Annotated in this window: 57 protein-coding genes and 2 pseudogenes (2 of these 59 only partly in view); 29 read left to right on the plus strand and 30 right to left on the minus strand. The window is 72.3% G+C overall.

Translation table 11 applies throughout. The features are described from left to right. Window positions 1-219 carry the 3' portion of a C40 family peptidase gene (locus HNR25_RS13885; RefSeq protein ID WP_312862538.1) on the plus strand. 207 nt of this gene lie to the left of the window's left edge, so the window shows 219 of its 426 coding nt (coding positions 208-426); its start codon lies beyond the left edge, outside the window; its stop codon occupies window positions 217-219. 309 nt (window positions 220-528) lie between these two features. Here HNR25_RS13885 and HNR25_RS13890 read toward each other — a convergent pair whose 3' ends face one another. After that, entirely contained in the window at window positions 529-849 is a 321-nt protein-coding gene (locus HNR25_RS13890; RefSeq protein WP_184635709.1) for a phosphatase, read from the minus strand. A 687-nt stretch (window positions 850-1,536) separates the two neighbouring features. After that, complete coding sequence (locus HNR25_RS13895; protein ID WP_184639301.1) at window positions 1,537-2,013, minus strand: ATP-binding protein; 477 nt, start codon at window positions 2,011-2,013, stop codon at window positions 1,537-1,539. Between HNR25_RS13895 and HNR25_RS13900 the strand changes: the two are divergent. The 3 genes and pseudogenes from HNR25_RS13900 to HNR25_RS27070 all read left to right on the plus strand — a co-directional run. Next, window positions 1,971-2,267, plus strand: a pseudogene (locus tag HNR25_RS13900) (Scr1 family TA system antitoxin-like transcriptional regulator); the annotation flags it as partial. The gene HNR25_RS13895 and the pseudogene HNR25_RS13900 overlap by 43 nt on opposite strands. Then, a pseudogene (locus tag HNR25_RS27065) lies at window positions 2,264-2,317 on the plus strand (hypothetical protein); the annotation flags it as partial. The pseudogenes HNR25_RS13900 and HNR25_RS27065, both read left to right, overlap by 4 nt. Before the next feature lie 26 nt (window positions 2,318-2,343). Then, window positions 2,344-2,454 (plus strand): DUF397 domain-containing protein, encoded by a 111-nt coding sequence (locus HNR25_RS27070; protein WP_376767500.1) that lies wholly within the window; start codon window positions 2,344-2,346, stop codon window positions 2,452-2,454. 389 nt (window positions 2,455-2,843) lie between these two features. On the opposite strand, the gene HNR25_RS13910 is transcribed toward HNR25_RS27070, so the two are convergent. From HNR25_RS13910 to HNR25_RS13920, 3 genes are all read right to left on the minus strand, one after another. Continuing rightward, the gene (locus tag HNR25_RS13910; RefSeq protein ID WP_184635713.1) at window positions 2,844-3,461 is read right to left on the minus strand and encodes a superoxide dismutase family protein; all 618 of its coding nucleotides are present in this window, start codon (window positions 3,459-3,461) and stop codon (window positions 2,844-2,846) included. A gap of 129 nt (window positions 3,462-3,590) precedes the next feature. Then, window positions 3,591-4,094 (minus strand): DUF3291 domain-containing protein, encoded by a 504-nt coding sequence (locus tag HNR25_RS13915; protein WP_184635715.1) that lies wholly within the window; start codon window positions 4,092-4,094, stop codon window positions 3,591-3,593. A gap of 32 nt (window positions 4,095-4,126) precedes the next feature. After that, on the minus strand, window positions 4,127-4,987 hold the full coding sequence (locus tag HNR25_RS13920; RefSeq protein WP_184635717.1) for a helix-turn-helix transcriptional regulator: 861 nt from the start codon (window positions 4,985-4,987) through the stop codon (window positions 4,127-4,129). A 140-nt stretch (window positions 4,988-5,127) separates the two neighbouring features. Between HNR25_RS13920 and HNR25_RS13925 the strand changes: the two genes are divergently transcribed. The 7 genes from HNR25_RS13925 to HNR25_RS13955 all read left to right on the plus strand — a co-directional run bounded on the left by HNR25_RS13925 (window position 5,128) and on the right by HNR25_RS13955 (window position 15,148). Continuing rightward, on the plus strand, window positions 5,128-6,690 hold the full coding sequence (locus tag HNR25_RS13925; RefSeq protein WP_184635719.1) for an SLC13 family permease: 1,563 nt from the start codon (window positions 5,128-5,130) through the stop codon (window positions 6,688-6,690). Window positions 6,691-6,799: 109 nt separating this feature from the next. Continuing rightward, window positions 6,800-7,429 carry a YigZ family protein gene (locus tag HNR25_RS13930; RefSeq protein WP_184635721.1) on the plus strand — a complete coding sequence of 210 codons (630 nt, stop codon included), beginning with the start codon at window positions 6,800-6,802 and terminating at the stop codon, window positions 7,427-7,429. Between the two features lie 137 nt (window positions 7,430-7,566). After that, window positions 7,567-9,096 (plus strand): hypothetical protein, encoded by a 1,530-nt coding sequence (locus tag HNR25_RS13935; protein ID WP_184635723.1) that lies wholly within the window; start codon window positions 7,567-7,569, stop codon window positions 9,094-9,096. Between the two features lie 132 nt (window positions 9,097-9,228). Further along, entirely contained in the window at window positions 9,229-11,145 is a 1,917-nt protein-coding gene (locus HNR25_RS13940; RefSeq protein ID WP_184635725.1) for a methylmalonyl-CoA mutase family protein, read from the plus strand. Continuing rightward, window positions 11,142-13,373, plus strand: a complete 2,232-nt coding sequence (gene scpA, locus HNR25_RS13945; RefSeq protein WP_184635727.1) for a methylmalonyl-CoA mutase — start codon at window positions 11,142-11,144, stop codon at window positions 13,371-13,373. Before HNR25_RS13940 ends, scpA begins: the two co-directional genes overlap by 4 nt. 31 nt (window positions 13,374-13,404) lie before the next feature. Next, entirely contained in the window at window positions 13,405-14,463 is a 1,059-nt protein-coding gene (gene meaB / locus HNR25_RS13950; RefSeq protein WP_184635729.1) for a methylmalonyl Co-A mutase-associated GTPase MeaB, read from the plus strand. Between the two features lie 313 nt (window positions 14,464-14,776). After that, window positions 14,777-15,148, plus strand: coding sequence for an STAS domain-containing protein (locus HNR25_RS13955; protein ID WP_040275996.1), 372 nt, complete (start codon window positions 14,777-14,779; stop codon window positions 15,146-15,148). Window positions 15,149-15,313: 165 nt separating this feature from the next. On the opposite strand, the gene HNR25_RS13960 is transcribed toward HNR25_RS13955, so the two are convergent. Continuing rightward, entirely contained in the window at window positions 15,314-15,784 is a 471-nt protein-coding gene (locus HNR25_RS13960; protein ID WP_184635731.1) for an NUDIX hydrolase, read from the minus strand. Window positions 15,785-15,896: 112 nt separating this feature from the next. Beyond that, window positions 15,897-16,172, minus strand: coding sequence for a DUF6504 family protein (locus tag HNR25_RS13965; protein ID WP_184635733.1), 276 nt, complete (start codon window positions 16,170-16,172; stop codon window positions 15,897-15,899). A 316-nt stretch (window positions 16,173-16,488) separates the two neighbouring features. Between HNR25_RS13965 and HNR25_RS13970 the strand changes: the two genes are divergently transcribed. Further along, a complete protein-coding gene (locus tag HNR25_RS13970) occupies window positions 16,489-17,148 on the plus strand; it encodes a TetR/AcrR family transcriptional regulator (RefSeq protein ID WP_184635735.1) in 660 nt (219 codons plus the stop codon). Window positions 17,149-17,169: 21 nt separating this feature from the next. Here HNR25_RS13970 and HNR25_RS13975 read toward each other — a convergent pair whose 3' ends face one another. The 5 genes from HNR25_RS13975 to HNR25_RS13995 all read right to left on the minus strand — a co-directional run bounded on the left by HNR25_RS13975 (window position 17,170) and on the right by HNR25_RS13995 (window position 21,850). Continuing rightward, window positions 17,170-17,877 (minus strand): M48 family metallopeptidase, encoded by a 708-nt coding sequence (locus HNR25_RS13975; protein ID WP_312862539.1) that lies wholly within the window; start codon window positions 17,875-17,877, stop codon window positions 17,170-17,172. Window positions 17,878-18,471: 594 nt separating this feature from the next. After that, the gene (locus tag HNR25_RS13980) at window positions 18,472-19,224 is read right to left on the minus strand and encodes a DivIVA domain-containing protein (protein ID WP_184635737.1); all 753 of its coding nucleotides are present in this window, start codon (window positions 19,222-19,224) and stop codon (window positions 18,472-18,474) included. Between the two features lie 270 nt (window positions 19,225-19,494). Further along, window positions 19,495-20,700: a helix-turn-helix domain-containing protein gene (locus HNR25_RS13985; RefSeq protein ID WP_184635740.1), complete on the minus strand. Its 1,206-nt coding sequence runs from the start codon at window positions 20,698-20,700 to the stop codon at window positions 19,495-19,497. Between the two features lie 519 nt (window positions 20,701-21,219). After that, complete coding sequence (locus HNR25_RS13990) at window positions 21,220-21,474, minus strand: GntR family transcriptional regulator (protein WP_184635742.1); 255 nt, start codon at window positions 21,472-21,474, stop codon at window positions 21,220-21,222. Window positions 21,475-21,640: 166 nt separating this feature from the next. Then, window positions 21,641-21,850 (minus strand): hypothetical protein, encoded by a 210-nt coding sequence (locus HNR25_RS13995; RefSeq protein WP_184635744.1) that lies wholly within the window; start codon window positions 21,848-21,850, stop codon window positions 21,641-21,643. A gap of 333 nt (window positions 21,851-22,183) precedes the next feature. On the opposite strand from HNR25_RS13995, the gene HNR25_RS14000 reads away from it, so the two are divergent. Further along, window positions 22,184-22,519: a hypothetical protein gene (locus HNR25_RS14000; RefSeq protein WP_184635747.1), complete on the plus strand. Its 336-nt coding sequence runs from the start codon at window positions 22,184-22,186 to the stop codon at window positions 22,517-22,519. Between the two features lie 209 nt (window positions 22,520-22,728). Here the strand turns inward: HNR25_RS14000 and HNR25_RS14005 are convergent, their stop codons facing one another. From HNR25_RS14005 to HNR25_RS14015, 3 genes are all read right to left on the minus strand, one after another. Then, window positions 22,729-23,316, minus strand: a complete 588-nt coding sequence (locus tag HNR25_RS14005; RefSeq protein ID WP_184635749.1) for a hypothetical protein — start codon at window positions 23,314-23,316, stop codon at window positions 22,729-22,731. 106 nt (window positions 23,317-23,422) lie between these two features. Next, entirely contained in the window at window positions 23,423-24,331 is a 909-nt protein-coding gene (locus tag HNR25_RS14010; RefSeq protein ID WP_184635751.1) for an IS5 family transposase, read from the minus strand. Between the two features lie 115 nt (window positions 24,332-24,446). Beyond that, window positions 24,447-25,328, minus strand: a complete 882-nt coding sequence (locus HNR25_RS14015) for an N-acetylmuramoyl-L-alanine amidase (protein ID WP_184635753.1) — start codon at window positions 25,326-25,328, stop codon at window positions 24,447-24,449. A gap of 169 nt (window positions 25,329-25,497) precedes the next feature. Between HNR25_RS14015 and HNR25_RS14020 the strand changes: the two genes are divergently transcribed. After that, window positions 25,498-25,857, plus strand: coding sequence for a YkvA family protein (locus HNR25_RS14020; protein ID WP_184635754.1), 360 nt, complete (start codon window positions 25,498-25,500; stop codon window positions 25,855-25,857). A gap of 84 nt (window positions 25,858-25,941) precedes the next feature. Here HNR25_RS14020 and HNR25_RS14025 read toward each other — a convergent pair whose 3' ends face one another. The 3 genes from HNR25_RS14025 to HNR25_RS14035 form a co-directional block, all read right to left on the minus strand. Continuing rightward, window positions 25,942-27,213, minus strand: a complete 1,272-nt coding sequence (locus HNR25_RS14025) for an ROK family protein (protein WP_312862540.1) — start codon at window positions 27,211-27,213, stop codon at window positions 25,942-25,944. Between the two features lie 336 nt (window positions 27,214-27,549). Continuing rightward, window positions 27,550-27,753 carry a developmental transcriptional regulator BldC gene (gene bldC, locus HNR25_RS14030; RefSeq protein ID WP_013155387.1) on the minus strand — a complete coding sequence of 68 codons (204 nt, stop codon included), beginning with the start codon at window positions 27,751-27,753 and terminating at the stop codon, window positions 27,550-27,552. Between the two features lie 684 nt (window positions 27,754-28,437). Then, window positions 28,438-29,367, minus strand: a complete 930-nt coding sequence (locus HNR25_RS14035) for a DUF8083 family protein (protein ID WP_184635756.1) — start codon at window positions 29,365-29,367, stop codon at window positions 28,438-28,440. A gap of 368 nt (window positions 29,368-29,735) precedes the next feature. Between HNR25_RS14035 and HNR25_RS14040 the strand changes: the two genes are divergently transcribed. Continuing rightward, on the plus strand, window positions 29,736-29,996 hold the full coding sequence (locus HNR25_RS14040) for a DUF3073 domain-containing protein (protein WP_184635758.1): 261 nt from the start codon (window positions 29,736-29,738) through the stop codon (window positions 29,994-29,996). A 160-nt stretch (window positions 29,997-30,156) separates the two neighbouring features. On the opposite strand, the gene purM is transcribed toward HNR25_RS14040, so the two are convergent. From purM to HNR25_RS14055, 3 genes are all read right to left on the minus strand, one after another. Then, window positions 30,157-31,215, minus strand: coding sequence for a phosphoribosylformylglycinamidine cyclo-ligase (gene purM, locus HNR25_RS14045; protein WP_184635760.1), 1,059 nt, complete (start codon window positions 31,213-31,215; stop codon window positions 30,157-30,159). An 87-nt stretch (window positions 31,216-31,302) separates the two neighbouring features. Further along, a complete protein-coding gene (gene purF / locus HNR25_RS14050; RefSeq protein ID WP_184635762.1) occupies window positions 31,303-32,778 on the minus strand; it encodes an amidophosphoribosyltransferase in 1,476 nt (491 codons plus the stop codon). A gap of 5 nt (window positions 32,779-32,783) precedes the next feature. Next, complete coding sequence (locus tag HNR25_RS14055) at window positions 32,784-33,290, minus strand: sterol carrier family protein (RefSeq protein ID WP_184635764.1); 507 nt, start codon at window positions 33,288-33,290, stop codon at window positions 32,784-32,786. Between the two features lie 511 nt (window positions 33,291-33,801). Between HNR25_RS14055 and HNR25_RS14060 the strand changes: the two genes are divergently transcribed. Together HNR25_RS14060 and HNR25_RS14065 are read left to right on the plus strand one after the other, a co-directional pair. Continuing rightward, window positions 33,802-34,419 (plus strand): DUF47 domain-containing protein, encoded by a 618-nt coding sequence (locus HNR25_RS14060; RefSeq protein WP_184635766.1) that lies wholly within the window; start codon window positions 33,802-33,804, stop codon window positions 34,417-34,419. A 33-nt stretch (window positions 34,420-34,452) separates the two neighbouring features. After that, on the plus strand, window positions 34,453-35,457 hold the full coding sequence (locus HNR25_RS14065; protein ID WP_376767502.1) for an inorganic phosphate transporter: 1,005 nt from the start codon (window positions 34,453-34,455) through the stop codon (window positions 35,455-35,457). A gap of 129 nt (window positions 35,458-35,586) precedes the next feature. Here HNR25_RS14065 and pstB read toward each other — a convergent pair whose 3' ends face one another. From pstB to HNR25_RS14100, 7 genes are all read right to left on the minus strand, one after another. After that, the gene (gene pstB / locus HNR25_RS14070; RefSeq protein ID WP_184635768.1) at window positions 35,587-36,366 is read right to left on the minus strand and encodes a phosphate ABC transporter ATP-binding protein PstB; all 780 of its coding nucleotides are present in this window, start codon (window positions 36,364-36,366) and stop codon (window positions 35,587-35,589) included. A gap of 56 nt (window positions 36,367-36,422) precedes the next feature. Then, a complete protein-coding gene (gene pstA, locus HNR25_RS14075; protein ID WP_184635770.1) occupies window positions 36,423-37,532 on the minus strand; it encodes a phosphate ABC transporter permease PstA in 1,110 nt (369 codons plus the stop codon). Then, entirely contained in the window at window positions 37,529-38,500 is a 972-nt protein-coding gene (gene pstC, locus HNR25_RS14080) for a phosphate ABC transporter permease subunit PstC (RefSeq protein WP_184635772.1), read from the minus strand. Before pstC ends, pstA begins: the two co-directional genes overlap by 4 nt. A 253-nt stretch (window positions 38,501-38,753) precedes the next feature. Next, a complete protein-coding gene (gene pstS, locus HNR25_RS14085) occupies window positions 38,754-39,866 on the minus strand; it encodes a phosphate ABC transporter substrate-binding protein PstS (protein WP_184635774.1) in 1,113 nt (370 codons plus the stop codon). A 308-nt stretch (window positions 39,867-40,174) separates the two neighbouring features. Then, a complete protein-coding gene (gene mshD, locus HNR25_RS14090; protein ID WP_184635776.1) occupies window positions 40,175-41,146 on the minus strand; it encodes a mycothiol synthase in 972 nt (323 codons plus the stop codon). 116 nt (window positions 41,147-41,262) lie between these two features. Further along, on the minus strand, window positions 41,263-42,513 hold the full coding sequence (locus HNR25_RS14095) for an MSCRAMM family adhesin (RefSeq protein WP_184635778.1): 1,251 nt from the start codon (window positions 42,511-42,513) through the stop codon (window positions 41,263-41,265). 281 nt (window positions 42,514-42,794) lie between these two features. Next, window positions 42,795-43,559, minus strand: coding sequence for a winged helix-turn-helix transcriptional regulator (locus HNR25_RS14100; protein ID WP_184635780.1), 765 nt, complete (start codon window positions 43,557-43,559; stop codon window positions 42,795-42,797). Window positions 43,560-43,666: 107 nt separating this feature from the next. Here HNR25_RS14100 and HNR25_RS14105 point away from each other — a divergent pair, with 107 nt between their 5' ends. The 8 genes from HNR25_RS14105 (at window position 43,667) to HNR25_RS14140 (ending at window position 51,340) form a co-directional block, all read left to right on the plus strand. After that, on the plus strand, window positions 43,667-43,927 hold the full coding sequence (locus tag HNR25_RS14105) for a MoaD/ThiS family protein (protein WP_184635782.1): 261 nt from the start codon (window positions 43,667-43,669) through the stop codon (window positions 43,925-43,927). 89 nt (window positions 43,928-44,016) lie between these two features. Beyond that, a complete protein-coding gene (locus HNR25_RS14110; protein ID WP_184635784.1) occupies window positions 44,017-44,289 on the plus strand; it encodes a glutaredoxin family protein in 273 nt (90 codons plus the stop codon). A gap of 233 nt (window positions 44,290-44,522) precedes the next feature. Further along, on the plus strand, window positions 44,523-45,215 hold the full coding sequence (locus HNR25_RS14115) for a redox-sensing transcriptional repressor Rex (RefSeq protein WP_184635786.1): 693 nt from the start codon (window positions 44,523-44,525) through the stop codon (window positions 45,213-45,215). A gap of 106 nt (window positions 45,216-45,321) precedes the next feature. Then, window positions 45,322-46,794, plus strand: a complete 1,473-nt coding sequence (locus tag HNR25_RS14120; RefSeq protein WP_184635788.1) for a glutamyl-tRNA reductase — start codon at window positions 45,322-45,324, stop codon at window positions 46,792-46,794. Continuing rightward, window positions 46,791-47,753 carry a hydroxymethylbilane synthase gene (gene hemC / locus HNR25_RS14125; protein WP_184635790.1) on the plus strand — a complete coding sequence of 321 codons (963 nt, stop codon included), beginning with the start codon at window positions 46,791-46,793 and terminating at the stop codon, window positions 47,751-47,753. Before HNR25_RS14120 ends, hemC begins: the two co-directional genes overlap by 4 nt. A gap of 149 nt (window positions 47,754-47,902) precedes the next feature. Further along, entirely contained in the window at window positions 47,903-49,588 is a 1,686-nt protein-coding gene (locus tag HNR25_RS14130; protein ID WP_184635792.1) for a bifunctional uroporphyrinogen-III C-methyltransferase/uroporphyrinogen-III synthase, read from the plus strand. 14 nt (window positions 49,589-49,602) lie between these two features. Further along, the gene (gene hemB, locus HNR25_RS14135) at window positions 49,603-50,586 is read left to right on the plus strand and encodes a porphobilinogen synthase (RefSeq protein ID WP_184635794.1); all 984 of its coding nucleotides are present in this window, start codon (window positions 49,603-49,605) and stop codon (window positions 50,584-50,586) included. A 100-nt stretch (window positions 50,587-50,686) separates the two neighbouring features. Further along, window positions 50,687-51,340 carry a bifunctional DNA primase/polymerase gene (locus HNR25_RS14140; RefSeq protein WP_184635796.1) on the plus strand — a complete coding sequence of 218 codons (654 nt, stop codon included), beginning with the start codon at window positions 50,687-50,689 and terminating at the stop codon, window positions 51,338-51,340. Window positions 51,341-51,363: 23 nt separating this feature from the next. Here HNR25_RS14140 and rraA read toward each other — a convergent pair whose 3' ends face one another. Then, on the minus strand, window positions 51,364-51,858 hold the full coding sequence (gene rraA / locus HNR25_RS14145; protein ID WP_184635798.1) for a ribonuclease E activity regulator RraA: 495 nt from the start codon (window positions 51,856-51,858) through the stop codon (window positions 51,364-51,366). A gap of 223 nt (window positions 51,859-52,081) precedes the next feature. On the opposite strand from rraA, the gene hemL reads away from it, so the two are divergent. The 4 genes from hemL (at window position 52,082) to HNR25_RS14165 (ending at window position 55,795) form a co-directional block, all read left to right on the plus strand. After that, window positions 52,082-53,371, plus strand: coding sequence for a glutamate-1-semialdehyde 2,1-aminomutase (hemL, locus tag HNR25_RS14150; RefSeq protein ID WP_184635800.1), 1,290 nt, complete (start codon window positions 52,082-52,084; stop codon window positions 53,369-53,371). Window positions 53,372-53,619: 248 nt separating this feature from the next. Continuing rightward, window positions 53,620-54,261 (plus strand): histidine phosphatase family protein, encoded by a 642-nt coding sequence (locus HNR25_RS14155; protein ID WP_184635802.1) that lies wholly within the window; start codon window positions 53,620-53,622, stop codon window positions 54,259-54,261. Between the two features lie 284 nt (window positions 54,262-54,545). Continuing rightward, window positions 54,546-54,644 carry a 30S ribosomal protein bS22 gene (locus HNR25_RS14160; RefSeq protein ID WP_013155353.1) on the plus strand — a complete coding sequence of 33 codons (99 nt, stop codon included), beginning with the start codon at window positions 54,546-54,548 and terminating at the stop codon, window positions 54,642-54,644. A 134-nt stretch (window positions 54,645-54,778) separates the two neighbouring features. Further along, the gene (locus HNR25_RS14165; protein ID WP_184635804.1) at window positions 54,779-55,795 is read left to right on the plus strand and encodes an NAD-dependent epimerase/dehydratase family protein; all 1,017 of its coding nucleotides are present in this window, start codon (window positions 54,779-54,781) and stop codon (window positions 55,793-55,795) included. 219 nt (window positions 55,796-56,014) lie between these two features. Here HNR25_RS14165 and HNR25_RS14170 read toward each other — a convergent pair whose 3' ends face one another. Further along, window positions 56,015-56,165: the 3' end of an HAD family hydrolase gene (locus HNR25_RS14170; RefSeq protein WP_246464337.1), read on the minus strand. 575 nt of this gene lie beyond the right edge of the window; only the last 151 of its 726 coding nucleotides appear in the window; its start codon lies beyond the right edge, outside the window; the stop codon is at window positions 56,015-56,017.

The raw sequence follows: 56,165 nt of genomic DNA on the forward strand, positions 1-56,165 counted from the left end.
CGTACCACCTACACCCAGTTCGACCAGGGCAGGTCGGTCTCCTGGTCCAATCTGGAGCCCGGAGACCTCGTCTTCTTCTATTCCGGTCCGAGCCACGTCGGAATGTACGTCGGAAAAGGCCGCATGGTCCACGCGCCGAGTTCCGGTAAGAAGATCCAGACCACCAGGATGGCCGGCTACTACGGCCGGCATTTCGCAGGGGCCCGCCGCGTCGCCTGAGGCTCCGCCCGGTGCAGTGAGTCCGGGCGTCGAGACCGGCTGACCGCGCCGCCCTGCGGCCGCCGTCCGGCCGGGCGCCGCCGCACCCGCGCTCAGCAGCGCGCTGCGGCCGACCGCGCCCGGACGGCGGCCGCAGCGCCTGCGGACGCGCGGCTGCGGTAGGGGCGGCGGCATCGACGCGGTTCCCCGTTCTGGTACCGGGTTCTGCGGGCGGTACGGCGGCGGCACGCACAGCGGTGGACGGCGGCACCGGATGCGCGGCGTGCGCAGGCGCGGAACGCGGAAACGGGGGAGTCGGGTAAGCCGGGTTCAGCCCAGCACGATCGCGCCGGCCAGGATCGGATCGCCGAAGGTGGCCGGACCGCGGCCCGAGGCGATCGCCCGGCCGCCCTGGCAGGAGGTGCCGGCGAAGAGCGCGTACTTGGCCGCGGCCTCGGCCTCGATGGCCACCACACCGCCCTGCGCGGACTCCAGCGACCTGCAGCCGCCGGTGTCCACCACCTGTCGGTGCCCCGACTCGAAGGTCACGGTGACAGGGCGGACGGTGTCGCCGCTGTCGGAGCGCGTCGGGGACAGGGCGCCGGCGATGGTGGCGGACATCGTGGCCAGGTTGGTCGGGCGGATCGGCACGGTGCGGCTCTCGTTCCTCGGGTCCTCAGGAGGGCTGAGCGGTCATCACTCACAGTAATTAAACTAAAACCGAACGTGTCTATTGCGGATTGCGTGCGGTGTGTCGCCGCATCCGGGCGAATCCGGACCGGACACGCCCGAGACGGACTGGAAGAGCCGCGAGGGGCCGCGCCCCGGACCGCCGGCCCCGGGGGAGCTTCAGGAACCCTCCGGGACAACCGGAGTTGGGCGGGGCGGTGGTCGACGTGGTCGGCTTCCGTCCCGCTGACGTGCGTATACCCGGCCTGGTCCGGGAGAACGCGGGCGGGTGCGGCCGGGTGTCATCGGCCCCGGGAGAGGACGGGCTTGTCGACCGTGTCGGCGTCGTTGCGGATCCGGGGCCGCCTGGGGGGCAATGGGCGGCCCCGGCGGTTGATCCGGTGCGGCGGGCGTTCTGCCAGTGCTGCCAGGCGGTTTCCTGCTCCTGCAACCACGTCCACAGTTCGGCGGGGCGCATCCCGCCCGCGTGCCGGTCGCACACGCCGTGAGCGGTGGCGTCGGCGGGGGCGGGCCGGCGTCGGGTGGCGGTCCAGTACCACCCGCCGGGGGTGGGTTCGCACGTGATGTGCCAGGTGGCGCCGAAGCGGTGGTTGAGGTATCCGTGCGGGTCGTGGCCGCCGGGGCCGAGTTGGGCGTCGGGGATAGCGGTCATCGCGCGTGCTCCCGTGCCGTGCGGGCGCTTGCGCTGTCGGGCGTGCCGGTCGGTGCTTGGGTGAGGCTGAGCGTGAAGGAGATTCCGTTGCCTCCCGGCAGTGGTTGCCAGGTGTCGGCGACGGCCTCGACCAGTGCCAGGCCGCGCCCGTGATCGTCGGTGATCGAGGTTCGTGCGCGCTCGGGCCGGGTGGTGGTGCTGCCCGCGTCCTGGACCGCCACGGCCAGGGTGTGTCGGTCGGCGTGGACGTGGACGGTGAAGGTGGAGCCGGGGGCGCCGGTGGGCGTGTGGCGCAGGGTGTTGGTGGCGGTTTCCGACAGCAGGAGCACGGCTGTGGCGGTGGTCGCGTCGGGGATGCGCCCGGGGGTGCGGGTGAGGGTGTCCTCCAGCCAGCGGCGGGCGGTGCCGACCTGGTCCGGGGTGCCGTGAAGTAATGCAAAAGCAATTGGAACACCTCTATAAGGCGTCGCAATGGGACAACGTCGAAATACTCGTGGTTCCGCACCCTACATGGAACCATCCTGGCTTAGACGGTGGGTTCCGACTTCTTAAGCTTCCCGACGCCGGTACCATCCTGTACCTGGAAACAAGGGCCACCGGCGGTATCTTCATCGACGCCGCTACCGTGGATGAACACGTCTCGCTCTTGAGTGACCTGCGCGGCGCAGCTCTGCCTTTCGAGCCGTCCCGTGCACTAATCGAACGAGCACGAGGAGAGTTTGCATGACACCGATAGACGAAACCTGGCACAAATCGTCGTACAGCAACGCGGAAAGTAACTGCGTTGAAACAGCCCTGACCACATGCGGGGGGGCGCGGTGCGCGATACCCAAAACCGGAGCCTTGGGCACCTCGGATTCTCCAAGGATGAATGGGTAAGATTTCTAAAGGAAGTTAAGACGGGAATCCTGTAACGGCAAGCATCCGTGCATGGATATCGTCTCCTCTCGATAAAAAAGAGGAGATTCGCGGCGGTGGCGTCGGCAGAGCTGTATCTCCTCCCTGCCTCGACCTGACCCCTTTGGCTTCGGCTGAGGGGGTTTCGTCATGTCCGCCGGAGATTGTGTTCAATTCGCGGAGCGCCGCGGCCTGCGCGATTTCGCGTTTCTGCTGTTCTTGGGGATGCAAATCCGCCGTTGACCATGAGTGCGGATGTTCGAAGGATGCCTGGTGCGGGCACCACAACAGGTTGCGGAATGCTGGCGTGGGCGCTGCGCGCGGTCGGCCCCGTCGCCGCAGCCTCCCGGGTGTTCCGGAGCCGACCGGCTCCGCCCTCGGCGGTGCGCTCGGCGTGCCGGGACTGTCAGAGCGGGACGTTCACGCAGGCGAGGCGATCGCCCGCTGAACCGGCCTCCCCTGCGGTCGTCGCGGTGTGGTCGGCATGGAGTACGACCGAGCCGGCTTCGCCCTCGCGCGGATGCCAGTCGACGTCGGCGTCGGACTCGGCGACTCCGTCGCCGTCGGTGGTGAAGTCCAGCCAGACCTCGTTGTCGCCGTTGGCGTACTCGGGGTCGTTCGTGCTCCCTTCCGGCCCTTGCTCGTTCCGGTAGTGCGGTCCGGAGGCGTCGGGATCCTCGCCGCAGGGCCGCGTATGCAGGTGGGCGCCGTAGGCTTCGTCGGGTTGCAGGCCGCTCACCGCGAGCGTGAAGTCGGTTTCGGCGCCGGCGCGGGTGGCCTGCACCGTGACGCCGGATCCGGCCGGGACGGCCTGCTCGTCGTAGGTGATGGCCTCGGCGTCGGGAGAGTAGGTCTGGAACCGGGCGACGACGTGGGCGAGACCGGGGGCGCCCGCGTCGGCGGTCCCGTTCCCGGAGGGGGAGGGGGCGGCCGCCCCCTCGTCGTCGCCTTGGCGGCCGTCGCCGCATCCCGCGAGCAGCAGCGATGCTGCGGCTGCGCTGACGATGGCGCGGGTCAGTGACACGGCGATCCCCCCGATACCGGTTCGGCGTCCGGAACAAAGGATACTCCGGGTATCTCTGTCGTCACGAACAGTGGTGTTCGTGTTCCGGGGTTCACCGCGGCCGGGACCGCGTTCCGCCCCGCGCCCGGCTCAGTCGCGTGCGTCGGCCCGGGGTGCGGCGGGTGCGGCGGGTGTGCCGCTTTCCTGCGGCTCCGGTGGGAAGAACTCGGTGAATGTGAAGGCCTCGGGCGACGGGCCGCGGGAGCGCAGCACCTCCAGGCGGTCGCCGGCTTCCCGGAGGGTGGGGAGGTGGCCGGCCGGGACCCACCACAGCGCCGCGTGCACGGTGCTCAGCCGGGTGAACCAGTCGCGCCGGCGGCGCAGTGCGTCGAGGTGGTCGCTGCGGTAGGTGAAGTTCCACAGCGACTCGCGGTCCTGCCACACCGAGAGGTTCACCAGGATGTCGTCGCCGAACGGGCGCGCGGCGGTGGCGTCGTCGCTGCCCTCGTCGGTGTATCGCCACACGAATCCGGGGCTGGAGTCGGCCAGGGCGTTGACGGGTTCCAGGCGGGCGACGAACTCGGCCATGGAGGGGTCGTCGAGCGGTGCCTTGAGGGTGCCGATGTTGATCTGGGCCAGGTGGTGGTCGCTCATGCGGATCAGCATGCTCCCGACCCACTTCTATGTCAACGTGAATTGGTTTTGGAATTCCCGGAGGATGAGATCATCACGCAGCAGCCCTCCGCTGCCGGGGCCATGTCCGCGCGGAAGGCGTCGGCGCCCGCGCCGCGCAGCAGACCGCGCAGCAGCTCCAGGTTCATCCCGCAGGCCACCGGCGGATGGCTGCGGGCCACCGCGTCGAAGGGGCAGTTGCGCAGCCGGAGCGCGGGGTCGGCCGCAGGCGCCGCGGCGTCCGCGGCACCGCCCTGCGGCGGGTCCGCCGTCGGGTGCGGGGGGCCGTCGGCGGGGCCGGCGCCGCCGTCCGCGACGACGGGGACGGGTTCGTAACCGTGGCCCTGCAGCCAGCCGGCGAGCCCTTCCGCCGACACGGGACCGGACGTCGGGGGCGGCGCGTCCCGGGGCGCCGGCGTGTCCTCCGAAGTGCGGGACTCCGCCGCGCCGTCCGGTTCCGGCCGGGTGCGCGCGGCGCAAGCGGCGCCGCGGCGCTCGCCCTCGGCACGCGCGGCGGCGTAGAGCGCTTCCTCGGCGCCGGCGCGCTCGACCGCCTCGGCGAGCAGCCCGGCGGCCGTGCCGTAGTCGCGCGGCGGCAACTGGACGGCGTGCTCACGCGAGGAGCGGCGGTAGAGCTTGGCCGGACGGCCGGACCCGGGCCCGTCGCGTCCGGAGACTTTGCGCCGCTCCACCTCCAGCAGTCCTGCCTCCACGAGTTTGTCCAGGTGGAAAGCGGCCAGGTTGCGCCGGGCGCCCACGGCCTCGGCGGCCTCGGCGCGGGTGACCTCGCCGCCGCGGCCTGCGACGTAGTCGTAGAGCCGGTGGCGCAGCGGCTCGGCGAGGACGCTGACGGCGTCGATACCGGATCCGGTCATGCCCCCATTGTGCGCCGGGGCCGGGCCGGCCGGCGCACACGTCGTTGCGGGTTCGATACCGCACGGAGGGTTCACCCGCCCGACGACAGGTAGGGAACGTGTGATGTATGGCACTTGTGTGACGGATCCGAGGAGATCCCATGACGCAACCGACTGACTCCGGCCCGCACCCCTCCCCCGCGACAGGACCGGTCGGCGGCGGCGCGTCCACCGGCCCCGGCGAAAGCGCCGAAGGCGGCGACGGTCTCGCGCGCAAACGGATCGGTCTGGGGGCGGGGGCCGTCCTCGCCCTGGCCCTCTACCTCCTCCTCCCCGACTCCCTGGAGCACGCGGGCAAGGTCACCGCCGCTGTCGCCGCTCTGATGGCCGTCTGGTGGATGACCGAGGCCATACCGCTGCCGGCGACCGCGCTGCTGCCCCTCGTCCTGTTCCCCGTGCTTGTCGGTACCGACATCGCCGATGTGGCGGCCCCGTACGCCGACGACGTCATCTTCCTGTTCATGGGCGGCTTCATGCTGGCCATGGCGATGCAGCGGTGGAACCTGCACCGCCGCATCGCGCTGGTGGTCGTCGCCGCGGTCGGTACCGGACCGGTGATGCTCATCGCCGGATTCATGCTGGCCACGGCCTTCCTCACGATGTGGGTGAGCAACACAGCGACCACCGTGATGATGCTGCCGATCGGCCTGTCGGTGCTGGGCCTGGTCAACCAGCTGGGCGACGGCAAGGGCGACGCGAACTTCGCCACCGCGCTCATGCTGGGGATCGCCTACTCCGCCTCGATCGGCTCGGTGTCGACACTCATCGGCACTCCGCCCAACGCCTTCATGGCGGGCTACCTCTCCCAGAACCACGGCATCGACATCGGATTCGGCCAGTGGATGCTCGTGGGGCTGCCGCTGGCGGCCGTCTTCCTCGTGGTTTCCTGGCTGCTGCTGACGCGCGTGATCTACCCGCCCGGGATCCGCGAACTCCCCGGCGGCCGGCAGCTCATCCGCGACCAGCTCCACGAGATGGGGCCGATGTCGCGCGGCGAGTGGACGGTGCTCGCCGTCTTCGCCTGCGCGGCCGCGTCCTGGGTCGGCGTCCCGCTCCTGACCGACACCCCCGCCGTTGCCGACGCGCTGCCGTGGCTGGCCCACATCTCCGACGCGGGCATCGCCATGGCCGTGGCCGTGGCCCTGTTCCTCATCCCCGTGAAGCCGCGCCGGGGCGTGGCAGCACTCGACTGGCAGACCGCACTGCAACTGCCGTGGGGCATCCTCCTGCTGTTCGGCGGCGGCATCTCGCTGTCGGTGCGGTTCGAGGAGTCCGGACTGAGCGGCTGGATCGGTGAGCGGGTGGGCCTGCTCAGCGCGGTACCGGCCTGGGCGGTGGTGCTGATCGTCGCGGCCCTGGTCCTGCTGCTGACCGAACTGACCAGCAACACCGCCACCGCCACCATCTTCCTTCCGGTATTGGCGGGCGTCGCCGCCGGTCTCGGCCTGGACATCATGCTCCTGGTCGTGCCCGCGGCCCTCGCCGCGTCCCTGGCCTTCATGCTCCCGGTGGCCACCCCGCCCAACGCGATCGCGTTCGGCTCCGGCTACATCCGCATCGGCCAAATGGTGCGGGCGGGCGCCTGGCTGAACGTCTGCTCGGTGGTCCTCATCATGGCCACGATGTACGGGATCGCCTACTGGGTCTTCTCGATGGGCGGGTGAACCCCGCCTGCACCGGGGCCCGCCCCGCGTGCGCCCGCCTGCGCCGCGGCCGCCGCAGCGCAGGCGGGCGGGGCCGCTCCCGCCGCGCCCCGTACGATCGGACCCGGACATGCGAACCATCTCAAGCGGCGGCGAACACGAGCTGCAGATCAAGAAGTCCCGGTTCATCTGCGCTCTGGCCCGGGTGGACGACGAGGACGCGGCGCGGGCGTTCATCGCCGAGCGCCGGCGGCTGCATTGGAGCGCCGCGCACAACTGCACCGCCTACGTCGTCGGGGCCGGCGGCGACGTGCAGCGCTCCAGCGACGACGGCGAACCCTCCGGCACGGCCGGGGTGCCGATGCTGGAGGTGCTGCGCCACCGCGGCATCACCGACACCGCAGCCGTGGTCACCCGCTACTTCGGCGGCGTGAAACTCGGCGCCGGCGGGCTCATCCGCGCCTACGGCAGCGCCGTCGCCGCCGCCCTCGACGAGGTCGGCGTCCTGGAGCGGCGCACCCTCGCCGTCGTGACGGTCAGCGCCGACTACCTGATCGCGGGCAGGCTCGAAAGCGGGCTGCGCGAATCCGCCTACCGGGTGCAGGATGTGCGCTACGGAGCGGGCGTGGACGTCGACGTCGCCGTGGCCGAACCCGACCTGCCGGGGTTCGGCGCGTGGCTGGCCGAGGCCACCGGTGGCACGGCCCACTACGAGATCAGCGGCACCACCACCGTCGAAGTCGAACCGGGCTCCGACTGAGCGCACCGGCGCCCGCCCCTCGGCCCGAGTCCCCGCGTCCCGCGGGAGCGGCGCTCGCCCCGGCGGGCATGTGTGTGGGGCCGCCCCGCGCGTTCTAGGATTCCGGTACCTGATGTCGTCGTAGGGAGTGACCGGTCATGCGCACCTGGCGACGGGCGCCGCTGGCAGCGGCCGCGGGCGTCGCGCTGCTTGTCGCGGGGAGCGCCTGCACGTCCGACGACGAGACCGACGAGGCACCGGAGTCGCCGCGCCCGCTGCCCACCGCCTTCCACGGCGAACTCCCGCCGGGGGTGGGCGGCGATCCGCTGCGGCACTTGCACGGGCCCGGCGGCGAAGGCCCCGACATCCTCGACGACGACATGGGCGTGCGGCTCTCCTCGGTCGGCGACGCCTTCCTCATCAGCTCCAACAGCCAGGAGCGCCACCTGCTGCTGGACGCCGAGGACGGGCGGACGCTCTGGCGCGGCGAACGGCACATCCGGCGGTTCGGCCTGGACGCCGACGGATCGCAGGTGCTGGTCGCCGACGGCAGCGACGGCGGAACCGAGGTGATCGGCGACGACGGCGAGACCGTGTGGTCCGGCACGGGGGACCGGGCGTCCTTCGTCGGCGGCGCGGTGGTGCGCCGCCCCGCCGACTGGACCGCCGCGGACCCCTACGGCGACTACACGGTCCGCGCCCCGGACGGCGCGAAGCTGTGGGAGTACACCTTCCAGGCCCCTCCCGCCGCCGGGGAGGAGACGGGCGACGGCGGCACCGGGGACGACGCCGCCGACCCCGACCCCGACCCCGACCGCAACGGCGTGCCCGTCGCGGCCCGCGACGGCGTCCTGCTGCTCGACGACGGCCGCGGACTGCTGCAGGCGCGCGCCATCGGCGAGGACGACGCCGGAGAACTGCTGTGGAGCGTCGCCGGCGACGCCCCGGAGCTGGCCGGCGGCACCGACGTCCGGCGGCCCCGGCCCCAGGTCGTCGGCGGCTACGAGATCCCGGCGGGGTCCGAGGACGGCGCGACGACGGACCCGGGCGAGGACGGCACCGGAACCCCGCAGGACGAGCAGAGCTCCTCGCCGGGCCCCGACGCCGGCTCGCCCTCCGCTGCGCCCCCCTCGCCCGAGGGCACCGGAACCGCTTCCGGCGGCGGCGCGACACGCACCGCCGCACTGGTGCGCTGGACCGTCCCCGAAGAGCCCTCGGTGCTGTCGCTGCACGACCTGCACAGCGGCGATCTGCTGTGGAGCCTCGCCGAGCCCGGCGCCAACCCCTCCGCCGACGAGTTCGCGCCGCCCCCGCTGCAGGGCGCCCTCTACGAGCCGGACACGGGCACGGTACTGCTGCCGCAGGCCACCGGCGAGACCCCGCTGATCGCCGTCGACCTGGCGGCCGGCGAGATCCGCTGGCAGTTCGAGGACGAATTCGAGCAGGCGATCTCGCCCGCGCTGGCCATGGGCGGCTACATCTACGGCGACGCCCGCGGCAGCGGCGACGCCTCCGGTGCGCAAGTGGTGCTGAACGCCGAAGACAAGGACGTCGCAGCCGAAGGGATCGGCGCCTACGTCGAAACGGCCACCGACGACGGCTACAGCATCGTCGTCAGCGGCCGCCAACGCTTCGTCTTCCCGCCCGCCGGGGGCTCCGGAGACGGCGACACGCCCCCGGCCGACTAGGGGCGCCGTCCCCGCGCGCCTGCGGACCCCCGGATCCTCCGGGCGGCGGCTGCGGCCCGGACACCTCGGAGCGCCCGGCGGCCCTGCCCCGCATTGGCCCGCCGCGAGCGCGGTTGCCTAACATCCGGAGGTATGGAGACGCCGGATAGCGGTCCGCAGACCGCGCAAGGGGACGGGGCCGCCGGGCTTACGCTCGCGGACTTTCCCGAGGCCACGTACGAACGGTGGCGCGAACTCGTCGCCGGGGTGCTGAAGAAGACCGGCGCGGAGGTCGATCCCGACGATCCCGCGCCCGAGGAGGCGCTGGCCACCGACACCTACGACGGCATCCGGCTGCGCCCGCTGTACACCGACGGAGACACCCCCGACCCCGGTTATCCCGGCCTGGCGCCGTTCACCCGCGGCGGCCGCCCGCACGGCGGCGTCACCGACGGATGGGAGGTGCGCCAACAGCACCGCGACCCGCGCCCCGACCGCACCCGGCAGGCGGTGCTCGCCGACGCGGAGAACGGCGTGGGCGCGCTGTGGCTGGTCTGCGGCGGGTCCGGCGTCCCCGTCGCCGCGATCGGCGAGGTCCTGGCCGACGTCCACCTCGACTTCTGCCCGGTGACCCTCGAACCCGGCACCGACTACGCGGCGGCCGCCCGCGAGCTGGTGCGCGCCTGGACCGACCGGGGACTTCCCGCGAGTTCGGTGAGCGGCGGCCTGGGCATCGACCCGCTCAGCACCGCGGCCCGCACCGGCGAACCCGCCGAGGTCGGGCAGGCGGCGCACACCGCCGCCGCTTTCGCCGAGCGCCACCCCCGCCTGCGGCTCGTCACCGCCGACGCCACGCCCTACCACGAGGCCGGCGGATCCGACGCCCAGGAGCTGGGGGCCGCCGTGGCCGCGGGTGTGGCCTACCTGCGGGCGCTGACCGGCGAAGGGCTGGAACCGGCTGAGGCCGCCCGGCGTTTGGAGTTCCGTTTCGCCGCGACCGCCGACCAGTTCGCGACGATCGCCAAGCTCCGGGCGGCGCGGGCGATGTGGGACCGGGTGCTGGAGGCCTGCGGACTGGACGCCGCCGACCGCCCGCCCATGTACCAGCACGCCGCCACCTCGGCGGCCATGGCCACCCGCCGCGACGCCCACGTCAACATGGTCCGCACCACGCTCGCGTGCTTCGCCGCCGGCGCGGCCGGCGCCGACGCCGTGACGGTACTGCCGTTCGACTCCGCCCTGGGCCTGCCCGACGGCTTCGCGCGGCGCATCGCCCGCAACACCCACGCGCTGCTGGCGGAGGAGTCCCACCTCACCCGGGTCGTCGACCCCGCAGGCGGCTCGTACTACGTCGAGCGCCGCACCGCCGACCTCTACGGCGCCGGCTGGGCGTTCTTCCAGGAGCTGGAGGCCGCGGGCGGCATGGCCGAGGCGCTGGCGGGCGGTCTGGTCGCCGAGCGGATCGAGGAGGTGTGGCTTCGGCGCCGCGACGCCGTCGCCCACCGGCGCGACCCCATCACCGGCGTCAGCGAGTTCCCCGACCTCGACGAAGCTCCGATCGAGCGCGATCCGCACCCCGACGCGGCGCAACCGCCCGCCGCGGGCGGCGCGGCGCTGCCGCGGCGGCGCTACGCCCAGGAGTTCGAGCGGCTGCGCGACCGCTCCGACGCCCACCTCGCCGCGACCGGTGCGCGTCCGCGCGCCTATCTGGCCACGCTGGGGCCGGTCGCCGGCCACACCGCGCGCGCAGCGTTCGCCGGCAACCTGCTGCGCTCCGGCGGGATCGAGACCGTGGGCGCGGACTCCACCGGAGGCGCCGACGAAGCGGCAGCCGGCTTCCGCGGCAGCGGCGCCCGAATCGCCTGCCTGTGCGGCGACGATTCCCGCTACACCGAGCACGCCGCGGCTGCCGCCGCCGCGCTCAAGGAAGCCGGGGCCGAACGGGTGCTGCTGGCGGGGCGCCCGGAGGCCGCGCCCGCAGAGGCCCCGGTGGACGCGTTCTGCTTCGCCGGATGCGACGCGCCCGAGCTGTTGGCAGACCTGCACGACGCCCTGGGGGTGGCCGAATGATTCCCGACTTCAGCCGTATCGGACCCGGTGCCTTCGCCGACGGGTCCCGCGGATCCGGCGCCGGGGAACCCGCCGCCGCGTGGGCGCGGGCTTTCGAGGAAGCCGCCGGGAAGAGTCCCGAGTCGCTGACGTGGCAGACCCCCGAGGGGATCGGCGTGAAACCGCTTTACACGCCGGCCGACAGCGAAGGGATGGGGGCGGAAGGGCGGTTCCCGGGCGTTCCGCCCTACCTGCGCGGCCCCTACCCGACCATGTACGTCAACCAGCCCTGGACCGTCCGCCAGTACGCGGGGTTCTCCACCGCCCAGGAATCCAACGCCTTCTACCGGCGCAACCTGGCCGCCGGGCAGAAGGGGCTGTCGGTCGCCTTCGACCTGGCCACCCACCGCGGCTACGACTCCGACCACCCGCGCGTCACCGGTGACGTCGGCATGGCGGGCGTGGCGATCGACTCCATCTACGACATGCGCCGGCTCTTCGACGGCATCCCGCTGGACCGCATGAGCGTGTCGATGACCATGAACGGCGCGGTGCTGCCGGTGATGGCGCTGTACATCGTCGCCGCCGAGGAGCAGGGGGTGGCGCCCGAACAGCTGGCGGGCACCATCCAGAACGACATCCTCAAAGAGTTCATGGTCCGCAACACCTACATCTACCCGCCGCAGCCCTCCATGCGGATCATCTCCGACATCTTCGCCTACACGTCGCAGCGCATGCCGCGCTTCAACTCCATCTCGATCTCCGGTTACCACATGCAGGAAGCCGGGGCCACGGCCGACCTGGAGCTGGCCTACACGCTGGCCGACGGCATCGAGTACATCCGCGCCGGACGGCGCGCGGGCCTGGACGTCGACGCGTTCGCGCCGCGACTGTCGTTCTTCTGGGCGATCGGCATGAACTTCTTCATGGAGGTCGCCAAACTCCGGGCGGCGCGGCGGCTGTGGGCCGGGCTGGTGGGCTCCTTCGGGCCGGACGACCCCAAGTCGCTGTCGCTGCGCACCCATTCCCAGACGTCGGGCTGGTCGCTGGCCGCCCAAGACGTGTTCAGCAACGTGGTGCGCACCTGCGTCGAGGCGATGGCCGCCACCCAGGGCCACACCCAGTCGCTGCACACCAACGCGCTCGACGAGGCGCTCGCGCTGCCCGGCGACTTCTCCGCGCGCATCGCCCGCAACACCCAGCTGGTGCTGCAGCAGGAGTCGGGCACGACGAGCGTCATCGACCCGTGGGGCGGCAGCCACTACGTCGAGAGCCTCACCGCCCAGCTGGCCGACCGCGCCTGGGAGCACCTCGACGAGATCGAGCGGGCCGGCGGCATGGCCGCCGCGATCGACGCCGGCATCCCCAAGATGCGCATCGAGGAGGCCGCGGCCCGTACCCAGGCGCGCATCGATTCCGGCCGGCAGCCGGTCATCGGGGTGAACAAGTACCCGCCGGACTCCGAGGACGACATCGACGTGCTGCGCGTCGACAACAGCCGGGTGCGCGCCGAGCAGCTGGACAAGCTCGAACGGCTGCGCGCCGAGCGCGACGACTCCGCGGTACAGGCCGCCCTGGACCGGCTCAGCGCCGCGGCGGCGGCCGAGTCGGGCGGCGCGAGCCTGGAGAACAACCTGCTCGCCGCGGCCGTGGACGCCGCCCGGGCCAAGGCCACCGTCGGTGAGATCTCGGCGGCCATGGAGCGGGTCTTCGGCCGCCACGCGGGCCAGGTCCGTACCATCCAGGGTGTGTACCGAGACGAAGCCGGATCGTCCTCCGGCGCCGAGTCCGCCATGGCGGCCGTGACCGAGCGGGTGGGCACCTTCGAGGACAACGAGGGCCGCCGGCCGCGCATCCTCGTCGCCAAGATGGGCCAGGACGGCCACGACCGCGGGCAGAAGGTGATCGCCACCGCGTTCGCCGACCTCGGCTTCGACGTGGACGTGGGTCCGCTGTTCCAGACCCCGGCCGAGGTCGCCGCCCAGGCCGCCGAGTCCGACGTGCACATCGTCGGCGTCTCGTCGCTGGCGGCCGGACACCTGACCCTGGTGCCGTCGCTGCGCGCCGAGCTGGACGCGCTGGACCGGTCCGACATCGCGATCGTCGTAGGCGGGGTGATCCCTCCGGCCGACCACGACGCCCTGTACGAGGCCGGGGCCAGCGCGATCTTCCCGCCGGGCACCGTCATCGCCGAAGCCGCGCTGGGTCTGCTGGAGAGCCTGGAAACCGAGTTGGGCCACCCGTCGTGAGGCCCGCAGCGCGATCCGCCGGGGAGGCGCGGTGAGCCGCACGGTCGACATCGGCGCCTACGCCGAAGGGGTCCTGGCCGGGCACCGCCCCACGCTCGCCCGCGCCATCACCCTCGTGGAGTCCCGCCGGCCCGACCACGCCGAACTGGCCCAGCAGCTGCTGGTGCGGCTGCTGCCGCACGCGGGCGGCGCGCACCGCGTCGGCATCACCGGTGTTCCCGGGGTGGGCAAGTCGACCTTCATCGACACCGCGGGCACCCGGCTGACCGAGCGGGGCCACCGTGTCGCGGTCCTGGCCGTCGACCCTTCGTCCACGCGCAGCGGCGGGAGCATCCTCGGGGACAAGACCCGGATGGAGCGGCTGTCGATCGACCCGCAGGCGTTCGTGCGCCCGTCGCCCACGGCGGGCACGCTGGGCGGGGTCGCTCGGGCCACGCGCGCGACCATGGTGCTGATGGAGGCCGCGGGATTCGACATGGTGCTGGTCGAAACCGTCGGCGTGGGCCAGTCCGAGGTCGCGGTGGCCAACATGGTCGACTGCTTCTGCCTGCTGACTCTGGCGCGCACCGGGGACCAGCTGCAGGGGATCAAGAAGGGCGTGCTGGAGCTGGTCGACCTGGTCGCGGTGAACAAGGCCGACGGCCCGCACGAGGCCGACGCCCGCACGGCCGCACGGGAGCTGTCGCGTGCCCTGCGGATGCTGCAGCCGGTGCACCCGGACTGGCGGCCGCCGGTGCTGACCTGTAGCGGGCTGACCGGAGAGGGGATCGACGGGTTCTGGCAGACCGTCCGCGACCACCGCGGCACGCTGGAGGAGGCGGGCGAGTTCGCCGCCCGCCGCAGCCGCCAGCGGGTCGACTGGATGTGGGCGCAGGTGCGGGAACGCCTGATGGACAGCCTGACGGCGGATCCGCGGGTGCGCGAGGAGAGCCCGCGCCTGGAGGACGGGGTCCGCGCGGGGCGGATTCCCGCCGCGTTGGCGGCCGAGCGGATCCTCGCCGCGTTCGCGGGGCCGGGGTTCGGGGGCGGACCGGGTGCCGACGATGCGCGTCGGGGACGGGATTCGTCACATCACCCGGAGAGCCCGTGATCGCGGGGGTGGACGGCGGGCATGCAACAGGTCACAATAGCGGCGCGTCTGGATTGCCGTTCATGTGGAGAAAATACTTGCGCTACGGCATTCCCGTCGGACGACTGGGCTAATACCGTATGTGGTCGAAGGCCTACGGAATCAGGGCGCCGACGCTCGGCGTCCCGGCACGTCGGCGCCGGTCGCTCCGCGAGTCCCCCGCCGGCGGTCGCAGCCGAGAGGAACCGCGGATGGACCCCTACCGAAATCCGCAGTTGTCCGTAGGGTGAGCAAGGGGACCCCTCATCGACACGTGGGGCTGGGAGGAGTGAACGTGCAGAGGCTTGGGCTGAGTACCCGGGTCGAGAATCACAGTGTGATCGTGAGTGTCGAGGGCGACCTCGACATCGCGACCGCCGACGACCTCCACGAGCATGTCCTGTCCGCGATCGACAAGCACGGGCCGTGGCTGATCCTCGATCTGACCGGGCTGGAGTTCATGGACTCCAGCGGTCTGAACGTCGTCATCAACGCCTACCGTGCCGTCAAGGAGCACGGTGGCAGCCTTGCGCTGGCCGCGCCGAACGAACGGGTGACCAAAGTCGTCCGCCTCGTCGGCCTGCACCGGCAGGTTCCGGTCCACAATTCCGTTTCGGCGGCGGTCAACGCCATGGAGCTGCTGGAGAGCAAGCAGCAGGCGGGCTGAGCGCCCGCACCGCCATGGCCGCCCGCGCCGCGGCGCGTGGCGCCCCGGGGGTCCGGGGTCGCCGCGGTGCCGTGCACAGGAACGCATACGACACGCAGCCTCGACGGCCCGCCGGAGGCGCCGCGCGCCCCGCGTTCTCCGGTCCCGCCGAGTGCGCGGTCCGCGTTACGGGGCCGTGTAGTAGGCCTCGCCCTCCTCGCGGGCGTGGGCGATGCGGCGCATGATGCGCTCGTTCATCGCGGGCATCCGCTCCGGGGCGAACCAGCCGACCTCCAAGGACTCGTCTTCGTCGGCGTGTGCGCTGCCGCCCGCCGGGCGGCAGCGGAAGGCGATGTCCATGAACTGCACCCGGTCGCCGTTGGGATAGGTGAACGGCGGCTCGGTGACGACGCTGGCGATCCGCTCGGGAACCACGTCGACGCCGGTCTCCTCGGCGACCTCGCGGACGAGGGCGGCCGCCGGCTGCTCACCGGGCTCCAGGATGCCGCCGGGGGTGCTCCAGGATCCGTCGTCCGCCCGCCGGTGCAGCAGGACCTCCCCCGACTCCGCTATGACCACGGCCGTCACGCCGGTCAGCCAGAGTGGTTCGTGGCCGACGTGCTTGCGCAGGCTGAGGATGAACTCCGGTGTGGCCATGGCACCGAGATTACCCAGCCGGGGCGGCGACGGCGGGGCCCGCGTGCAGGTGCGGCGCGGGCTCGGTTGCGCCGCCCGGCCGTGGCGGGCGGGACGGCCGGGCGGCGGGAGGTCATCCCCACAGGCGGCGCATCGTCCAATCGCCGGTGGTGTCGTCGCAGGTGATGTCGGCGATGCTGAGTTCGCCTTCGGGCGACTCGGCGGCCACGCGGACCAGCCGTACGTCGGTGGCCGTGGCCTGAGCGCCGCCGCGGGAGGCGGGCTTGCCCGGCGACGACCACGTGCCGATGACGCGCCGGACACGGTAGGTGTGGTCGCGCCAGGCGAAGAACGCAGGGTGGCCGCCGGTGGTCGATCTGACGTCGATCCGTTCGTTGTAGAGACTCACCCGGGAAGTGTATCGAACCTGTGTTCGATCGCGCATCGGGTTCGGGCGTGTCGCGGCGGTTTCACCAGCCTAGGGCCGGTGCCGGCGCCGCTGTCGGAGTACGCGCCGCCGCGGCCGGATCGGGGCCTGCGGTCGTATTCGCGACCTGCGCGGACGTCGCCGCTTCCGGTTCCGGCCACGGCGTTCGCCGCGGCGTTGCGCGCGGACGGGTGCGCACACTGCGGCGGATCCGTCGGGGTCGTGCGCAGCGACCGACCGGATGGTATGTCTATCCTGGAAGCCGCTCCAGCATGAAGGCCGGAAGACGGGAAGACGCATGCAGAACACGGACGGCTCCGAGCGGCCGGCGACCGCACCCGACCGCAGCCTCGCGGTTCCCGACCGGCTGCTCTCGGCCGCTTCGCGGCTCTTCGCCGATCGCGGCTTCGAGCGGACCTCGGTGCAGGAGCTCGTTTCGGCCGCCGGGGTGACCAAGGGGGCGATGTACCACTACTTCACCTCCAAGGACGACCTGCTGTACGCGATCTATCAGCGTGTGCTGACGATGCAGATGGAGCGGCTGAACCGGTTCGCCGGTGCCCGAGGGACCCCGCGCGAGCGGTTGTACGGCGCCGCGGCCGACGTCGTGCACACCACGGTGGACAACCTCGACGACACCCGGATCTTCTTCCGGTCGCTGCACATGCTCTCCGACGACCGGCAGACCGCCGTGCGCAAGGAGCGCCGCCAGTACCACGAACGCTTCCGTGCCATCGTCGAAGAAGGGCGGCGCAGCGGCGAATTCCGCGCCGACGTGCCCGCCGACATCGCCGTCACCCAGTATTTCGGCGCCGTCCACCACCTCAGTACGTGGTACCACGGCGCCGGCGAGCTCACCGGCGCGCAGGTGGGCGCCTACTTCGCCGACCTGCTGCTGTCGGGCCTGACTCCGGATGAGCCGGGCGGCGCGGATCCGCCGGGGCCCGCCGTGCAGTGAGCGGGGGACGTCCGCGCGGTCTCAGAAGAAGACGCGCCCCGGGCGGGCGGGGTCGCGCAGAGCGGCCATGCGCTTGGTGTTGGCGGGGCGGCTGGACAGCAGGTTGTACAGGAGCAGGAACAGCCCGCGGTCGGTGCGCGCCCGCTCGGCCATCTCGCTCATGTTGACCTGCTCGTACAACCGGGTGCCGCCGGCGAGCAGCCGGATCGCGTGCACGCCTTCGGGGCAGTGCGCGTGCGCGTGGTCGTCGGCGGTGTACTCCATCGCCCGCGACAGCGACGGTCCCAGCAGGGGCACCAGGCGCCCCGGTGCCGTCGAGGCTCGCAGCCAGAGGGACGCGTGGCCCGCCGCGATGTGGCCCAACTGGTGCGCGACCACGAAGCGCAGAGCGTCGGGGTCGCGCACCCCGCCGCCGGTCTCGAACAAATCGCCCGGGACGACGATGTAGCGCCGCCGACCGTGGCCGGGGGCCCAGGCGCGCTGCCCGCCGGCGACCGGCCACACGTAGGCGTCGGGCGCGCACGGTAGCCCCATCCGGGCGCTGAGCAGGCGGATCGCGTGGTCGGCGGCGGGGAACTGCGTCGGGGAGATCCGCACCGACTGCGCCCGCTGCCGGGCGTGCCGCAGCCCGCTCGACGCCCAGCAGCCGACCGGTATCCCGGTGAGCACGAGCGCTGCGGCCCACAGTGCGGCGCCGCCGGGTGCCGTCCACAGGATGTGGACGGACACGGCCGGGACGGACGCGGTCACCAGCGCCGCTGCGGCAGCCAGCGGCCACTCCCAGGGGTGCCGGGAGACGCAGGGGGCGTCGGCCGGCGTCCCCGCTTCGGTGCGCGGACCGGAACCGGGCGGTGCCGGTGACGGGCGCGGCGGTACCCGGCCGGAACCCCCGCCCGGGCGGGCGGGGAGGGGCTGCGGTTCCCGCCGGGTGAGCGCCGCAGGCCCCCCGGCGGCGGACGTGTGCCCGGGGCGCGGCCGTGTGGCGGAGCGCAGCGGTGGGAGGCGGTGCTGACCGCTGCCGGAGGCCGCCGTTCGCGTCATGGTGCTGCCCTCCTCCGCGTCCGTCGTGCCAGTTCCGACACGCGCGTGTACGTCAAGTTATCGCATATAACTGTCAGTATCGGATGGAGGTGCCGGAGATTTGGGCGTGTCCGGAGGCAGGGACCCTGGGGCGCGGCCGGATCCGGGCCGGTCCGCGGACCGCAGCCCCCGGTCCGCAGTCCCCGGTCCGCAGTCCGCGCCCGCGGAGGGTGCGGTGAGCAGGGCCGGGACGCGGGAGCGCGGCGATCGGGGATGCGCCGCCCACCAGTGCCCGGGCCCGGGCTAGTCGGTGCCTTCGTAGTGGCGGAACTCGTGGGCGAGGAAGTCCAGGAAGGCGTCGACTTGGGCCGGGTCGTAGCCGGGCCGCGCCCGCGTCGTCGAGAACTTGACGCGGTCCACCTGGGAGCCCGTCAGCGGCGCGCGCTCGGGGTGACCGTGAACCAGGGCCTCCAGCGTGGCTTCGGCGCTGTCGAGGAAGGCGTCGACCTCCTCCTCGTGGTAACCGGTGGTGAGCCGGGTCGTGGAGAACTGCTGGTTGCGGATGTCCTCCGGCCGCAGCGGCGCGCGCCCGGCCTGCGCCGACGGCGGAGGACCGAGGGGGCGGGCCGGCGGGGGCGCGGGGTCCGTCGGAGCGGGATCCGGTGGAGGAGGCGGCGGGGCGGGCCCGGCGCCGTGCCGCGCGGGCGGCGGTTGCGGCGGTTGCGGCGGTCCGTGCCCGGGCTGCGGACCGATGGCGGGCCAGGCCGCCTCGGAGGGGTGGATAAGGCCGTGCGCCCGCAGTTCGGCGGCGACGATGTCGAGGAAGGCGTCGACCTCCTGCTCGTCGTATCCGGGACTCAGGCGTGTAGTCCGGAACTTCGCGTGCTCGACCTCCTCGGCTGTTATGGGCGGCCCGCTGCGCAGGCCCCCTTGGAGGCCCGCGAACGTGGCCTCCACCCGATCGAGCAGCTGGTCGACGTCATCCTCGTTATAGCCCGGGCGCAAGCGCACCGTGTTGAATTGCTTGTTTCGGATGTCACCGGGTGTCAGAGGCATGGCTACATTGTGCCGATTCTTCGGCGGACGGTGGGCGAAGGCGCCTCGGTCAGCGTCGTGAACCGGTCCGGCGCCCGCCGTGCGCCCGCCGGCGGCGTGCGAGGCCACCATGACCGCACGTGGGTGGACCGACGTCGGGTATTACTCGGATACCGGTGTCAGCGGTCGGGATCCCGACGCCACGCCGGTCCGGTTCCAGCGAGCGTAGGGACGCCGCGCGCGGCGGACGCACAGACGTCGCAGTGGCCATCGCGGGTCTGGAACCTCGTGTCATGCCCGGGAGCGGCTCGCGTCCAAAACGGCCCGCACCTCCGGCACGTCCCGGAAGTCCGAAAGTCGCGACAGCACCGCGCGGACACGATCCGATGCCCGCGCGGAGGCGACATCGCCGGCCAGCGCGACCACCCGGGCCGCGACCTCCGCCGCTTGCTCCGGCTCGTTGGCGTCCGCGTAGGCCACGGCTAGCCACGACTCGTACAAGGCCCGCTCCCGCGTGGACGTTGCCGGGTAGTCGCGGAGCACGCGAGAGAGTAGCGGGACGGCCCGGAGCGGTCGCCGGAGTTCCGTGTACACCCGCGCGTCCATGACCTCCAGTTCCGACTCATCTACCCAATAGGCCCAATCGGGAGCGTCCCCGTCGGCTTCCGACAGCGCCTCGTGTGCCTCCGCCAGCGCCCGTACAGCCGCTTGCGCGTCCCCGGCTTGCGTGTGTGCCCACGCGGCCCGGTCATGGAACAGAGCACGCGTCTTCCCGGGAGCCTCCGGCCCGGCTTCTGCGACGGCCGCAACGGACAGCGCGACGCCGTCGGCAACGCGGCCGTTGTTGGACCGGTGGTAAGCCAGCGACCCCGCAAGTTGCGCCGCGAGCGGAGCGTCCTCGGCTTCCCGGGCCGCGTCCAGGCCGAGACGGTATGTCGGCTCCGCGCGCGCGTCCGCCGCGTCGGATGCCACCCAGCCGGCAACCTGTGCCAGTTCCCCGACGGCTCGGAGCAGTTCCCGCCGGACGGCGTGGCTGTGGGCCGATTCGCGGAGCACGCGAAGGGCCGCGTCCAACTCCCGGAACGCGGGGACGATCACGTCGCCCCCGGCTAGTACATCGTCGGCAAGCCGCAGGCCGTGCGCACGCGCCGCGAGATCATCCGCCGTCGTCTGGCCGACGCGGCGGCCCGTACGGGACCGGAGCGGCGCGACAGCATCCCCGGGCGGCAACAGAGCGGCTAGCGTCTCCGGCGGTTCGGGGCCGCTGTCGGCGACGGTGGCGCGCTCAAGCGTCCCTCGTGGAGCTCCCAGCACCTCCGCGAGCACAGGGAGCCATACGCGCGGGACGCGTTTCCCGCGCTCCCAGCGGGACACGTCGTGCCGCGTCACCGTAGGCCGCTCGGCCGCGGAGCACAGCGCTTCCGCTAAGCGCGCTTGCGACCATCCCCGGGACTCTCGGAAACGGCGCAGCATCGCGGGAAGCGGTTCGCCGGTCATGTCTCCAGTGTGGCCTATGGGCCCACAGCAGGGCCCACAGTTGGGCACCTCCGCCGCGGCAGTGCGCGCGGGACGCTTGCCGGCATGAACAGTGACACCAGCGACGCGGCGACGCTGGAACGGCTCAACCGCGAATACCCCTGTGGCGCGTATGGCGCTCCCGCGACGAACGGGGCCGCCCGGCGGCATGGGTGGCCAGCGTCTGCCGGGATGACTCCCTGTTCGGGCCCACGCTTCACGAGACGACGGCCGAACGGTTGGAAGCCCGGTTACAGCACCCGCCCCGGGCCCGCGGACTGTCCGTGGAAGCGATGCAGCGCGGGAGTCACGTGTAGACGGCCGCGCGGTCGGCGGTCCGTCCGTGGCCTTCCCACGTCGGCCGTGCGGATTTCCGAAGATTGCCGCATCCGGGCCGCGCGCGGAGCTGCGGCCCCACGTCGGCCGCGCGGGTACGGGCGGCCCGGGGCCCGGTTGGACACGGCTACGGGTTGACCCTCGTCGGCCGTGTAGACACGGCGGTTAGTCCGGATCCGCTACGTACGTCCCGCGCTGCGGAACCGTGTACGCATCCCCGTCCTGCACGAGCACCGCGATAGCGCGCCGGACCGTTGTCCGTGCAAGTCCGAACTCCTGTACAAGATCTTTCTCTGTCGCTATGCGCTCGTTTGGTGCCCAGTCTCCGCGAGCGATGCGGGCTCGCAGGATGCCCGCGAGCTGCATATACGGGGTTACCGGTCCCGTCGGATCGATCTCGGCATCGGGGTCGTACGTCATAGCTCGAAGCTATTCGCATCAGGTCAAGTCGCTTTCAAGAGATACGCCGCTGGACGTATCGATACGTAGCGCTACACTGGGAAGCTCAACCAAAAGCAGAGCCCCGGCGGCGATGGTGGTCGCCCCGGGGCCGGACAACCGAAAGGACCGGTTGCCAGTGAGAATCCTAGTTGGCTTTCTGCACGCGTGCATGCGCCTCGTCCGCCCGTCCCGGGGCCTCCACGCTGCCCCGCGTCACCTCGTCATGGACGAGGCCCCCACGCGGCGGGAAGCGCAGCGCGCGGAGCGTGTCGACCGCTCTCGGCTGGACGTCGCGGTGCCGGCCGATATCGCCGCAACCGCCGGGACCGGGGTTGCCTGAGATGATCGATTTCACCTGGTATGGCGAATGCACATCCTCCGCCACCCTCGTCTTGGAGGGATACGCCAACGACCCCGGGCACGCGCACGGCGCGCTTGTGATGGTGCTCAACGCATGCGCGGCCTGTGCGCAACCGCTCGCGGAGGCGCATATGTGCGACCTGACGGTCTATCGCACGGTTGCGGGCCGCCCGCGCTCCTGCGGGGACGCGATCCTGTACGACCGCGACGAGGCGGGCCCGGACGGCCCGGCCCCGGCGGCCCCGCTGGCCCCGACTACGGCTCCGGCCCCGGTGACTACACCGACACCGACGAGGCGGCCCCGGCCGTGAAGGAAGGAGGAATTCCCGTGGCTCCCGATATCGAAGACCCGGCCGGAACCCCGGGAGGCGATCCGGCCGCGTACACCGTGGTCTCCGCCGTCGGCGGGCCGGTGCTCGGCCGCGTGTTGGCCGACGAGGCCGGGGACCGCTGGACCCCCGTGGTCACGGTCGCTGGCCGTGACGTGCTCGGCCCGCCGTTCCCCGCCTTCGGGGACGCGGCGCTGTGGGTCTGCGCAAGGCTGACTGTGGTGCTGGACGCGCCGCGCAGCACGGCAGGGGAAACAAGCCCGCTCTCGGTTCTGGAGCACGGGTATAAGAGGCACGGCGCAATATGGACCAGTGGGTACGAGGGCTACGACTAGTCACTGGCCGCCGCGAACGAGGGGTCGTCCGGAGCTTCCGGGCGGCCCTTTCGCATGTCCCCATCAGCGCATTCGTATACGGATGTCACCGGGTGTCAGAGGCATGGCTACATTGTGCCGATTCTTCGGCGGGCGGTGGGCGAAGGCACCCCGGTCAGCGTCGTGAACCGGTGCGGCGCCCGCCGGCGCACGGCGGCCTTCGGCGGCTTTCAATCCGGCCCCGGCCCCGGCCCGCTTTCCAGCTCGGCGCAGACGGCGTCGACGGCGGCGTCGACCTGGGCGCGGTCGTAGCCGCGCAGGGCCCTGGGCAGTGCGCCGCGGCGTTCGCGCAGGCGCGCGGCCGCGGCGCGGGCCCGATCCGTGTCGCTCTCGCCGCTGCGCAGCGCCTCCAGCTCCGCGGTCCCCGCGTCGAGCAGCTCCACCGCGGCGGCCGCGTGGTAGCCGCGCAGCACCCGGTCGAAGGCGGGCTCCGGCGGCTGCAGCGCCGGTTCCGGCGCCTGCGGGGCGGGCTCTTCGCCGTGCACCTCCGCCAGGCGGGTCAGCAGGAGGTCGAAGGCGGTGTGCACGTGGCCGCGGTCGTAGCCGCGCAGCACGACGTCGAACGCGGCCCTTTCGCGCGCCTGGGCGGGTGTGACGGCGCCGTCGGCGGCGGGATCGGCGATACTGCGCTGCATCGTCTCCAGCAGCGTAAGGACCTGGGCACGGTCGTAGCCCCGCAGGACCGCGTCGAATTCGAGCCGAAGTTCGGACACGTCCCGCTGATGGCCGACCGGGAATTCGGGGGATAAATCGGTCATTGTGCGATTATCGGGCATCGTTCGGCGGCGCGGAACCCGTCGAGGTGTCCGGAACCGGGCACACGTCCGTCCGGCCCGCGTCAGGACCGCGGCGGCTAGGCCCTGTTTAAGAAGGTGTCGTTGCGAGGTCGCGCAGCCAGATGTCGATCACCGCGACCTGGACCGTGGCCTCGTAGCGCAGGGCGAGCTTGTCGTAGCGCGTGGCCACCGCGCGGAACTGCTTGAGCCGCCCGATCCCGCACTCCACCGCGTGGCGGTCTCGATAGGCCCGGGCATCGAAGGCCGGCGGGCGGCCGCCCGCCGGCCCCTTCGCCCGGCGGTGGGCCCGCTGGTCGGCCGGTTCGGCGATGGTCGCGGGGATCTTCCTGCGCCGCAGGTAGGCGCGGTTGGCCCGCGAAGAGTAGGCCTTGTCGGCCAGCACCCGGTCGGGCCGGGTGCGCGGGCGCCCCGGCCCGCACCGGCCGATGCGGATCCCGCCGAGGACCCGCGCAAACTGCGGGCTGTCGCCGCTCTGCCCGGCCCCCGCGACCACCGACAGCGGCTTGCGGCCCTGCTCGCAGGCCAGGTGGAGCTTGGTGCCCCACCCGCCGCGCGAGCGTCCCAGCGCGTGGTCGGCGGGCTCGGGACCGGGCGGCTCGACCTGGTCCTGGGGGGTGCGGCGGGCGCCGGCGGCGTGGGGGTGGGCCCGGCACGTCGTGGAATCGACCGAGACCGTCCATTCCACCAGCCCGGCCGCATCGGCCCAGGCCTGCAGCTTGGCCGCGATCAGCGCCCAGATCCCGGCGCGCTGCCAGGCCCGCAGCAGGTGGTAGACCGATTGCCAGTGGCCGTAGCGTTCGGGCACGTCGCGCCAGGGGGCACCCAGGCGGGTGCGCCAGCGGATGCCGTCCAGCAGTTGCCGGCGAGTCCACGTGGCCGGTCTCCCGCTGCGGCTGCTGCGGGGCAGCAGCGGTTCCAGGACACGCCACTGGTTGTCGGTGAGGTCTTTGCGTCCTCCGATCGATACCCTGGCCACCGAGGTCTCCGTGTATATGGGCTGCTTGGTCGTTGACCCATATACCGGAGACCTCGCTTATGTGCACCCCCGACATGCCGGAGAAGCAGGACAAGCCGGGCTTTTTAAACAGGGCCTAGTCCTCCTGCTGCCGTCGGAGGAAGGTGCCGATCCCCGAGGCGACGGATTCCGCAGCCGTTTCCCGCCACTCGGGATCGGCCAGGTCGGCGGCGTCGGCGCTGTTGCTCATGTTCCCGGCCTCCAGGAACACTTTCGGCACGTCGGAGAGGTTCAGCCCGCCGAGGTCGGTGCGCTCGTCCAGACCGTCCTCGGCGATGTAGTCGGCGCGCTGCTGGCCGGTGCCCTCTTCGAACCCGTTGCGCACGTCCAGGGCCAGGCGCCGCGAGGGCTCGGCGATGTCGTCGGTGTAGCCGTCCAGCTCACCGGGGCGGATGATGTGGTAGCCGCGGCCGCTCGACGGTCCGCCGTCGGCGTGCACGGAGATCGCGGCGTCGGCGCCGGCCTCGTTGCCGATCTCGGCGCGCTCGGTGATGCAGGGCCCCACCCCCGTGTCGTCCTCGCGGGTGAGCACCACCTCGGCGCCGTCGTCCTCCAGGATGTCGCGCAGCCGCTCGGACAGGTCCCAGTTGAAGGCGTGCTCGGTGTAGCCGTCACCGGTCTCGGCGCCGACGGTGTCGCAGGACTTGCGGCCGTGCCCGGCGTCGACGAGCTCGCCGATCTCCCCGGACGCCTCGGCGTTGCCGCCGTTGTGGCCCGGGTCGATGACGACGGTCGTGCCCGCGAGCGGTCCCTGGGCGGAGTCCTCCGCGGCGTCGGCGCCGGAACCGCGCTCGTCCGCCCCGGCCGGGTCGGATCCGCCGGAGGGGGCGGGAGCTGCGGAGGGGTCGGGTGCATCGCCTCCGGAGACCGGCGAACAGGCGGGCAGCGCGAGGACGGCCGCCGCCGCGAGCGGGGCGATTCGCGGAATCCTCCCCGGTGAGGCGGTGTTCGTTCGCATGAGGGTTCAGCGGGTCCTTGTCTCGGGAGCGCCGGGGGTGGCAGGGGGTGAGGACCAACGTAGCCGCTCGGCGGAACTTCCGCCTACGGTAATGCGTCATATCGTGAGTAGGGCGATGTTCCGGACGTGCGGGCCGGACCGCCGAGACGCACCGATCGAGGTGGAGCCGATGCGCAAGAGCAACCGCGCCGCCGCCGGGGCGGCGGCATGGCAGGCCGTGCAGCACAGCGCCCGGCCGGGCGCGCCCGGATTGGGGGAGCGCGCCGCAGCGATTCCGCGCATGCTGGTGTCGCGCCTGCGCGGCGACTACGCCGACCTGAGCGTGCCCCGGCTGCTCGTGTACATCCTGGCGGTCGCCTATGTCGCCTCGCCGATCGACCTGGTCCCCGAGCTCTTCGTGCCGGTCCTGGGCCTGGCCGACGACGTCGGTGTGGCGGTCTGGCTCGCCACGGGGCTGATGGGCGAGTCGGAGCGCTTCCTGCGGTGGGAGCGGCGCGACGACCGCGTCCAGGGCCACGTCGTCGGTTGAGCGACTGCCGGGCATCGAGCCGTGCACGGTGAACAGCCGAAAACGAGCGCGGGGCTTCCACCGTTCGTCTACCGTGCCCGCTCTTCAGGACGCCCCTTCGTCGGCGGAGCCGGCCTGCGGCGGCGGCAGCGGCAGCCGGCCGCTCTCCATCGCGTCGACCATCGCCACGGCGCCGCCCTGCGCCGCAGCGCTGAGCCCCAGCTCCGAGGTCTCGACGACGCAGCCGCCCGCGTCGGGGGCGAAGGAGAGTTCGCGCACCGCCGGCCGGCATGCGGGCAGCAGCCACGGCGCCAGCGGTACGAAATACCCGCCCAGGACCACCGCGCCCGGGTTGACCAGGTTCACGAGTGTGGCCGCACCCCGCCCCAGCCACGAACCCGCCGTGTGCAGAGCGTCCACGGCGACGGGGTCCTGGGCGGTCGCGCGTTGGACGGCCGAGTCGACCAGGTCGGCGAGATCGGCTCGGGAGAGGGCGCCGGCGGGGAAGCGGTCGGGGAGCGCTGCGCGCAGGATCGCCTCGATTCCGGCCAGCGCCTCCAGGCATCCGCGCCGTCCGCAACCGCACGGCGGGCCGTCCTCGACCATGCGCACGTGCCCGATCTCGCCGGCGAATCCGGCCGATCCCCGCAGCAGTTCGCCGTTCATCAGCACGCCCGCGCCGATTCCGACCTCGCCGGTGATGTAGACGAGGTCGCCGGTGCGGGCGAGGTGGCCGCCGCGGTACTCGGCCACAGCGCCGAGGTTCGCGTCGTTGTCGACCAGGACCGGCATGGGGGGCGGGCCCGCCGGCTCCATCAGCTCTTCGAGCCGGCTGCGCAGCGGCGTTCCGCGCCACGCGAGGTTGGGAGCCCGGGTGACGACGCCGCGGGGTGAGTCGACCAGGCCGGGCACGGCCACGCTCAGGCCGATCAGGGTGCGGTGGCGCAGGGCGGGTGCGTCCGCCACCGACCGCACGGCCTCGACGATGCGGTGCGCGCACGCGTCCGGCCCCGCCGAGCGGGCGTCGAAGGCGATGTGACGGGTGATCAGGCTGCGTTCCAGGAGGTCGACGGCGACGACCGACAGGTAGTCGACGTTGACCTCCACGCCGATCGCGGCGATGGTGAGCTCGTCGAGGGCGAGCATCACGCCGGGGCGGCCGACCCGGCGCTCGGCGGATTCGCCGGTCTCGCGAAGCAGGCCGCGGGCGATGAGGTCGGCGACCAGGCTGGAGACCGTGGTCTTGTTCAGGCCGGTCGCGGCCGCAACTGCGGCCCGCGAGCACGGCGCCAGCGTGCGTACCGCCCGCAGCACCACGCCCAGATTGGTCTCGCGCACGTCGTGGAAACCCGTGGGGCCGGCGCGCAGGTCCTTCACGTCGGCCTCCCTCCGTATTCGAGCCGCGCCGCCCCGGCCCGGCCACTGGGCGCCGCGTCGCCGCCCGCGTGCGGCGGTGCCGCTCGGTCCGTCCGCGCGGTGCGTCCCGGCGGTCGTCGGAGCCGGCGTCCCGGCCGCTTACATCCGCGAACATACCGACCGCGCCGATGCGGCGGCAACGCTGCCCCCGTCCGCAGCAGGGACGATGCGTGCGCAGCCGAACGCAGGCGGCCCGCGCGAGCGAGAGGGCGGGCCGCCGTGCGGCCCGCCCTCAGCGGTGGGGGAGTTGCGAACTCCCCGGTCGATCCCCCCGGATACGGCACAAGCCGGGGGAGATCACTCCGTGCGTTGGCTGGGGATACCGGCCAGCAGCGCGCGGACCTCGGTTTCGCGGTAGCGGCGGTGGCCACCCAGGGTCCGAATCGAGGTCAGTTTGCCCGCTTTCGCCCAGCGCGTGACGGTCTTGGGGTCCACGCGGAACATGGTGGCGACCTCGGCAGGGGTCAACAGGGGCTCCGCCTCGGGCGTGCGAGTTGACATGTGTACGGCCTCTCCTCCTGGATCTGTGTGCCGATCCTGAGCCTTATCCTGGCACTTGGGCCCGGATGTCCAATATTGCCCTCGTAGGTCTATATTGGCATCACCCGAGGTGATTACGCGACCACTTACCGCGACTTTGTCGGATGGGAGACTCCAAAGGCGCCCATGGGCCGCGTCACGCTGAGTGATTCTAGCGACACGTTTAGTGGCATGTGGCGTATTCGGTCAAAACTTCGTTCTCCGGCCCTGTTTTTCTCGATCCGGTGGGCCGGAAGTGCTACGGACGGTCGGACTGAAACCCGCTCCGCGGTTCTCGCGGTGCACCGCCGCCCGGGTCCTGGCCAGGTCTTTCACGAGTGCGGGCGGCACGAGTGAGGTACGTGTCTTCTCTCATCGGTGCCTCCCCTGTGTCACGTACATCCCCGGTGTGCCCTGGGTCGTCGGTTACGCAGGGTGCACTCGGTGACCGGCTCGACACAGTCTATGCCGATACCTATGGAGCGGTATGCCCAGTTTCGGGGTTTTTACATCAACTGCGCATCTCGTGCAGACATATCCGCCTGTCAAAGAGCGATATAACGACCGCGCTGCGTGAGAAACCTGGCCGCCAGGTTGGCGCTCGGCGTGGCGGCGGACCAACGGAACGTGAAAGACCTTCGCGATCACCTGGTGCGGGCGTGACCCTCAGTTGGCGTGCCGCAGGTCGCGGAGCGCCTTCCAGCGCCCGGTGACCCTCTGGTACATCGCCGTCGCCACCTCCTCCTGGCCCGTCTCCAGACCCGTGAGCGCCGCAGCCACCTCGGCCACCGACTGGTCCTGGCGCAGCCGTTCGTCGTCGACCAGATGCACCAGGCCGCCGTAGTCCAGCTCCAGCAGGGCGCGCGGGTGGGCCACCCCCAGCAGCCAGTCCTGCAACTGCTCGGCCGCCGACAGCACCGGCCCGTCGCCGACGTGCTCCCGCAGCAGGGCGACCGCGCGCTCCAGCCGGGGGCGGGCCTCGGGCATCGAGGTGACATACAGCAGCGTCCGCGGAGCCGACCCCGCACGCCCGGCCGGGTGGCCGCTGCGCTCGGCGGACCCGCCGGCCTCCCCCCGCTCGGCGGCGGGATCGGCGGTCTCGGCCGGCTGCTGGCCGCCGCCCAGCACCAGGCAGCGCTCCTCGGCGTCGAACGGCGCGAACCACGGGAGCGGCACCGTCCACGTACTGGTCAGGATCTGGGTGCGCATCGGCTCGCCGCGTTCGCGCCAGCGTTCGAACCCCGCTTCGGCGGCCTCCGCGATCGGTTCGGGAACGAACGCGGGGCTGAGGCGCGCGGGGGTTTCGGCTCTGAACTCACGGAATCCCAACCACGACCGCAACCGGGTCTGCCAGGGACAGACGTAGACTTCGCCGTCCACGCGCCGCACATAGGCGTCCCCGCTCTCGCGCTCGGGCACGGGGACGGGCGGGGCGGCCACCATGCGACGCAGGCTCTCGGCGTGCTCGGCCGCGACCGCGCCGCTGCGCCGGGGCCGCCGCGACGACGCGGCGTAGGCCCGCCAGTAGGCCTTCTCGCGGTTGGAGAACGCGATGAGCGGCTGGTAGACGCGGAGATAGGCGGTATAGGGCAGCACGCAGGGCATCCTGGCACAGATGGCCGCACCCGGCATGCCCGTCCGTGTGGCGGGAACAACACCGCGAAGCCGGGGTGTTGGACCGGGTGAGCGCCCGCGCGGACCGTGCGCGGGACCTGCTCCGGCGGCCCGCGGGCGGCCGGGCGACACGCCCGGGCCGCTCGGTCGCCTGTCCGCGCCCGCACGCGTCGGTTGCACGCGGCCTGTTAGGCATGGGCGGCGTAGGCAGGTAGGGGCCAAACCGGGTACGGTTGTATCCGTACGTAAGCTGGCGCCTGTCGTCAGTGCGGTGACGGCCGTCAGCCCGGCATTGCGGTTTTGCTAGTGATCTGGGGTTATCCGAACCCAATCGTTGAGGGGGTCGAGCCATGGGGCGCGGCCGAGCCAAGGCCAAGCAGCAGAAGGTCGCTCGGAGGCTGAAGTACAACACCGGCCACACCGACCTCGATCAGCTGCGGGCAGAGCTGGGTGTCGCTGAGGATGACGGGGCGACGGCGGATTCGCCGGACCAGCCCCACGAAGACCCTTACGACGACCTGGTCGACCGTTATGCGGACCTCGCCGAGGAGTACCCGAGCGGCGGCAGAACGACCGAGGACGAGTCCGATCGGTCCGACAGCCTCCGCTGAACCGCCGCATCGGACATTCCGTGATCTCCGCATGAACCGGGGCCGCCAAGCCCGCTGCTACGCATAACGTGCACTCGTATCCGGTCCGCGCCACCGCCGTGGCGCGGACCGGATACGTGCGCGGCCGCTCGGCGACCGGCGGCGAACCGGCCGGTCCGGCTCACGTATGGGCTCCCTCAAGCCGCGCCTGCCCCGTTCCGGCCACGACCGATCCCGCCTTCCACGCGGGCACGCCCCGTTCGGCCAGCACCGCCAGCGCGGCCTCCGCCGAAGCGGCCGGGACGACGGCGGTCATTCCGACGCCCATGTTGAACGCCGCCTCCATGTCGGCCTGCGGAACCGAGCCGCGCTCGGCGATGAACGGGAACACCGCCGGCGGCGTCCACGTGGAGCGGTCCACCACGGCGTCGTGGTCCTCGGGCAGCGAGCGCGCCAGGTTGGCGGCCAGCCCGCCCCCGGTGATGTGGGAGAAGGCGTGCACCTCGGTTTCGGCCGCCAGCGCCAGGCAGTCCCCGGCGTAGATCCGGGTAGGCCGCAGCAGCTCCTCGCCCAGCTCGGCGCCGAGCTCGGGCACGCGGGCGTCCAGCCGCATCCCGGCCTCGTCGATGATGCGGCGCACCAGCGAATAGCCGTTGGAGTGCAGACCCGACGACGCCATCGCGATGACGGCGTCGCCCGTGCGGACCCGGTGCGGGCCCAGGACCTCGTCCTCCTCGACGATCCCGGTACCGGCGCCGGCCAGGTCGTACTCGTCGGAGCGCATCGTTCCGGGGTGCTCGGCGGTCTCGCCGCCGACGAGCGCGCACCCGGCCAGGCGGCAGCCCTCGGCGATGCCGGCCACCAGATCGGCGATGCGTTCGGGCACCACCTTGCCGCAGGCGATGTAGTCGGTCATGAACAGCGGCTCGGCCCCGCTGACCACCAGGTCGTCGACGACCATGCCGACCAGGTCCCGGCCGAGCGTGTCGTGGCGGTCGCAGCGCTGGGCGATCGTCGCTTTCGTGCCGACCCCGTCGGTGGAGGCGGCCAGCAGCGGCGAACGGTACTTCTTGGCGGCGTCGAGCCGGAACAGTCCGGCGAAGCCGCTGGAGTCGGAGACGACCTCGGGGCGTCCGGCGCGCGCGACGTGCTCCTTCATCAGAGCTACGGCGCGATCGCCGGCCGCGATGTCGACGCCGGCGGACGCATACGCCGACGCCGTCTCTGCACCCTCTGCCACGCGAAACCTCTCAACTCGTTGCGTTCGTGGGGCGGCACGTGCGCGCGCGGACCCGTCCGGGCGGGTCCGCGCCCCGGGACACGGGGGTCAGCGCCTGCCGCCGGCCAACGGCCGTTCGTCGGCGCCGCCGCGGGACTCCTCCAACAGGTACTTGCCGCGGGAGTCCTCGTCGACCTCGATCGGGTAGACGCCGTCGAAGCAGGCACGGCACAGCCGGTTCTTCGGCACCTCGGTGGCCTCGACGAGCTCGTCCAGCTCGACGAAAGCCAGCGATTCGGCGCCGATCGAGGCGCGGATCTCCTCGGTGGAGAGATTGCCGGCCAGCAGCTCGGTTTTGGTGGCGAAGTCGACGCCGTAGTAGCACGGCCACATCACCGGCGGACTGGAGATGCGCACGTGCACCTCGGCGGCGCCCGCTTCGTGCAGCATGCGCACCAGCGCCCGCTGGGTGTTGCCGCGAACGATGGAGTCGTCGACTACGACCAGCCGCTGCCCGGCGATGACCTCGCGCAGCGGATTGAGCTTCAGCCGGATGCCGAGCTCCCGCAGGGTCTGGCTGGGCTGGATGAACGTCCGGCCCACGTAGGAGTTCTTCACCAGGCCCTGAGCGAAGGGGATCCCGCTTCCTTCGGCGTAGCCCACCGCGGCGGGCGTTCCCGATTCCGGAACCGGGATGACCAGGTCGGCCTCTGCGGGGTGGCGTTTCGCCAGGCGGCGGCCCACCTCGACGCGGGTGGTGTTGACGTTGCGGCCGGCGATCGTGGTGTCGGGCCGGGCCAGGTAGACGTATTCGAACACGCAGCCCTTGGGCTGGGCCGGGGCGAAGCGGCGCGAGCGCACGCCGCGCTCGTCGACGGTGATCAGCTCGCCGGGTTCGATCTCGCGTTCGTAGGTGGCGCCGACGATGTCCAGCGCCGCGGTCTCGCTGGCCACGGCCCAGCCGCTGTCGAGGCGGCCCAGCACGAACGGGCGGACTCCCTGGGGGTCGCGTGCGGCGTAGAGGGTGCCTTCGTCCATGAACGTCAGCGAGAAGGCGCCGCGCACCCGGGGCAGCAGCTCCATGGCCGCTTCCTCGGTGCTGCGGTCGGGGTTGGCGGCCAGCAGGCCGGTGAGCACCTCGGTGTCGGTGGTGGCCGAGCGCCGGTCGCCGGGCAGCATCGCGGCGAGTTCGGGAGTGTTGATCAGGTTGCCGTTGTGCCCCAGCGCCAGGCCGCCCTCGCGAGCGGTGTAGAAGGTCGGCTGTGCGTTCTCCCACACCGGAGAGCCGGTGGTGGAGTAGCGGCAATGGCCGATCGCCAAGTGCCCGTTCAGTGAGTCGAGGGTGGCCTCGTTGAAGACCTGGGACACCAGTCCCATGTCCTTGTAGACGACGATGCGCTCGCCGTCGCTGAGCGCGATCCCCGCGGATTCCTGGCCGCGGTGCTGCAGTGCGTAGAGGCCGAAGTAGGTGAGCTTGCTGACTTCTTCGCCGGGAGCCCAGACTCCGAATACCCCGCAGGCGTCCTGAGGTGCGCTTTCTTGCGGGTCGAGGTCCGTGGTGAGCCGGCCGTCGGGTTGCGCCACGCCTCTCAGCCTAGTCGCTGACCGCCGGAGCTGTGTCCACCGGGGCGGCCCTCGGGCGGCAGCGGCAGCAGGCCGGCCAGGTCGGCGCGGGTGCCGCTGGCGGTGGCGGCTCCGGAGTCCAGCGCCTCCCGCCACGATGTGGCGCCCGTCGCCAGGGCCAGCCAGGTCAGCGGATCGGTCTCGACGACGCCGGGCGGAGTGCCGCGGGTGTGGCGCGGGCCTTCGACGGCCTGTACCGCGCCGTAGGGCGGCACGCGCACCTCCAGGCTGTGGCCGGGGGCGCGCTCGGCGAGTTCGGCCAGGGTGCCGCGGACCGCGGCCTTGACGGCGGACCGCACGGGTTCGGCGCCGCTGTCGCGGGCGCGCAGGACGGCCTCGGCGCAGGCGCCGAGTACGGGCGAAGGGCGGTCGGGGCCGGAATAGGGCGGATCGCCCAGCGCGGCGAGCTGGGCGTCGAGGGCCTCGCGGAGCGCGGCGCGGCGCCGTTGGGCTGCGGTGGGCTTGGCCGGCATGCCGCCGAGGATAGGCGCTCCCGCCGCACCCGGGACCCGGCGGGCACGGGTCCGCCGGACGCGGGTCCGCCGGGCGGGAAGGGACGGGCATTGTTCGCGAATGCTTGCCGAATGCCCCCGCCCAGGGGAAACTGTCGGGCGAGGTAAGAAACGCGGACGCGTGTGTGAACACGCCGTGCCGTAGCAGTGGCGCAGCGGAGGCGGCGAGTGCGCACCCGGTGCGGTCCGCGTCCCGTCCGCTTGATGCCCGTGCGGACGTGTCCGCGACCACGGGCCGCCTGCGGCGAACCGGCACCGCGCCGGGGCCGCGAGGCGGCGAGGATAGGATGAACGCTCTACGACGTCGGCATCCGCAGCCGCTGACGCGGTCCAACCGAACAAGGGATCCAACGCCCCCGGGTCGCGGTACGGGGGTGTCGCACGGTCGCGTCCGCAGCGCAGCCGTGGCCAGTTTGTCGGATTAGTGCCCGTAGCATCCCTGAGGACGATCACCGCACTTCGGGAGATTGATGTGCGTCTGCGCCTGACCCCGCGTGATGACAGCTACTTCGAGATGTTCGCCGACTCCGCGAACAATCTCGTCATCGCTGCGCGCCTGCTGGTGGAACTCATCAGCGAGGGTGCCGACCGCGATGCCATCGCCGAGAAGATGCGCGCTTGCGAGCACGCCGGCGACGATCGGACCCACGCGATCATGCGGAGGCTCAACGAGAGTTTCGTCACGCCTTTCGATCGCGAAGACATCTACCGGTTGGCCTCGTCGCTGGACGACGTCATGGACTCCATGGACGCCGCAGTCGACCTGGTCGGCCTCTACGGCCTGGACCGGCTCCCCAAGGGCATCATCGACCAGATCGAGGTGCTGGAGCGCGCCGCGGAACTGACCGCCGAGGCGATGCCCCGGCTGCGCACGATGAAGGACCTGACCCGCTACTGGATCGAGATCAACCAGCTGGAGAACCAGGCCGACCAGATCTACCGCCGCCTGCTCGCCAAGCTGTTCAGCGGCGAGTACGACGCCCTTACCGTGCTCAAGCTCAAGGACGTCATCGAGGAACTGGAGACGGCCGCCGACGCCTTCGAGCACGTCGCCAACACGGTCGAGAGCATCGCCGTCAAGGAATCCTGACCCCGCCGACCGACCGCAACGCTTGGTTCAGACGTGCCCCTCGAAACCGCGATGCTGAGCGCGGTGCTGTTCTCCGCGCTGGTGTTCGCCTTCACCAACGGCTTCCACGACGCCCCCAACGCCCTCGCCACCGCCGTCTCGACCCGGACCCTGGGCCCGCGCGCCGCCGTGATCATGGCGGCGTCCATGAACGTGATCGGCGCGTTCCTCGGAGAGGGCGTCGCCCGCACCATCAGCCGCGACATCATCACCCGGCCCGACGGGCCGGAGGGCCCCGTCGTGCTGCTCGCGGCGCTGATCGGCGCGATCACCTGGAACGTGGTCACCTGGTACCGGGGGATGCCGTCGTCGTCCTCGCACGCCCTGGTCGGCGGGATGATCGGCGCCGCGCTGGCCTCACCCACGGCCGTGCGCTGGAGCGGGGCGGGTGCCAGCTTCGCCCTTCCGATGGTGCTCTCGCCGATGATCGGCCTGCTGCTGGGATTCTGCGCCATGGTGGCGATCATGTGGGTGTTCCGCCGCGCCAACGTGCAGCGCCTGACGCGCGGCTTCAAGATCGCCCAAAGCGCCTCGGCGGCGGCCATGGCGCTCGGCCACGGTCTGCAGGACGCGCAGAAGACCATGGGGGTGGTGGTCCTGGCCCTGATCTCCACCGGCTACCAGGACACCTACGACGTCCCGATGTGGACCGTGTGCGCGGCCGCGGGCGCGATGGCGCTGGGCACGCTCACCGGCGGCTGGCGCATCATGCGCACCCTGGGGCGGCGGGTGATCAAACTGGACGCCCCGCGGGGCTTCGCCGCGGAGAGCACCGTAGCCGCGGTCTCCTACGCGACCTCGTTCATCTGGCACGTGCCCATCTCCAACACCCACATGATCACCTCGGCGATCGTGGGCGTGGGCGCCACCCGCCGGCTGTCGGCCGTGCGGTGGGGCGTGGCGGGCAACATCGTCGCCGTCTGGCTGGCGACGGTGCCCGGAGCCGCCGCCGTCGCCGTCGTGGCCTACGTGGTGCTCGGTACGGCGCTGCCCGCCTGACCAGCGGCCCGCCCGACCCCGGCTCGCCGGCTCGGCGGTGCCGGCCGGCTCGTCGGGCCGGCAACGAGGGCGGGCGCCGGCGGAGCCCCCGCTCCGCCGGCGCCCGCCGGCTCCTCCGATCGGTCCGGGTCAGCCGAACCGGCCCGTGATGTAGTTCTCGGTCTCCTTCTTGTCGGGCTTGGTGAAGATCTTGTTGGTGTCGTCCATCTCGATCAGCCGACCCGGCTGGCCCGTGCCGGCCAGGTTGAAGAAGGCGGTGCGGTCGCTGACGCGGGCCGCCTGCTGCATGTTGTGCGTCACGATGACGATCGTGTAGTTCTCCTTGAGCTTGGCGATCAGGTCTTCGATCGCCAGCGTGGAGATCGGGTCCAGCGCCGAGCAGGGCTCGTCCATCAGCAGTACCGCCGGCTCGACGGCCGTGGCGCGGGCGATGCACAGGCGCTGCTGCTGCCCGCCGGAAAGGCCGGCGCCCGGCTTGTTCAGCCGGTCCTTGACCTCTTCCCACAGGTTGGCGTCGCGCAGCGAGCGCTCGACGATCTCGTCGGCCCGGCTCTTGCTCAGCCTCTGGCTGTTCAGCTTGGCCCCGGCGATCACGTTGTCGTAGATCGACATGGTCGGGAAGGGGTTGGCGCGCTGGAAGACCATCCCGATCTCCCGCCGCACGGCCACCGGGTCGACGGACGGGTCGTAGACGTCCAGGTTGTCGAGCATGACCTTGCCCTTGACGCGGGCACCGGGGGTCACCTCGTGCATGCGGTTGAGAGTGCGCAGGAACGTCGACTTGCCGCAGCCCGAGGATCCGATGAAGGCGGTCACCGAGCGGGGCTCGACGGTCATGGTCACGTCCTCGACCGCCTTGAAGTCGCCGTAGTAGACGTTGAGGTCGGAGACGTCGATTCGCTTGGCCACTGGATGTCCTCAGTCAGTGAGTCAGATTGAACGTGCGGGTCGGGTCGGTGCGGCCGTCAGCCCTTGCTGGGCGACAGGAAGCGCGAAATCAGGCGGGCGGCGAGGAACAGCAGCATGACCACCAGGATCAGCGTCAGCGCCGCCGCCCACGCGCGCTCCTCGGCGTAGACCCCGGCCTCCCCGGACAGCCCCATAGCGCGAACGGCCTTGTAGATGTAGACCGGCAGGCTCATCATGTCGCCTTCCAGCGGGTTCCCGTTGATGCGGGTCGAGGCCATGCCCGCGGTCAGGATCAACGGCGCCGTCTCGCCGATAACGCGGGCCAGCGCGAGGATGATTCCCGTGGTCAGGCCGGCGACGGCGGTCGGGAGCACGACCTTCACGACCGTCAGCCACTTGGGCACGCCCAGCGCGTAGGCGGCCTCGCGGAGCTCGTTGGGCACCAGCCGCAGCATCTCCTCGCTGGATCGCACCACGACCGGGATCATCAGCACCGAAAGCGCGATCGCGCCGGCCAGGCCGTTGGTCTGGCCGGGGCCGAACGCCAGGATCCACAGGGCGACCACGAACAGGCCCGCGACGATCGAGGGGATGCCCGTCATGACGTCGACGAAGAAGGTGATGGCCTGCTTGAGGCGGCCCCGCCCGTACTCGACGACGTAGACGGCCGTCATCAGCCCGATGGGCACCGAGATGACCGTCGCCAGGCCGGTGATGACCAGGGTCCCCACGATGGCGTGGTAGACGCCGCCGGCGTCCATGCTCGGGATGACCCCGTTCATGGACACGCTCAGGAAGTACAGGTCGAACCGTTGGATGCCGTAGACCGCCACCGTCGACAGCAGTGAGATCAGCGGCACGACGGCGACAGCGAAGCAGCAGTAGACGATGCCCGTGACAAGGCGGTCCTTGGCGCGGCGGCTGTTCTCGACCGCTGCCGAGGACGCCGTGATCGCCACCAGATAGGCGAGGGCGGTCAGGATCGCCGCCGGAACCGGGTGGAACGAGCCGAACAGGGCGAAGGCGCCCGATACGACGACCGCGCAGACCACAAGCAGCGCGGGAGGGAAATACGTCGGCAGCTGGCGGGAGTAGAGGCCCGACGCTTTCAGGCCGGGCCCGCCGTCGGAGCTGTCGGCAGCGGCCGGCTGGGTCGTGGTGGTCATTCGGAGAACTCCTTGCGCCGCGAGACGACGAAGCGGGCGGCCATGTTCACGGCCAGGGTGATCGCGAAGAGGACCAGGCCGGCGGCGATCAGGGCGGAGACGCCGTTGCCCGTCGCCTCCGGGTACTGCAGCGCGATGTGCGCGGCGATCGTCTGGTTCCCGCTCTGCACGATGTTGGGCGAGATGACCAGGGAGGGGGAGAGGATCATCGCGACCGCCATGGTCTCGCCCAGCGCCCGGCCCATGCCGAGCATCGCGCCGCCGATGACGCCGGGCCGCCCGAAGGGCAGCACCGACGTGCGGATCATCTCCCAGCGGGTGGCGCCCAGCGCCAGCGCCGCCTCGCGGTGGGTCTGGGGCACCTGGTGGAACACGTCGCGCGCCATCGCGGTGATGATCGGCAGGATCATGACGGCGAGCACGATTCCGGCGCTGAGCATGGTCCTGCCGGTGGAGGAGACCGGGCCGGCGAACAACGGGATCCACCCCAGGTACTCCGACAGGAGCCGGTAGAAGGGCTGCAGCTCGTCGACGAGGTAGACCAGGCCCCACAGGCCGTAGACCACGCTGGGGATGGCCGCGAGCAGGTCCACGAGGTAGCCCAGCAGCGCCGCGAGGCGCCGCGGGGCGTAGTAGACGATGAACAGCGCGATCCCGACGGCGATCGGCGTGGCCAGCACGAGTGCGATGGCCGCGCCGAGCACGGTTCCGAACGCCAGCGAGGCGACGCCGAACCGCACGTCCTCGTCCGGGCCGCCCTCGGGGCTCCAGGTGCTGCTGGTGAAGAAGTTGGCCTCATTGGCCGTGAGCGAACTGAAGGACTGGACGATCAGGAACGCGGCCACACCCGCCAGGATCGCCAGGATCAGCAGGCCCGCTCCCCGAGCGGAGTTGGCGAAGACGAGATCGCCCAGCCGGCGTTTGCCCTTGGGGGCTTCGGCCGTCTCAGACGAGTCCGTGGTTGTCATGTAAGGCTCCGGTCGAATTCGGTCGTGGATCGCCACCGGGCGGATGGAGCGTGAAACGGGAGGCCGACACGGTGTATCGGCCGATGCGCAGTGCCGGAAGACATTGTGCTGGTTGACGCGCGGTGGTCGGGCACACGGTCCGGTGTACTGGGCTGCGGAGGGCGGGGCCCGGCGGACATGCCGAAACCGCCGACGGCGGGGCCCGCACCCGGTGCGCGCCCCGCCTCGGCGGAGAGGATCTGCGAAGGGAGGATCAGGCGCCCGCGGAGATCTGCTCGATGGTGCCCAGCAGCGTGTCCCGGGTGTCCTGGCTGATCGGAGCGGAGCCGGCCTCGTCAGCCGCGGCCTGCTGGCCCTCCTCGCTGACCACGTAGCTCAGGAAGCTCTTGACCAGGTCGGCGTTCTGCTGCTCCTGGTACTCCATGCAGGCGACGTGGTAGGAGATCAGCACGATCGGGTAGACGCCGGCCTCGTCGGTCGTGTAGTTGAGGTTGATGGCGTGGTCGTTCTCGGTGTTGGCCTCACGCGGGTCGGAGGCGTCGACGATCGCGGCGGCGGCCTCGGGGCTGTACTCCGTGAACTCTTCGCCGCCGCCGACGGCCGCGGTACCCAGCTCGCCCACGTGGGAGGCGTCGACGTAGGTGATGGTGCCCTGGCCGCTTTCGACGGCCTGAGCGACACCGGTGGAGCCCTGTGCGGCCTCGACCGGCTCGATCGGCCAGTTGCCGCTGACGTCGTGCGGCCAGGCGTCGCCGGCGGCCTCGGAGAGGTAGGCGACGAAGTTCTCGGTCGTGCCGGACTCGTCGGCGCGGTTGACCGGGACGATGTCCTGGTCGGGGAGGTCGGCCTCAGGGTTGAGGTCGGCGATGGCGTCGTCGTTCCAGTTGTCGATCTCCTGGTTGAAGATCTGGGCGATGACCTCCGGGGAGAGGTTGAGGGAGTCGATGCCTTCGAGGTTGAAGGCCACCGCGATGGGGGAGATGTAGGCCGGCAGGTTCACGACCTCCGAACCGTTGCAGCGCTCGGTGGCCTGCTCGGTCTCGGCCTCGTCGAGAGCGGCGTCGGAGCCGGCGAAGGTCACGCCGCTGCCGATGAACTGTTCGCGCCCGGCGCCGGAGCCCACGGAGTCGTACTGGACCACCGAGCCTTCGCAGGCGCCTTCCCAGGAGGCCTTCCAGGCCGCCATGGCGTTCTCCTGCGAGCTGGCGCCCGCGCCGTCGAGCGTTCCGCCGCCGTCGACGCAGTCCACGTCGCCGGCCGCTTGCTGGTTTTCGGGGTCCACCGCCTGGTCACTGCCGCAGGCGGTGAGGGCAAGAGCGCCGGCGAGGGCGATCCCCGCGAACTGGCTGTACTTGGAGAGCTTCACAGCCCCGATGTCCTTTCCCTGGACTTCGTCACCTTTGGGCGAGCCCGGTCGATGACCTCGCCAAATGCGAAGGTAGGCAGACGAAGTGACCAGCGCTCCCAAGCAGGGTGAACGCAGGGTGAACCGGGGCGTGAAAGTGTGCGAAGGAAGACCGGCTCTTCGGTGGAGGTGCGGTTAACCACATCAGCGGCCCCCTCGGTCCACACCTGCACGCCGATCGCCACCAGCGGCGATGACCGCCGATGTGTGCGCCGCCACCGCATGTGTGCGACGTCGCAGGCCGGTGCGGTGGCGGCGCGGAACCCGGTTCAGGATGCGGCGTACATCACATCCGCGTCCCACACCGAGAACCCCAGAGACTCGTACAGCCGCACCGCCGCGCGGTTCTCCTCGTCGACGTAGAGCAGCACCCACGGCAGTCCGCGCTCGTGCAGGTGGCGCAGGCCCACGAGCGTCAGCGCGCGCCCCAGACCGGTGCGCCGCCACGCCGGGTCGACGCCCACCGCATAGACCTCGCCCACCGGCTCGTCGGCCAGCCCGGCGCCGTCGGCGTGCACCTTGGTCCAGTGGAAGCCGGCGATCGCCCCGGTCCCGGTGTCTTCGGCGACGAAGAAGCCGTCGGCGTCGAACCAGTCCTCGTTCGTGCGCTCGTGCAGGTCCTGGAGCGTCAACCCGCCCTGCTCGGGGTGGTCGGCGAACGCGGCGGCGTTCGCCGCGACCCACGCCTGCTCGTCGGAGCCCGGGCGGAACGTGCGGATCACCGTCCGCTCGCCGACGGCGTCGGACAGCACCGGCTCCGGCAACCCGGCGCCGGCACCCGGCTGCTGCGCGTCGCCGCGCAGCCGCATCCGCATCTTCAGCAGCCCGCGCACCTGGGTCCAGCCTGCCGATGCGGCCAACGCCACCGCGCCTTCGGTGCGGCCGTGGGCCCACACGCGCAGCCCGTCCCCGGGAGCGTCGTCGGAGAGCGCGCGCAGCAGCGCGGCGCCGTGGCCGCTGCGCCGCCGGTCCGGCGCGACGACCATTTCCGCGGAGTCGGGCTCGCCCGGGGCGCGGGCGGCGAACCCGAAGCCGACCAGGTCGCCGGCCCCGGCGGCCGGAGCCCCCTGGGTCGCGAGGTGGAAGCGGGCCGTCCCCGGGCGAGCCCCGTGGCGGACGCGCAGCAGCGTCTGCTCGGACAGCGGCGGGAGTCCGTCGTGCTCGCCGGCGGATTCGGCCAGCGCGAGCACGGCCGCGGTCTCGTCGGGTGTCAGGGTCTCGGTGGTGCGCACGTGCGTCATGGCACGAGCCTAGGTGTGATTCTCCGCCGGCCGGGCCGCGTCCCGCCTCCCGGCGTGTGTCGGGCGGGACGCGGCGCGCCCGGCGAGCGGTCGCCGGAGCGCCGTCGGATGGTGCCTCAGCCCTTGCGGCGGCGGCCCATGTAGGCCGTGGGGCCGATGCGCACCCGCCGTGAGGGGGCGAGCGGCATGGAGAACAGCAGCAGAAGCACGAGGAACAGCACCAGCACGGCGGGTGTGACCACGGGGGCCGGGGTGTTCTCGCTCGCCGCGACGCCGGTGGTGCGTGAGGCGTCGTCCTCACCCGGTTCCAACGACGGAAGTTCGGCCATCCCGTCGCCGTCCGAGGCGGCGGGGGCCGGCGCCCGCGCGTCGGACTCGTCCCCGCCTTCGGACACGCGGGGCAGGTCGGCGAGGTCGCCGGTGCCCGGGGCGTCGCGGCCGCCGGTGGTCACCGGGCTGTGCGGCGGGGCGGTGGCGTCGTCGCCGTCGGGGGTTTCCTCATCCTGGGGGGCCGTGTCGGTCGGATCGGGGTCGGTCGGGTCCGGGTCGGACGGTTCCGTGTCGGTCGGATCGGGGTCGGACGGGTCCGGGTCGGTCGGATCGGGGTCGGACGGTTCCGTGTCGGTCGGGTCCGGTTCGGACGGATCGGGGTCGGTCGCCGACGCGGTGGTACTCGGGCCGCCCGACGGGCTCGGGGACGGGCCGACGGACTCCGTGGGCGAACCCGTGGGGCTCGGGGAGGCCGTCGGGTCGGGTGAGTCGCTGGGGCCGGGCGAATCCGTGGGGCTCGGGGAGGCCGTCGGGTCGGGTGAGTCGCTGGGGCCGGGCGAATCCGTGGGGCTCGGGGACTCCGAAGGGCCGGACGTTTCGCTGGGCTCCGGCGTCGGCTCGGGGGCGGCGACCGTCACCCTGAAGGCGTCGTGCGTGCCGGCCTTGTACACCTCGCCCAGCTCTTTCGGGCTTTCGGGGCAGTCGGCTTCCGCCCCGTCCTCCCCGTCGAGTTCGGCGTAGGAGAGCCACGCGTCGACCTCGGCCGTCTCCTCGGGCCGCCCGCTGATCGAAACGGCGATCCCGGGACTCGGGCCGTCCAGGCCGGAGTCCTTGAACATGCCGTGGCTGAGCTCCAAGCCGTAGAGGCAGACCGTGCCCTCGGCGTCGCCGGGCTCGATGTTCAGCACTGTTTCGGCGGTCCCGCCCGGCTCGATCGTCGTTTCGGTGTCGGCGAAGCTGAGCACGGGCGCGGCCGGATCCGGAACGGCCGCGGCCGGCGCGGGCAGGCCGACGAAGAGCGAACCGACGGGGACCGCGACGGCCAGACGCAGCGGCAGGGGGAAGCGGGCCGGCGGTAGCCGCTTTCCACTGGACATTGGCGTTGGCCTCCCGGTCTCAGGGCGCCGCGGGTCGAGGGAGCGGTAGGGCGACCACGGGGAGCAGGGGAGCGGTCACGCCATGCCGACTGGCCCGAATCCTAAACAATCGGGCGCCTGCCGACGAGACCCGGTGTCGAGGCGATTCCCGGCGTGCCGGAGCGCCTCCGGCGCATCGCCGCGCCTACCCGGCCGGCGACGGATCCATTCGCCGGGGGCGCCGCAGGTGCGGCCCGCCGCCCGTCCGCGCGGACGGGCGGCGGGAGACGCTGCGCGAGCGGTCAGCGCCGGTGCTGTGCGGGGGCGTCCCTCCCGGCGTCCTGGGGGCGCGCCGCCGAGTCCCCGCCCGTCTTGGCCGTGGTGTCGGGAACGAAGCGGTAACCGACGTTGCGTACGGTTCCGATCATCGCCTCGTGCTCGCTGCCGAGTTTGGCGCGCAGCCGCCGCACGTGCACGTCGATCGTGCGGGTGCCCCCGAAATAGTCGTATCCCCACACCTCTTGGAGCAGCTGCGCGCGGGTGAAGACCCGGCCCGGGTGCTGGGCGAGGAACTTCAGCAGCTCGAACTCCTTGAACGTGAGGTCGAGGATGCGGCCGCGCAGCCGTGCGATGTAGGTGGCCTCGTCGATGACCAGGTCGCCGCGGCGGATCTCGTCGGGATCGTCGGGGCCGGTGTCGGCCTGGCCGACGGACAACCGCAGCCGGGCCTCGACTTCGGCGGGCCCGGCCGAGGTCAGCAGGAAGTCCTCGACCTGCCAATCCGGGGTGAGCGCCGCCACGCCGCCTTCGGTGAGGACCGCGATGAGCGGGCAGTCCAGCCCCGTGGTGTCGAGCAGGCGGCAGAGGTTGCGCGCCGCCGCGAGGTCGCTGCGAGCATCGACGAGAATGGCGTCGACGGGTGTGTTCGAGTCGCGGTCGGGGCCTGTTGTCAGGAGCGCTCCGGCTTCGGCCGGGGAGACCCGGACCGAGTGCAGGAGGAGTCCGAGGGCGGGCAGAACATGGTCCGACGGTTCGTTGGAGTTCGTGAGTAGAAGCAGATGACTCATACGTCTCTTCCCGTCAACCCGCGCGCGGCGGTGGTCGAAGGCCTCATTGCCTCCGGCGGAGAATTAATGAAGTGTGCGCCTCCGAGACCTACGAGGATAATCGACCGATGGTAAGTGGAATCATTCGGTACTGGGCCGCGGCGAAAGAAGCCGCGGGAAAGGCCGAAGAGCCGGTCAGCGGAGCGACGCTGGCCGATGTGCTGGAGTCGGTGCGCGGCGCCCGCAGCGGCGACGACCGCCTCCTGCGGGTGCTGGACCGTTCGTCGTTCGTCGTCGACGAATACCCCGTGGGCGGACGGGCGCACGCGGACGTGGAGCTCGACGAGGGATATGTCATCGAGGTGCTGCCGCCGTTCGCCGGCGGATGAGCACCGGGGCGGACGGGGCCCGGGTCGGGCCGTGCCCGCACCGCAGGCGGAGCGCGCCGGGCCCGGCGCGCGAAACGGGGGAGCGAAGCATGTCCGAGGACGCCGGGAACGCCGCGGGCCGCACCGTGACGGTGCTGAGCAGGTCCGGCTGCCATCTGTGCGAGCAGGCGCTGGAGGTCGTCGAGCGGGTGTGCGCCGACACGGATGCGCGGGTGGAGGTCCGCGACCTCGACGCGGCGGCTCAGGCCGAGCGCGACGACTACTGGGACAAGATCCCGGTGACGTTCGTCGACGGGAAGCGGCACGACTTCTGGCGGGTGGACGAGCAGCGGTTGCGGGCCGCGCTCGCCGGCGGCTCCTGACCGGCAGCGGCCGCGCCCCCGCGAGGACCGCCCGCCGGCGCCCGCCGAGAAGGCCCGCGGTGCCGGGCCGGTCGGGGCCGCGGGACGGTGCCGCCCACTTTGTGCGCGTGTTCACAAGGGCGTAACCTGAATGTGCAAATCCAGTCCGGGCGGGAGTGGAAACCGCGCTCGCGGCGGGCCACGGTCCGTTTCGGCACCGGTCAGTGACGATCGCCGTCCAGGAGCGCACGCTAGTGACCCCCCCTGAACCACGGCCCCGGGATCGGGGAATCCCGGAGGCGACCGTCGCCCGGCTCCCCGTCTACCTGCGTGCGCTGCAAGCGCTCGACGATCGCGGCATCCTCACGGTCTCCTCCGAGCACCTGGCCGAGACGACCGGCGTCAACTCGGCCAAGCTGCGCAAGGACCTCTCCCACCTCGGCTCTTACGGCACCCGCGGCGTCGGCTACGAAGTCGAATACCTCATCTACCAGATATCGCGTGAGCTTGGTCTCACCCAGGACTGGTCGGTCGCCATCGTCGGCGCGGGCAATCTCGGCCGCGCACTCGCCAATTACGGGGGGTTCGGCACCCGCGGCTTCCGCATCGCCGCGCTGCTCGACGCCGACACCGCTGTGCTCGGAGACACCGTCGCCGGACTCTCCGTCGGGCATATCGACACCCTGGAAGACGTTGTCGACAGGGAGAACGTGTCGATCGGGGTGATCGCCACCCCCGCGGCGGCTGCGCAGGAAGTCTGCGACCGATTCGTCGAGACCGGCGTCACCAGCGTGCTGAACTTCGCTCCGGTGGTGCTCAATGTGCCTCCGGGCGTCGATGTGCGTAAGGTCGACTTGTCCATCGAGCTGCAGATCCTGGCCTTCCACGAACAGCGCAAGGCCGACGGCTACGCCGGTCTGGACCCGTTCGGGAGGGGGCCGGTATGAGGACGGCCGTGCCGGGGGCAGCATGGCCACAGCAGGGGGCGCACCCGCGGACGCGGGAGTCCCCGCAGGTACGGAGCAGCGCAATGCAGCCCGCATTGGAGTGCACATGAGTGTCCTCGCCGTAGGGGTGAGCCATCGCAGCTCGCCCGTGGCGCTATTGGAGCGCGTCGCCTTGGAGGGGCAGGCGCGGTCGAAAGTCATGTCCGAGATCGCGGCCGCGCCGTCGATCAACGAGGCGCTGATGGTCTCGACCTGCAACCGCACCGAGGTCTACGCCGACGTCGACAAGTTCCACCCCGCCGTGGCCGCCGTCACCGAACTCCTCTCCTGGCACACCGGCGTCCCGCTGAGCGAACTCTCCCACCACGCCTACGTCCACTACGAAGAACGCGCGGTCCAGCACCTGTTCTCCGTCACCTGCGGACTCGACTCCATGGTCGTGGGCGAAGGCCAGATCCTCGGCCAGGTGCGCAACGCGATCAAGGAGGCCCAGGAGGCCGGGATCGTGGGCCGGGTGCTCAACGACCTGGGGCAGCGCGCGCTGCGTGTGGGCAAGCGCGCCCACACCGACACCCACCTCGACCACGCCGGCGCCGACATGGTCGGCTTCGGGCTCGACGTCGCGCTGCGCCGGCTCGGCGCCGCCGCCCCCGCGGCGGCCGCGCCCGCCCCCTCCGCCGCCGGAACCGCCGGCTGCCCCGTCGCCGGTGCGGGCGAAGCCGAAGGCGCTGCCGCCGAGGTCGCCGCCGCACTGCCCGACCCCCAGGCCCTCACCGGCCTGCGGGTACTCGTCCTGGGCGCCGGCTCGATGAGCGCGCTCGCCGCCAACACCGCGGCCCGCCAGGGAGCCGGCGAAGTCAGCGTGGCCAACCGCACCAACCAGCGGGCCGAGCGCCTGGCCGAATGCCTCACCGAGGCCTACGAGCCCATCCGCAGCCGCGCCGTACCCTTCGACTCCGCCGCCGAGACCCTGCCCGAGGTCGACCTGGTCGTCTCCTGCACCGGCGCCCAGGGCCTGGTCCTCACCCGCGACCAGGTCGAGCACGCCGCCCGCTCCGCGGGACGCCCTCTGGTGTTCCTGGACCTCGCGCTGCCCCATGACATCGACCCGGACGTACGGGATCTGCCCGGCGTCGAACTCGTCGACATCGAAGACCTGCGCCAGGCGGTCGCCGAGAGCGACGGCGAATCCGCCGAGCGCGCCGGCGCGATCTCGCTCGTGCGCGGAATCGTCGACGAGGAGGTCGCCGAATACGAGGGGGTGCGCCGCGCCCAGCTCGTCGCCCCCACCGTGGTCGCGCTGCGCGACAAGGCCCGCACCCTCATGGAGTCCGAGCTGGACCGGCTCGAAGGGCGCCTGCCCGACATCGACGACAAGACCCGCGGCGAGGTCACCCGCGCCATGCGCCGCGTCGTCGACAAACTGCTGCACCAGCCCACGGTGCGCGTCAAGGAGCTCGCCGCCGAACCCGACGGCCACTCCTACGAGGCCGCGCTGCGGGAACTGTTCGACCTCGACCCCGCCGCCGCCGACGCCGTCAGCCGCGTCGAGCGCGCACCCGAGGAGGGGGGAGCGTGACCGACCGCCCGGCCAAGCTCGGCACCCGCCGCAGCCCCATGGCCACCTCCCAGTCGCAGACGGTCGCCGACGCCGTCACCGCCCGCACCGGCACCGGTGTCGAGCTGGAGCTCATCACCAGCTACGGCGACGTCACCCAGGCCCAGCTGACCCAGCTGGGCGGCACCGGGGTGTTCGTCAACAGGCTGCGCGAGGAACTGCTGTCGGGCGGAATCGACTTCGCCGTGCACTCCCTCAAGGACCTGCCCACCGCCCCCGCCGAAGGGCTCACCGTCGCCGCCGTCGTCGAGCGCGACGACCCCCGCGACGCCCTCTGCGCCCGCGACGGCCGCGCGTTCGAGGAGCTGCCGCCCGGTTCCGTCGTCGGTACCGGCTCCCCGCGCCGCGTCGCACAGCTCGCCGCACTGCGCCCCGACCTGAGCTTCGTGCCGATCCGCGGCAACGCCGGAACCCGGCTGGGCAAAATCGCCCAAGGCGAGGTCGACGCCGTCGTCCTGGCCTACGCCGGCCTGGCGCGGGTGGGCCGCCTCGACGACGTCACCGACGTCTTCGGGCCCGAACGGATGCTGCCCGCACCCGGCCAGGGAGCCCTGGCCGTGGAGTGCCTGGCCTCTCGTGCCGGAGACGACCTGGCCTACCTCACGGCCGTCGACCACGCCGCCACCCGCGCCGAAGTCACCGCCGAACGCAGCGTGCTGGCCGAGCTCGAAGCCGGTTGCGCGGCCCCCGTCGGCGCCTACGCCGACGTCGGCGACGGCCGGCTGCGCCTGCGCGCCGCCGTGGTGGCACCCGACGGAACCGGTGCGGTGCGGCGCGAGCGCTCCGTTCCCGTCGGCGCGGACACGGCCGAAGCCGCGTCGTCCCTGGGACGCGAGCTCGCCCGCGAGATGATCGGTGACGGAGCCGACCGCATCGTCGCCGATGCGGCACGGGACTCCACGACGCCGTCCGAAGACTGAAGGAGGCCGCAGGGCAGTGTGCGGGCCGTGCCGCCGGTAGCGCGGCGGACGGCACCGCCCGGCCGCGCCGCCGGTAGCCGGGGCGTGCGCCCTGCGGCCGCGGCGCTCCACGCGGGCGCCCGAGCGCGAAAGCAAGGAGCGATCAGCCAGTGAATCCGCAGAGTGCCAACCAGGAGCCGCCGCCGAACGCGGCGGGCGAGTCCCAGCGCGGGCACGTGGCCCTCGTCGGGGCGGGCCCGGGCGACGCCGAGCTGCTGACTCTGCGGGGCGCGTCGGCCCTCGCCAGGGCCGACGTCGTCATCAACCTCCGCGAACCCGGCCCCGAGCTCGCCAAGCACCGCGAGCCGCTGCTGCGGCACTGCTCCGCGGACGTCGCCGTCATCGACCCGGCGGAATGCGGCGGCGAGATCGACGACGTGGCCGTGGGGCACGCCCGCGAAGGCAAGCGCGTCGTGCGCCTCTACAGCGGCGACCCGCTCCTGGGCTGCCGGGGCGCGGAACTCGCCGCGGCCTGCCGCCAGTCCGGGATCGAGTACGAGATCGTGCCCGGCCTCTCCGCTGCGACCGCCGTCCCCGCGTTCGCCGGAGTCCCGCTGCTGCCCGAGGACATCAGCGAAGCCCGCATCGTCGACGCCTCCGACTCCGGCTTGGACTGGGAGCGGCTCGCCCACGGCGACGCCTCCCTCGTCGTGATGTTCCCCGACTCGCCCGAAGGCGTCGACGCCCGCCACAGCGGCCCCGGATTCGACCGCCTGTGCAAGACGCTGATCGCCGCCGGAAAACCCGCGAGCACCCCGGTCGCGGTCGTGCGCATGGGCTCCACCACCGAGCAGACCACCGTCACCTCGACGCTGCAGCGGCTGTCGGCCGACCTCAAGGCCGCCGACGCCAAGGGCCACAACGCCACCACCCCCGCCCTGTTCCTCATGGGCAAGGGAGTCACCGGCGAGAAGGAGCCCTCGTGGTTCGAGGGGCGCCCCTTGTTCGGCTGGCGGGTGCTGGTTCCGCGCACCAAGGAGCAGGCGGCCGGGCTGTCGGACCGGCTTTACGGCTCCGGCGCCGTTCCCGAGTCGGTGCCGACCATCTCGGTAGAGCCGCCGCGCACGCCCCAGCAGATGGAGCGCGCCGTCCGCGGGCTGGTCACCGGCCGCTACCAGTGGGTGGCCTTCACGTCCGTCAACGCCGTCAAGGCCATCCGCGAGCGCTTCGAGGAGTACGGCCTGGACGCCCGCGCTTTCGCCGGGGTCAAGGTCGCCGCCGTAGGCGACCAGACCGCGGCGGCGCTGCGCGAATTCGGGATCCAGCCCGACCTCACACCACCGCCGGATCAGCAGTCCGGCTCCGGGCTGGTCGAGGTCTGGCCGCCCTACGACGCCGAGCTGGACCCGATCGAGCGGGTGCTGCTACCGCGCGCCGACATCGCCACCGAGACGCTGTCGGCGGGACTGAGCGGTCTCGGCTGGGAGGTCGACGACGTCACGGCCTACCGGACGGTGCGCGCGGCGCCGCCGCCCGCCCCGGTCCGCGAGGCGATCAAGGGCGGCGGTTTCGACGCCGTGCTGTTCACGTCCTCCTCCACCGTGCGCAACCTCGTGGGGATCGCGGGCAAGCCGCACAACACCACGGTGATCGGGGTCATCGGGCCCGAGACCGCCAAGACCGCCCAGGAGTTCGGTCTGCGGGTGGACGTCACGGCGCCGAAGACCTCGGTTTCGGCCCTGGCGCAGGCTCTCGCGGAGTACGGTGCGGCACAGCGCGCCGAAGCGGTCGCCGCGGGCAAGCCGGCCCTCAAACCCAGCCAGAAGCGCCGCGGCCGGCGCCGGAAGACCGTGTGACAAGGGAGCTTGCGATGAACGCCGACTACCCGGCGGCGCGGCCGCGCCGCCTGCGCCGCACACCGGGCCTGCGCCGACTGGTCGCCGAAACCCGGGTGCGTCCCGAGGAACTCGTCCTGCCGGTGTTCGTCAAGGAGGGCATCGCCGAACCCAACCCGGTCTCGTCCATGCCGGGCGTCGTGCAGCACACCCGCGACAGCGTGCGCAAGGCGGCCCAGGAGGCCGCCGAGGCCGGTGTCGGCGGGATCATGCTGTTCGGCATTCCCGAATCCAAGGACGAGCGGGGATCCTCGGCCGACGACCCCGACGGCGTCGTGCAGCGCTCGCTGCGCGACCTGTCGGGCGACCTCGGCGGCGACGTCGCCGTCATGGCCGACCTGTGCCTGGACGAGTACACCTCACACGGGCACTGCGGGCTGCTTACGCCCGGCGGCGACGTCGACAACGACGCCACCCTGGAGCGCTACGCCGACGTCGCCGTGGCCCAGGCGGCCGCCGGGGTGCAGGTCGTGGGACCCAGCGGAATGATGGACGGCCAGGTCGCCGCCATCCGCGCCGCACTGGACGGGGCCGGCTACACCGACGTCGCGATCCTCGCCTACTCCGCCAAGTACGCTTCGGCCTTCTACGGGCCGTTCCGCGAAGCGGCCGAGGGCGCACCGCAGTTCGGCGACCGCACCGGGTACCAGATGGATCCCGCCAACGCCCGGGAAGCGCTGCGCGAGGTCGACCTGGACATCGCCGAGGGTGCCGACATGGTCATGGTCAAGCCCGGTCTGGCGTACCTGGACGTCGTCGCCCGGGTGGCGGACCGGGCGGCGGTACCGGTGTCGGCGTACCAGGTCAGCGGCGAGTACGCGATGATCGAAGCAGCCGTCGAACGCGGATGGCTGGATCGGGAGCGGGTGATTCCGGAGACCCTGCTGTCCTACCGGCGGGCCGGAGCCGAGCAGATTCTGACCTACTGGGCGACCGAGGCGGCGCGATTGCTCCGCTGAGCGGGGAAGCCACCGTTTCCCCGCCGGATCGCGGTCGAGGCCGGGGGATGCGGTACCCACCACTGGCCTCGACCGGCGACAGGCGAAGGGGGAAGCTGACGTGGCCCAGGTTCTGCAGCGGCGGAGGCGCCGCCGCCCCGCGGAAGGCATGCTCAGCGCGGCTCTGCGGTACGCGGAGCTGGGGTGGCCGGTCTGCCGCGGCGCTGCCCCGGCGGGAGCGGGCGGGCGCGCCTGCGGGTGCGATCGCGTGGGCTGCCCCGACCCGGGTGCCCATCCGGTCTCGGCCACCTGGGGACTGGAGGCCACCACCGACCCCGACACCGTCGCCGGCTGGTGGCGCGCCACTCCCGGAGCCAACGTCATCCTGCCCACCGGGCGGGTCTTCGACGTGTTCGACGTGCCTGCGGGAGCGGGCGTCATGGCGCTGGCCCGGATGGGCCGCGCCGGTGTGCAGGCGGGTCCGGTCGCCGCGGTCGGGACCCGGCGATACCTGTTCTTCGTGGCCACCCGCTCGCCCGCCGACGAGGACGAATGGTGGTCCTGCCACCTCGACTGCGTACCGGAGCGCATCGCCGAGAGCCCCGGCCTGCGCTGGCACTGCCGCGACAGCTACGTCCTCGCCGCCCCCTCGGTGCTGCCTTCAGACAGCCCCGTCACCTGGATCCGCTCCCCGGAGCAGCCGCCGGAGCCGCTGCCGGACCCCATCACCGTCCTGGACATCGTCTCCGACGCCTGCGAAGAGTTCGCGCCTTAGCGCCGGCGGTACGGCGCGGGGGCCTATCCCGGTACGTCCAGTTTCTCGTCGCTGATCACGATGCCGTCGTCGTCGCTGTAGAGCCACGTTTCGGGGGAGAAGACCACGTTTCCGAACGCGACGGGGGCGTCCAGCACGCCGGCACCGGTCTTGGCCGACTTGCGCGGGTTGGACCCCAGCGCCTTGATGCCCAAGTCCAGCCGGGCCAGTGCGGCGACGTCGCGCACCGCGCCGTGGATCACGACGCCGGCCCAGCCGTTCTCCTGAGCCGACTCGGCGATCAGGTCGCCCATCAGCGCCGTCCGCAGCGAGCCGCCGCCGTCGACCACCAGCACCCAGCCTTCGCCGGGCTGACCGAGCTGCTCCTTGACCAGCGCGTTGTCCTCGTGGCACTTGATCGTGGCGATGGGCCCGTGAAAGGCCCGGCGTGCGCCGAACCGGCCGAACTGGGTCTCGCAGCTGGCGAGCGCATCGCCGTGTGCGTCGATCAGGTCGGCGGTGGCGAAGACCTCGGTCATTAGGGAGCTTCCTTCGCAGGTTGTGTGCCGTGCCGTCACAATCTACTGATAGCCGGCCGGCCGCCCGAACCGGGGCGGTCCGCGCGGGCCGGACCACGGGACCGGCGGAACGCGGCCCGGAGCCCCCGCGTTTCCGCCGCGCCCGCGCGGCCGCGCCGGACACGGCGCGGTGCACCGCCGGGGCCGGGCGAACCGGGAGCCGTCTCCTGCCACACTTGGGGACGTGGGTAAACGAGAGACTTCCGCCGAGCTGTTCCAGCGAGCCAGTGCCGCCGTTCCCGGTGCGGTGAACTCCCCCGTCCGAGCGTTCGGAGCGGTCGGGGGCACCCCGCCGTTCATGGCCTCGGGCACGGGCCCCTACCTCACCGACGTCGACGGCAACACCTATGTCGACCTGATCTGTTCGTGGGGTCCGATGATCCTCGGCCACGCCCACCCCGCGGTGACCGAGGCGCTGACCGAGGCCGTCGCCAAGGGCACCTCGTTCGGCACCCCGACCGCCGGCGAGGTCGAGCTGGCCGAAGAGATCGCCGCCCGCGCCCCGGTCGAGCAGGTCCGGCTGGTCAACTCCGGAACCGAGGCGACCATGTCGGCGATCCGCCTCGCCCGCGCCGCGACCGGCCGCGGCAAGGTCGTCAAGTTCGCCGGCAACTACCACGGCCACGTCGACGCCCTGCTGGCGTCGGCGGGATCGGGCGTGGCCACCTTCGCGCTGCCGGACTCTCCCGGCGTCACCGGGGCCGGCGCCGCCGACACCATCGTGCTGCCCTACAACGACGTCGACGCCGTCCAGCGCGTGTTCGCCGAGCAGGGCGAGGACATCGCGTGCGTGATCGCCGAAGCCTGCCCGGCCAACATGGGCGTGGTGCCGCCCGAGGACGGCTTCAACGCGCGGCTGAAGGAGATCGCCGCGGCCAACGGCTCGCTGCTGGTGCTCGACGAGGTGCTGACCGGATTCCGCGTCAGCCGCTCGGGCTGGTACGGCCTGGAAGGCGTGGCCCCCGACCTGGTGACCTACGGCAAGGTCATGGGCGGCGGGCTGCCCGCGGCGGCCTTCGGCGGCCGCGCCGAACTGATGGAGCTGCTGGCGCCGGCCGGGCCCGTCTACCAGGCCGGCACCCTGTCGGGGAACCCCTTGGCGACCGCCGCCGGGCTGGCGACCCTGCGCAACGCCACCGACGACGTCTACGCACGCATCGACGCGGCCGCCGACCACGTCGCCTCCGCCGCGGAGCGCGAGCTGACCGCCGCCGGAGTCGAGCACCGCGTCCAGCGGGGCGGCAGCCTGTTCACCGTCTTCTTCACCGGCGAGGAGGTGACCGACTTCGACGGCGCCCGCGCCCAGCACCTCGACCGGTTCGCCGCCTTCTTCCACGCCATGCTCGACCAGGGCGTCTTCCTGCCGCCGGCCGCATTCGAGGCGTGGTTCCTCTCGGCGGCCCACGACGACGCCGCGATCGACCGCATCGTCGGCGCGCTGCCCGCCGCGGCCCGCGCCGCCGCCGAGGTCTGAGCGGGCGGCCGGGCGCCGGGACCCCGGACCCGCGGATCCGCCCCGCACTGAGGGCGCTTCGCGGCCCGCCGTGCGGGTTGCGGTGCCAGGCGGCCGACGACGGTCGATAGATTGGGTACCGCAGCGCACACCGGCACGGCGGCGCCGGCGCGCCCCGGTCCGCGGGCGCACCGCGTGCCCGGCCGAGCCGTCCGCCGGCCATCGCCGCGTCGCCCGACTACCGACGGAAGGGAACCGGTCGCCCCCATATGAGTACGACCACCGTCGTCCACCTGCTCCGGCACGGGGAAGTCCACAACCCGGACGGGATCCTCTACGGCCGGCTGCCGGAGTTCCACCTGAGCGACAACGGGTCCCGGATGGCCGATCTCGCCGCCGGGTGGTTCGCCGGCCGCGACGTGGCGGCGCTGTACTCGTCGCCGCTGGACCGCGCCGAGGAGACCGCCCGCCCGCTCGCCGACGAGTTCGGCGTCGCCGTCCGGATGGACGAGCGGCTGATCGAAGCGGGCAACACGTTCCAGGGGATGTCGCTGTCCCGGCGCTCCGTGCGCGATCCGCGGGTGCTGCGCCGGGTCTACAACCCGTTCCGTCCTTCGTGGGGCGAGCCCTATGCGCGGATCGTCGCCCGCATGATCGACGTCATCAAGGTGGTGCGCAAGGAGGCGTGGGGGCGCGAAGCGGTCTGCGTCAGCCATCAGCTGCCGATCTGGATGGCGCGCCGCGCGGCCGAGAAGAAGCGGCTGTGGCATCGCCCGGACCGGCGCCAGTGCAACCTCGCCAGCGTGACGTCGCTGACGTTCGAGGACCAGAAGCTGGTCAGCGTGGGCTACGCCGAGCCGGCCGCCGACCTGTACCGCAACGGGGGCGGCCCGCTCGTCCCCGGCGCCTGAGACCGCCCCGGCCGCGCCCGGTTCCGGCGGGGAATCACGTCCGTCCCGCCCGCGTCGGCGGGGACGGGCGACGGGCGAAGGCGGTCGCTGCGCCGAGTGCGCTGAGCCAGACGGTAGGCTGGGACTTCGGGTGCGGCGTACTTCATCGGCGCGCGATTCCGCGCGCCCGTCCGTGTGACGGATCCCGCCGCATTCTTCCGCCGGTACCGCACGCGCGCTGCCGTATGGGCAGCGGGCGAGGCGGGCCGTCGTGTCAACAGGTCCGCTGGCGAGAGGTGAGCCGTATGGGTTCCGTCATCAAGAAGCGCCGCAAGCGCATGGCGAAGAAGAAGCACCGCAAGCTGCTGAAGAGGACCCGGGTCGCGCGCCGCAACAAGAAGTAGCCGGCACTCCCGGCAGAGGTCGGCCTCCCCGCGGGCACCGGACGCTGCGGCGGCCGCCACGGCCCCGCTGCGACGCGGTAGCCGCGGAGGCCTCCCTCTAACAGGCACCACCCCCGACTCGTGGAGGCGTGTTGATGGGCCGCGTCGTACTCGTAACCGGAGTCTCCCGTGAGCTGGGGGGCCGCGTGGCCGAGGCAATGGCGGCCGAGCCCGGTGTCGACCGGGTGGTCGGTGTCGACGCCGCGTCTTTGCGCCGTCCGCTCGTCGGGCCCGAGTACGTTTCCGCGGACCTGCACGGCGGCAGTCTGGCGCAGACGGTCGCCGACTCCGGGGCCGACACCGTGCTGCACCTGGGGCTGACCCCGTCCGGGGGAGCCTCCGGCGGCCGGGCCTCGGCCGACAACGGCAACATCCTGGGCACCATGCAGCTGCTGGACGGCTGCCAGCGCTCCGCCGCCGTTTCGCGCGTGGTGGTGCGCTCCAGCGCCGCCGTCTACGGTGCGGCGGCCCGCGACCGGGCGCTGTGCACCGAGGACGGCGAGGCGCGCAGCATGCCGCGCTCGGCCTATGCCTACAACGCGGCCGAGGTCGAAGAGCACACCGGGACTCTGGCACGGCGCCGCCCCGATGCGGGGGTGGCGGTGCTGCGCTTCGCCAGCTTCATCGGGCCGTCGGCCGATACCCCGCTGACCCGCTATTTCGGGTTGCGCCTGGTGCCGACCGTGCGCGGCTACGACCCGAGCATGCAGTTCATCCACGAGGACGACGGCGTCGAGGCCGTGCGCCGCATGGCGCTGAGCGGCGGCGAGGGCGTGTTCAACGTGGCCGGATCGGGTTCCCTGCCGCTGTCGCAGTGCCTGCGGCGTGTGGGGCGCCGGCGTTTCGCGATGCCCGAGCAGGGACTGCGCATGCTCGGCGGGATCGCCCGGCGCGGAAAGCTCGACTATTCGCCCGAGCAGCTGCGGCTGCTGTGCTCGGACCGCGTCGTCGACTTCAGCAAGCTGGAGCGCGAACTGGGCTGGTCGCCCGCCTACAGCTCGCAGGAGGCGTTCGAGGACTACCTGAGCGAGCGCTGCGGCGGGCCCCGCAAGCACGGCGCGGCACCGCCGCGCGGGCGCGCGCACCGGCCCCGGGCGGCCCTGAGGGCCTGATCGCAGGCGGCTCGCCGCCGCCGGGCATCCTCCGGCAACGACGTTTTTCGGCCCCGACGGGGGCTGCGGCGACGAGCCCGGCCGCGCGGAGAGCGGGCCACCGCCGTCCACCGCCGCACACCGGAGACGCTTCGCGTCGCGTGGGCGTCCCGTGCCGCCGAGCGCACGCCGCACCTTCCCAACCGGACACGGCCACCGCCGCCCTTCGCCGGGCGCGGGTCAGCGGCGTGTGCGGCGGCGCAGCACGCCCACGGCCAGACCGCCGGCGACCGCTCCGGCCGCCGCCGCGGGTATCCCCACGCGCAGCGCAGTGCGGTGGGTGCGGAACTCGTGCAGCGGCCACCCGTTGGCGAGGGCGTGCGCGCGCAGC

It is taken from the genome of Streptomonospora salina, from assembly GCF_014204715.1.
GTDB classification, from domain to species: Bacteria; Actinomycetota; Actinomycetes; order Streptosporangiales; family Streptosporangiaceae; genus Streptomonospora; species Streptomonospora salina.

Coding starts and splice junctions, on each gene's coding strand:
- HNR25_RS27070 (WP_376767500.1), top strand. CDS start 2,344: ATGCGGGGGGGCGCGGTGCGCGATACCCAAAACCGGAGCCTTGGGCAC.
- HNR25_RS13915 (WP_184635715.1), bottom strand. CDS start 4,094: ATGAGCGACCACCACCTGGCCCAGATCAACATCGGCACCCTCAAGGCA.
- HNR25_RS13920 (WP_184635717.1), bottom strand. CDS start 4,987: ATGACCGGATCCGGTATCGACGCCGTCAGCGTCCTCGCCGAGCCGCTG.
- HNR25_RS13925 (WP_184635719.1), top strand. CDS start 5,128: ATGACGCAACCGACTGACTCCGGCCCGCACCCCTCCCCCGCGACAGGA.
- HNR25_RS13930 (WP_184635721.1), top strand. CDS start 6,800: ATGCGAACCATCTCAAGCGGCGGCGAACACGAGCTGCAGATCAAGAAG.
- HNR25_RS13935 (WP_184635723.1), top strand. CDS start 7,567: ATGCGCACCTGGCGACGGGCGCCGCTGGCAGCGGCCGCGGGCGTCGCG.
- HNR25_RS13940 (WP_184635725.1), top strand. CDS start 9,229: ATGGAGACGCCGGATAGCGGTCCGCAGACCGCGCAAGGGGACGGGGCC.
- scpA (WP_184635727.1), top strand. CDS start 11,142: ATGATTCCCGACTTCAGCCGTATCGGACCCGGTGCCTTCGCCGACGGG.
- HNR25_RS13960 (WP_184635731.1), bottom strand. CDS start 15,784: ATGGCCACACCGGAGTTCATCCTCAGCCTGCGCAAGCACGTCGGCCAC.
- HNR25_RS13970 (WP_184635735.1), top strand. CDS start 16,489: ATGCAGAACACGGACGGCTCCGAGCGGCCGGCGACCGCACCCGACCGC.
- HNR25_RS13980 (WP_184635737.1), bottom strand. CDS start 19,224: ATGCCTCTGACACCCGGTGACATCCGAAACAAGCAATTCAACACGGTG.
- HNR25_RS13985 (WP_184635740.1), bottom strand. CDS start 20,700: ATGACCGGCGAACCGCTTCCCGCGATGCTGCGCCGTTTCCGAGAGTCC.
- HNR25_RS13990 (WP_184635742.1), bottom strand. CDS start 21,474: ATGACGTACGACCCCGATGCCGAGATCGATCCGACGGGACCGGTAACC.
- HNR25_RS14005 (WP_184635749.1), bottom strand. CDS start 23,316: ATGACCGATTTATCCCCCGAATTCCCGGTCGGCCATCAGCGGGACGTG.
- HNR25_RS14015 (WP_184635753.1), bottom strand. CDS start 25,328: ATGCGAACGAACACCGCCTCACCGGGGAGGATTCCGCGAATCGCCCCG.
- HNR25_RS14020 (WP_184635754.1), top strand. CDS start 25,498: ATGCGCAAGAGCAACCGCGCCGCCGCCGGGGCGGCGGCATGGCAGGCC.
- bldC (WP_013155387.1), bottom strand. CDS start 27,753: ATGTCAACTCGCACGCCCGAGGCGGAGCCCCTGTTGACCCCTGCCGAG.
- HNR25_RS14040 (WP_184635758.1), top strand. CDS start 29,736: ATGGGGCGCGGCCGAGCCAAGGCCAAGCAGCAGAAGGTCGCTCGGAGG.
- HNR25_RS14055 (WP_184635764.1), bottom strand. CDS start 33,290: ATGCCGGCCAAGCCCACCGCAGCCCAACGGCGCCGCGCCGCGCTCCGC.
- pstA (WP_184635770.1), bottom strand. CDS start 37,532: ATGACCACCACGACCCAGCCGGCCGCTGCCGACAGCTCCGACGGCGGG.
- pstC (WP_184635772.1), bottom strand. CDS start 38,500: ATGACAACCACGGACTCGTCTGAGACGGCCGAAGCCCCCAAGGGCAAA.
- mshD (WP_184635776.1), bottom strand. CDS start 41,146: ATGACGCACGTGCGCACCACCGAGACCCTGACACCCGACGAGACCGCG.
- HNR25_RS14095 (WP_184635778.1), bottom strand. CDS start 42,513: ATGTCCAGTGGAAAGCGGCTACCGCCGGCCCGCTTCCCCCTGCCGCTG.
- HNR25_RS14100 (WP_184635780.1), bottom strand. CDS start 43,559: ATGAGTCATCTGCTTCTACTCACGAACTCCAACGAACCGTCGGACCAT.
- HNR25_RS14105 (WP_184635782.1), top strand. CDS start 43,667: ATGGTAAGTGGAATCATTCGGTACTGGGCCGCGGCGAAAGAAGCCGCG.
- HNR25_RS14110 (WP_184635784.1), top strand. CDS start 44,017: ATGTCCGAGGACGCCGGGAACGCCGCGGGCCGCACCGTGACGGTGCTG.
- HNR25_RS14120 (WP_184635788.1), top strand. CDS start 45,322: ATGAGTGTCCTCGCCGTAGGGGTGAGCCATCGCAGCTCGCCCGTGGCG.
- hemB (WP_184635794.1), top strand. CDS start 49,603: ATGAACGCCGACTACCCGGCGGCGCGGCCGCGCCGCCTGCGCCGCACA.
- rraA (WP_184635798.1), bottom strand. CDS start 51,858: ATGACCGAGGTCTTCGCCACCGCCGACCTGATCGACGCACACGGCGAT.
- HNR25_RS14155 (WP_184635802.1), top strand. CDS start 53,620: ATGAGTACGACCACCGTCGTCCACCTGCTCCGGCACGGGGAAGTCCAC.
- HNR25_RS14160 (WP_013155353.1), top strand. CDS start 54,546: ATGGGTTCCGTCATCAAGAAGCGCCGCAAGCGCATGGCGAAGAAGAAG.
- HNR25_RS14165 (WP_184635804.1), top strand. CDS start 54,779: ATGGGCCGCGTCGTACTCGTAACCGGAGTCTCCCGTGAGCTGGGGGGC.